The sequence below is a fragment of the Bifidobacterium miconisargentati genome (genome assembly GCF_019331675.1).
Lineage (GTDB): Bacteria > Actinomycetota > Actinomycetes > Actinomycetales > Bifidobacteriaceae > Bifidobacterium > Bifidobacterium miconisargentati.
The window spans coordinates 57,672-115,342 of record NZ_JAHBBJ010000002.1; the positions used below are offsets into that span (position 1 = coordinate 57,672).

Genomic DNA, 57,671 nt, shown 5'->3' on the forward strand with positions numbered 1-57,671 from the left:
GTGGGGACGATACGGTCTGTGAACAATAGTAAAGCGGCAACCGCCAGAGCAGGCCGTCGCCGCTTGAAAAGCCTTTGATATGTCGTGATTACTGATGGACCGTCGACGAAGCCGACGGCGGGGAAGTCAGTTGTTCTTCGAATTGGATTCCGTCTTGGTGTCGGCGACTTCCGTGGTTTTCGTCGGTGTCGTCGGTGTCGTCGGCAGCGGGCGCTTCGTCGTCCTGCCCGTCGTCCTCGGTGTCCTCGGCATCGCCGTCGCCCGGCTCCTCATCGTCGTGCTTTCCGGGCTGTCGCCACCACAGGATCAGCGCATTGGCCGCGCAGTAGACGGCCGCGATACCGATGCACACCAGGAAGATGATGTTCGACGTGCTGATCATCGTGCCATCGGCCATCGATTCCTGGACGGACTGCCAGATCCAGACCACACAGGCCAAAGCGGTCAGGGCGTACAGCATCATACGTGAGCGATCATTCATAAGCGTTCTCCAAAATAGTGCAAACCATTCGATTATAACGGGGTTGCCATGGCGGGCCGTTGCCTTACGCGACGGCGATGGGCAGGCCGGCGCGGTGCCTGGCGGTCGCCGGCATGACCGCTGCCGTCGCCGCATCTCAACGTTGCGATTTCTTGGCGACAGGAAGGCCGCCGGCCAAGCCGGACATCGTCGCATATCCATGCGTGCGTGCCGGCCCGACTGGCGGCCTGATGCGTGTTTATCGGCCGGTGCCTATCGGCGTGCGCCTGACGCGGCTCAGCCGCGGGCCTTGGCGTATGCGGCGTACACCGCCTCGGTGGGCTCGCCGGTCTCCACGCCCTCGATGCTGAGCTTCCACGCGGGCGGCTCGGCCTCGCCGGACAACACCCAGGCGGCCTGACGGGCGGCGCCGATGGCCACGTACTCGTCGGTGGCCGGACGGGTCACGTCCATGCCCAGGATTGAGGGGGCCAGCGTGCGGATCGCCACGGACTTCGCGCCGCCGCCGATGAGCAGGATGCGGCTGATCTGGGCGCCCAGGGAGCGGATGAGCTCCAGGCAGTCGCGCTGGGAGCACAGCAGGCCCTCCACGAACGCGCGGGCCAGGTTCTCCTTGGTGGTGTTGTGCAGCGTCAGGCCGGTCAGGGACGCGGTGGCGTCCGGACGGTTCGGCGTGCGCTCGCCGTCGAAGTACGGCACCAGCGTGATGCCGCCCGCGCCCGGTTCGGACTTGAACGCCAGTTCGGCCAGCTCGTCGTAGTCCACGCCCAGCGCCGCACGGCCGGCGTCCAGGATGCGCGAACCGTTGATGGTGCAGGCCAGCGGCAGATAGTGGCCGGTGCAGTCGGCGAAGCCGGAGACGGAACCGGAAAGGTCGTACACCGGATTCTCGGCGATGGCCGCGGCCACGCCGGAGGTGCCCAGCGAGATGGAGACGTCGCCCACGGCCATGCCCAGGCCCAGCGAGGCCATGGCGTTGTCGCCGCCGCCGGGGCCCAGGATGCAACCGCCTTCGACGTCCTTGCCGGCGATGGCGGGGGAGGCCTTGACCGCGGCGGACTCGGTGGGGCCGAGCACGGTGGGCAGCACGATGGCGTCCGCATGGGCCTTGGCGGCCTCCTCGCCCTCGGCCGGGGCCAGCACCATGGCGATGAGGTCGCGGCGGTACTCGTCGTGCGCGGCATCGTAGTAGATGGTGCCGGAGGCGTCGGAACGATCGGTGAACAGGGCCTCGAGATGGGCGTCCTCGCCCTCGGCCACCGGACCGTAGCCGGCGATGCGCCAGCTCAGCCAGTCGTGCGGCAGACAGATGGCGGCGATCTTCTTGGCGTTCTCGGGCTCGTTCTCGGCCACCCACGCCACCTTGGTCAGCGTGTAGGAGGCCACGGGGGAGGAGCCGACGGCCTTGACCCAGCGCTGCTTGCCACGGGCGGTCACATCCTCGGGCTCGTCGCCCTCGGCCGGGGCCTCGCCGAGCTTGTCGATGAGGGCTGCGGCCTGCGGGGCGGAGCTGATGTCGTTCCACAGCATGGCGTCGCGGATCACGTTGCCCTGCTTGTCCAGAATCACCATGCCGTGCTGCTGGCCGCCCACGGCGAGGGCCGCCACGTCATCCAGGCCGCCGGCCTGCTCGGCCGCCTGCTGGAAGGCCTCCCACCAGAACTCGGGGTTGACGGAGGTGCCGTCCGGATGCTTGGCCTGGCCGAAGCGGACCTGCTCGCCCGTCTCGGCGTCCGTGATGCGGACCTTGGTTGATTGGGTTGACGTATCGACGCCGGCGACCAGTACTTTCGCCATGTATTCCTCCTCGGTGAGGTTCGTGCGCCTGATATCCACTGATATATCCGGATATTCGACGCGCCATGCTGAATAAGTTAGACGATTAAACTATACTGTATTCCAAGCCGCGATTGCAAACGGAAACACGCGAAGAAGCGTGCGATGGCAATCGTCGGGCGTGCGTAAGACGGTATTGTTTGTGAGGGGCTCTCGGTGACGCTGGGGGAGCGGAATCACGGAAAGGCAGGGCGGCATGGCGGGACTACGCAGAATCAATCAGGAAGATTTGCGCAACCATAACCTCTCGGTCACGCTCGACACCCTGCTGCGTGCACAGCGGCCGATGAGCCGCGCGGACCTCGCCAAGGAGACCGGTCTGACCAAGGCTACCATGTCACTGCTGGCCTCGATGCTGCTGGACGGCGGGGTGATCCAGGAGGACGATCCGGTGGTGCTCACCACCTACGGCCGTCCCAGCACGCCGTTGAAGATCCGTGGCGGTACCATCGCCGGCATCGGACTGCAGATCAACACCGATGGCTATGGCTGTCTGGCGCTCGACCTCAACGGCGACACGCTCGGTCAGGAGTGGGTCAGCGCGGACATGACCGACACGAACCCCTATGAGATCTTCGCCAAACTGGACGCCATGACCTTCCCGTTGGAAAGCCGGCTCAAGCGCCGCGGCTGCAAGGTGGTGGGTTCCGGCCTCGCCCTGCCGGGCATCGTGACGGATGACATGTGGCTGCTCGTGGCCCGCAACCTCGGCTGGGAGAACGTGAACCTGACCCGGTTCAACGTGGTGCGCAGGCTGGATGTGGTGGCCGGCAACGAGGCCAAGATGGCCGCCATCGCCCAGATCCCCGGGTACGCCACCGAGCGCGCGGGCTTCCTGAACGTGGTGGACCGCACGGATTCGTTCATCTACCTGTCTACCGACATCGGCATCGGCGGCGCCGTGGTGCGTGACGGCGAGGTGGTGACCGGCTCGCACGGATTCGCCGGCGAGATCGGCCATATGTCCGTCTCGATGGATGGGCCGCTGTGCCTGTGCGGTCGGCACGGTTGCCTGGAGGCGTTCGCCGGCCGACGCGCGTTGGTGGAGGCGGCCGGCATCGCCGAAAACGAGGAGGCCACCAGTTCCGAGGCCATCGAGAAGTTCCTGCAGCGTTGGCGCTCCGGCGATCCGAAGGTGGCCGCGGTGGTGGACGAGGCGGCCGATGCGCTGGTCTCCGCCATGGCCTCCGCCGTGAACATGGTGGACGTGGACACGGTGCTGCTCGGCGGCCTGTGGACGCACTTCGGCGACGAGCTGGCCACCGTGCTCGAAGGCCGACTGCGTTCCGAGATCCTGGGCTATCCGAACGTGAAGATCCGCGTGTTCGTGCCGCCGGTGTCCGAGCATCCCTCGCTGTACGGCGCCGCCGAAATGGGCCTGCGCCGGTTCATCGAGAATCCGCTCGCCTACATCGGGCAGTAGCGGACGTATGACTGGTACGTATGGCGACCGTTGAACCCTGGACCGTACGATCCGGGGTGCGGGGATTGCCGATGGGCCGAGGATATGCGGGGCGTGTGGTTCCGTGCGGCCCGTGCTACACTAAACAGGTTGGCTTCCGCGGTGGTTCGCGGGCGAAAGGCCAGCGTGGGGCCATAGCTCAGTCGGTTAGAGCATGCGACTCATAATCGCCCGGTCCTCGGTTCAAGCCCGAGTGGCCCCACTTATGCTGTTTTCGGCGCGCCCGTCCGCCCATGCGAGTACAATCCCAAAGGTTCCGGTTCACGCATACCATAGGGGCATGCGACCCGGGTCCCCCGAATCATTAGGAGACGCAAATGAAGCAGGGTATCCATCCTGATTACCACCCCGTTGAGGTGACGTGCTCGTGCGGCAACACCTTCGTGACCCGCACCGCTGGCAAGGAAGATCACATGTTCGTTGACGTGTGCTCTCAGTGCCACCCGTTCTACACCGGCAAGCAGAAGATTCTCGATACCGGTGGCCGCGTTGCTCGCTTCGAGAAGCGCTACGGCAAGAGGAGCAAGTAGCATTCTTCACGCCAGTCCATCTCGGTCCGGCATGCTTCGGCATGTCCGCCGTGGGACTGGCGTTTTTGTATTCTTTTCACCCTTCACCATTCATCACGTATTCCAGTTCAGGTTCCATCCACGGAAAGAAGCGAAAGAAGCGTCATGGCAGACGAACAGTTCCCGGCGGCGGCGACCGCGCTTGAGGAGTATGAATCCATCGAACAGCAGATGGCAAGCCCCGAAATCGTGTCCAACCCGGACAAACTGCGCAAGCTGGGGCGTCGCCATGCCGAACTCGGCGCCATCGTGGGCGCCTACAAGTCCTGGCTGCAGGTGAAGGACGACCTCGAGGCCGCGCGCGAGATGGCCGACGAGGACCCCGACTTCGCCGATGAGGCCAAGCGACTGGAGGAGGAGCTGCCGGCCGCCGAGGAGAAGCTGCGCACCGCGCTTATCCCGCGCGACCCGGACGACGCGCGCGACACCATCATGGAGATCAAGGCCGGCACCGGCGGCGAGGAGGCCGCGCTGTTCGCCGGCGACCTGCTGCGCATGTACACCCGGTACGCCGAGAAGCGCGGCTGGACCGTGAACGTGCAGTCCGAGAACACCACCGAGCTTGGCGGCGTCAAGGACGTGCAGATCGCCATCCGCGCCAAGGGTACGCCCGCCCCGGAGGACGGCGTGTGGGCCTCCATGAAGTACGAGGGCGGCGTGCACCGCGTGCAGCGTGTGCCCGTCACCGAATCGCAGGGCCGCATCCAGACCTCCGCCGCCGGCGTGATCGTGTTCCCCGAGGCCGACGAGGATGACGACGAGATCGAGATCGATCCGAAGGACCTCAAGATCGACATCTTCATGAGCTCCGGCCCCGGCGGCCAGTCCGTGAACACCACGTACTCCGCCGTGCGTATGACCCACATCCCCACCGGCATCGTGGTGAGCATGCAGGACGAGAAGTCGCAGATTCAGAACCGTGCGGCCGCCCTGCGCGTGCTCAAGTCCCGCCTGCTGGCCATGAAGCACGAGCAGGAGGCCGCCGAGGCCGCTGACATGCGCCACTCGCAGGTCCGTTCGCTGGACCGCTCCGAGCGCATCCGCACGTACAACTTCCCGGAGAACCGCATCGTCGACCATCGCACGAACTACAAGGCCTACAATCTGGACGCCGTGCTCGATGGCGACCTGCAGGCCGTGATCGATTCCGATATCCAGGCCGACGAAGCCGAACGCCTCGCCAACCAGAAGTAAAAACGGTACCGTAACTGCTTGGCCGGGGTTGGCTGGGACATATGATGCCCGACACACTCAAGGCACCGCTACGCGGACTTCGCAGCAAGCTGCTCACTTCGCCTACGAACAATCCACTGGATTGTTCGTTTAACGGCTCAGCAGCCAAGCCTTCGGTCGAGCATCACATGGCCCAGCTGCCCCTTTTTGCGTTGATATGTTACGTTGCGGCCGGATGAGGGATAATAATGACCGTAATTGATGTGATTCGCTCGGCCTCGGCGCGACTGCGTGAGGCCGGCATCGAAACGCCCGAGCATGATGCGAAACTGCTGCTGGCCGAAGCGGCCGGTGTGGAACTGCGTGACGTCGACAAGGCGCTGCTCATGGGAAGCGCGCTTGAATACGACGAGGCCCGGTTCTCGGCCATGCTGGAGCGCCGTGCCAAGCGCGAGCCGCTGCAGTACATCGTGGGTCATGCGCCTTTCCGCTACCTTGATTTGAAGGTCGGTCCGGGCGTCTTCATTCCACGCCCCGAGACGGAAACCGTGGTACAGGCCGGACTTGACTGGATGACCCGTCACGGGCTCATGCACCCGCGCGTGGTGGATCTGTGCGCCGGGTCGGGTGCCATCGGTCTCGCCGTGGTCACCGAAGTGCCTGGCAGCCAGGTGTGGGCCGTGGAACTGTCGGCGCGCACGGCCGAATGGACGCGCCGGAATCTTGCGGAAACGGCGAAACGATACCCGTCCATCGCCTCCAACTACCAGCTGGAATTGGGCGACGCCACGTCGCTGGCCACGCTGGCCCAACTGGACGGCACGGTGGACATGGTCATCACCAATCCGCCGTATGTACCCGAAACGGACGTGCCCGAACAGCCTGAAGTACGCGACTGGGATCCCGAACTGGCTCTATACGGCGGTTCCGCGGACGGCACGCTGATTCCCGAACGCATCATCGAGCGCGCGTTCCGTCTGCTGAAGCCCAGTGGCGCGCTGGTGATGGAACACGACGTGACCCAGGGCGGCCGTCTGGTCGCCTACGCCAAAGCCACCGGTTTCACGACCGCCATGACCGGCCAGGACTGGACCGGTCGCGACCGCTACCTCTTCGCGGAGAAATAGGCCTATCTTGGCTCCCCTCGCTGAGGGGAGCTGGCCGCGTAGCGGACTGAGGGGAGCCGGAGAAGAAACTACATCGCGTAATACTGCAGCGCGGAGGCGTCCTTGTCGGTGATCTCGCGAATTGGGCGGGCCGGATTGCCCACGGCCACGGTGTGCGGTGGAATGTCGCGCGTGACCACCGAACCGGCGCCGATCACGCAGCCCTCGCCGATCGTCACGCCGCCGATCACCGTCACGTTGCCGCCGAACCAGCAGTTCGAACCGATCACGATCGGCTTGCCGTACTCATAGTCGTACATCGAACCGTCCGCGGCCTCGCGCACGTTGCGGTCCTGCCAACGCAGCGGGTGCATCGGAGGCAGCAGCGAGACGTTCGGTCCGAACAGCACGTCATCGCCGATGGTGACCGGGCAGCAGTCGAGCACGGTGAAATTGAAGTTGGCGAACACGCGGTCGCCGATGGTGGTGTGGCAGCCGTAGTCGAAGAACACCGGGCCCAGAATGTCAAGGTGCTTGCCGTGACCCGGCAGCAGTTCGTCGAGGATGGCGTTGCGGGTGGCGTGGTCGGCGCGCGAGGTGGCGTTGAAGCGCGTGCACAGGTCGGCGGACTTGTCGCGCAGGGCGGTGAGCTCCGGATCGGCCGGATTGTACAGGCGGCCGGCGAGCATCTCCTCGTGTTCGCTGGCGCGCGGCAAGCGCAGTTCCACGGGCGGCAGCTCGGCGGCGGGATTGATGGAATCGGAACCGTTGGGTTCGGCTGGATTGGTGGTTGCGGCGGCGATGTCGCTCATGGGAGGTCCTCCATATTATTGCGTAAGGAAACAAAAACCGGGCTCCATTGTAACGACCCGCACCGCATACGGGCCTGCGTCGCTCGCATTTGGTTCGACGATTTGACTTCCATCTCCGGCGGCCGTACCCGTCCGGGCGCAATGGTGCAATGATAGATTGTGAATCAACAGGCGAACGGAGGCAAGGGCGTGAGTAGGGGAGCAGCGCTGAAGGTCACGGAGGAATCATTGGCCGAGGCCGCGCGCGTCATACGCGAGGGCGGCCTGGTCGTCATCCCCACGGACACGGTGTACGGCGTGGCGTGCGACCCACGCAACACGGATGCCATCGATCGCATCTACCGGCTCAAGCGCCGTCCGCGCTACAAGGCGCTGCAGGTGCTGCTCGCCTCCGTCGACCAGTTGGATGAGCTCGGACTTGACCTGCCGTCGCCGCTGAATCGTCTTTCCGCGGCGTTCCTGCCCGGCGCGTTCTCGCCGATCGCCGTGGCACGTCCGGACTGCACGCTGAAAACGTTGGCCGACACCGCCGACGGACGTCCCGGCACGCAGGGCATCCGCATCCCGAATTCCGCGCTGGCGTTGCGCATCCTCAAGGCGACCGGTCCGGTTGCGGCCTCCAGCGCCAACCGTTCCGGCGAGGAGAGCGCCCAGAGCGTCGAGGAAGCCATCGCCGCGTTCGGAGACGAAGTCGACCTGTATCTGGACGGCGGCCCCACGCCGGGCCATGTCTCCAGCACCGTGGTGCGCGCCGATCCGTACGGTCGTGACGGCATCGAGATCCTGCGTGAGGGCGTCATCGCCCAAAGCGTGATTCGCAAGGCCCTCCACCTCAACGGCGGGGGACTGGGCGCATGAGAATCTATCTTCTGGTGGCCGCCATCGCCGGCGGCGTGACCTGGCTCGTGACCCCGCTGATTCGTCACGTGGCCATCGAAATCGGCGCGGTGGGCGAGGTCCGCGCACGCGACGTGCACACCGTGCCCACCCCGCGCATGGGCGGTCTCGGCATGCTTATCGGCTTCGTGGCGGCGATGGTCTTCGCCAGCCGCCTGCCGTTCCTGTCCGGCCTGTTCGCCGGCAGCTATCAGATGTGGGTGATCCTCGCCGGTGGCGTGATGATCAGCCTGCTCGGCATGGCGGACGACCTGTGGGACCTCGACTGGATGCTCAAACTCGCCGGGCAGCTGCTCATCTCCGTGTTCGTGGCATGGGGCGGCCTGCAGATCATCTCGCTGCCGCTGGGCGGCCAGCTGGTCACCGCAAGCCCCAGCCTGTCCATGGCCATCACGGCGTTCCTCATCGTGGCCTCCATCAACGCGGTCAATTTCGTGGATGGCCTGGACGGCCTGGCCGCGGGCATCGTGGCGATCGGCGGCATCGCGTTCGCCGCGTACTCCTATATCATCGCCCGTTCCTCGCCCAGCTACGCCTCGCTCGCCACGCTCATCGACGTGGGTCTCGTGGGCATCTGCGTGGGCTTCATCCTGCATAACTGGCATCCGGCCAAACTGTTCATGGGCGATTCCGGCTCCATGCTGCTCGGCTACCTCATCACCTGCGCGTCCATCGTGATGACCGGTCGTCTCGACCCGGCCTCGATTCACGCCAGCATCTACCTGCCCGTCTTCATGCCGATCCTGCTGCCGATCCTGGTGCTGTTCCTGCCCGTGCTGGACATGTGCCTGGCCATCGTGCGACGTTTGGCCAAGGGACAGTCGCCGATGCATCCGGACCGCATGCACCTGCACCACCGCATGCTCAAGATCGGCCATTCGGTGCGTGCCGCCGTGCTCATCCTGTGGGGTTGGGCGGCGCTCATCGCGTTCGGCTCGCTGATGATCCTGTTCTTCAAGGCGCAGCACGTGGCCATCGGCATGGCGATCGCGGTGGTGCTGCTCACCATCGCCACCATGTACCCGTACCTCAAGCACCGCATCCCGGAGATGCGGGCGGAGAACCTGGCTATGGAGGCGGCGCGCAAGAAGGCGCACCATGCCACCGCCCAGTCGGGCCAGCCCACCGGGCTGGTGCCGGGGGAGCCCGAGACGGCTCCGGAGACGGCGGACATGCCGAGCGCCATCGCCGCATCGGAGTCCGGCGAACCGGCGGAATCGGAGAAGAAGCCGGCATAATACCGGATTACGCGGGGCAGTATAGACCATGCGTGTCGTGAAGGTCAGCGTGTATTCATATAGTGTTTACATGGCTACAAACCTTGATGAATTGAACGCCCAGTCGGCGTACGCCCCCCTTCCCCCGATTTTCGCCAAGCTCGGCCTTGCATATGACGATGTGCTCCTGCTGCCGAACGAGACGGACGTCATCCCCTCCGAAGTGGACACCACCACGCAGCTGACCCGTAAGATCACCATGAAGGCCCCGGTTCTCTCCGCCGCCATGGATACCGTGACGGAGTCCGAGATGGCCATCGCCATGGCCCGCAATGGTGGTATCGGCGTGCTGCACCGCAACCTCTCCATCGATGATCAGGCCGCCCAGGTCGATGTGGTCAAGCGTTCCGAGTCCGGCATGATCACGGACCCGCTGACCGTCAACCCCGAGGTCACACTGGCCGATCTCGACAAGCTGTGCGGCAAGTTCCACATCTCCGGCCTGCCGGTGGTGGACAAGGAGAACAAGCTCGTCGGCATCATCACCAACCGAGACATGCGCTTCATCGCCTCTGAGGATTACGACACCCTCAAGGTCAAGGACGTCATGACCAAGGACAACCTGGTCACCGGCCCGTCCAACATCTCCAAGGACGACGCCCACCGTCTGCTGGCCCAGCACAAGGTCGAGAAGCTGCCGCTGGTCGATTCCGAAGGCCGCCTGACCGGCCTGATCACCGTGAAGGACTTTGTCAAGACCGAGCAGTACCCGGACGCCACCAAGGACGAGCAGGGCCGCCTGCGCGTGGCCGCCGGCGTCGGCTTCCTCGGCGACGCCTGGCAGCGTGCCTCCGCCCTGATGGAGGCCGGCGTGGACGTGCTCGTGGTCGACACCGCCAACGGTGAGGCCCGTCTCGCCCTCGATATGATCTCCCGCCTGAAGCACGACTCCGCCTTCGACGGCGTGCAGATCATCGGTGGCAACGTCGGCACCCGTTCCGGCGCCCAGGCCATGATCGACGCCGGCGCGGACGCCGTTAAGGTCGGTATCGGCCCCGGCTCCATCTGCACCACCCGCGTGGTCGCCGGCGTCGGCGTCCCGCAGCTCACCGCCGTGTACGAAGCCGCCCAGGCCTGCAAGGCCGCCGGCGTGCCGTGCATCGCCGACGGTGGCATCCACTACTCCGGCGACATCGCCAAGGCCCTCGTGGCCGGCGCCTCCTCCGTGATGCTCGGCGGCACGCTCGCCGGCTGCGAGGAAGCCCCGGGCGAGAAGGTGCTCCTGCACGGCAAGCAGTACAAGCTGTACCGTGGCATGGGTTCCCTCGGCGCCATGGCCCCGCGCGGCAAGAAGTCCTACTCCAAGGACCGTTACTTCCAGGCCGACGTCACCTCCAACGACAAGGTCGTGCCGGAAGGTGTGGAAGGCGAGGTTCCGTACCGCGGACCGCTCAACGCCGTGCTCTACCAGATGCTCGGTGGCCTGCACCAGTCCATGTTCTACATCGGCGCCCACAACATCTCCGAGATGAGCGAGAAGGGCCGCTTCATCCGCATCACCGATGCCGGCCTGCGCGAATCCCACCCGCACGACATCGTGATGACCGCCGAGGCCCCGAACTACTCCGGCTTCCACAACAACTGATGCCGGTCACGGCCGGTGATTCGCCGACATAGCAGGTGACTCACCGCGTCCCATACTTGAGGCTCCCTTTCCTCCACGGAAAGGGAGCCTCTTTGTATTCCCCGCGGTATAGTCTGAACTGTTCTGATTACGAGCGACAGTTACGGAAGGCGGCCCACGATGGTGGATGCACATGACGCGGAAACGTACAGCGCGAAGGACTCGCGCCTGATCTGGATCGATTGCGAGATGACCGGACTCGACATCTTCGGCGGCGACGAGCTGGTCGAGGTGTCCGTGGTGCCCACCGACTTCGGCCTCAACGTGCTGGACGAGGGCGTGGACTTCGTCATCAAGCCTTCCGAGGCCGCCGTGGCCCACATGAACGACTTCGTGCGCAACATGCACACCCGCTCCGGCCTCATCAACGAATGGGAGCACGGCCTGAGCCTTGCCGAGGCCGAGCAGAAGGTCACCGAATACGTGCTGCGCTTCACCCCGGACGGCGTCAAGCCGCTGCTCGCCGGCAACACCATCGGCTCGGACAAGAAGTTCCTCGACCACTACATGCCGGGCCTCATGAGCCACCTGCACTACCGCAGCGTGGATGTGAGCACCTTCAAGGAACTCGCACGCCGTTGGTACCCGGCGGTCTACGAGAACCGTCCTCCGAAGAACGGCGGCCACCGCGCGCTGGCGGACATCATCGAGTCCCTGGACGAGCTGCGCTACTACCGCAAGGCCTTCATGGCCCCGGTGCCCGGCCCGGACGAGGCGGAGGCCAAGGCCATCGCCGCCGACATCGAAGCCACCAGCATCCTCAACAAGTAGTCTGTTTGTGGCTCTGTTCAACCAAGATTGACATGGCCCTTATTTTTGGCTCCCCTTGTTAGGACATTGCCGTGAGGCAAACAGCGGAGCTGTTTGTAGGCGATGTGCGAGACGACAGTCGAGCCAGTGGACTGCGAACGAAGTTTGTTCTTAATTGCAGGACGAGCTTGCGGCGAAGCTGACTGAGAGGTAGTCCAATGGAATTCATGTCAATCTTGGTTTTATAACAGAGCCTTGTTTTTTCGTGGCTCCCCTCTCCGCTCCCTCCGAGAGGGGAGTACTCACCACTCAATCAGGCATCGGATATCACGGGAATCGAAAGGAACACCAATGCGCCAAAGCGAGGCCTTGGCCATCCTGAACGCCGGCGCGAACGTGTTCCTGACCGGTGCCCCAGGCGCCGGCAAGACGTACACGCTCAACGAATTCATCCGTCAGGCGCGGGCGGACGGCGCCGAAGTGGCCGTCACCGCGTCCACTGGCATCGCCGCCACGCACATCAACGGCCAGACCATCCACTCATGGAGCGGCGTGGGCGTGGCCACGAGCCTGACGGCCAACCTGTTGAAGCTCATTCGTTCCCGTCGTCGCCGCAAGATACAGGCCGCGGACATCCTCGTCATCGACGAGGTCTCCATGCTGCACGCCTGGCTGTTCGACATGGTCGACCAGGTCTGCCGGCTGGTTCGTCACGACCCGCGTCCGTTCGGCGGCATCCAAGTGGTATTGTCCGGCGACTTCTTCCAGTTGCCGCCCGTCTCCGTATCCGGTCGCAACAACGACCTGATTGCCCCGACCCCGGAATTCGTGGCCGCGCGCGAACGCTATGCCAAGGCCGGACGCAATCCGGAAGGCTTCGTCACCGAATCACTGGTGTGGGACGAACTCAATCCCGCTGTCTGCTACCTGACCGAACAACACCGTCAGGACACCGGTGACCTGCTCACCGTACTCACCGACATCCGCGCCGGCGGCGTGACCCAGCACGACCGCGAAGTCCTGCTGACCCGGTTGGGACGTATGCCCGAGCCCGGTCAGGTGGCTGTCCACCTGTTCCCCGTCAACCGGCAGGCCGACGGGCTCAACGATATGAGACTGGCCCAAATCGCGCTTGACGAGCATGAGTTCCACGCCGAGACCGCGGGCCCGGCCAATCTGGTGGACCGACTCAGGAAGAACATGCTCGCCCCGGAACGGTTGGTGCTCAAAACCGGTGCGGCGGTGATGGCGCTGCGCAACGACTCCGATCATCAGTTCGTCAACGGCTCGCTCGGCACCGTGCGCGGGTTCGCGCCCGAAGCCAAGGGCGGCTGGCCCATCGTGGAGTTCGAGAACGGCAATATCGTCACGATGAAACCGGCGGACTGGGAGATGATGGACGGCGACACCGTGCTCGCCTCCGTGCGGCAGGTGCCGTTGCGGTGCGCGTGGGCCATCACCATCCACAAGTCGCAGGGCATGACGCTCGACCGTGCGGTGATGGACCTGCGACGTACCTTCGCGCCCGGTATGGGCTATGTGGCGCTCTCTCGTGTGGAATCGCTGGACGGACTGTATCTGGCCGGTGGCAACGAACGCATGTTCCTGGTCTCGCCGGATGCCGTGATGCTCGACGGAGACCTGCGTGAGGCCTCGGCCGCCGCTTCCGACCAACTGGCCGCGGAAGGAGCCGCCGCCTTCAAGCCCACCGGTCTTGCCGCCGGCGATGACGAATTCGATCAGGACGCCCTCTTCTGAATTGGGTGTTGCGCTGGTGCCCCAATTTGATGTGGGCTAACTTTCGGCTCCCCTGTCCGCTGAGCTATCGGGCGAAGCCGACTGAAGGGTAGTTCGGGTTATGCCAATTGTGATGTAATGAAGCATCGGACGCCATCGGGCTACCATGGAGATGAGGTGGTCGTTATGGTGCATTCCGATATCTTCCACGGGAACAACGAGGTTCATGAACCGCTCGAAACCGACGCTGCAGGTCCGGTTGCGGTGCGTCCGGCGGCGGTGGCCGGCTCGTTCTACCCAGCCGACCGGGTGACGTTGAAGCAGCTCATCAACCGGCAACTTGATTATGGGCATGAGTTGGTGCGGCGGTTGGCTCCGAATCTTCCGGCCGGTGTGCCGAAAGCGGTGATCGTGCCGCACGCGGGATACGTATATTCCGGTACCACGGCGGCGCTTGCCTACGCGCTGCTGGAGCGTGGTCGCGGCACGGTGAAGCGCGCGGTGATCGTGGGTCCGACCCATCGCGTTGCGATCCGCGGCGTGGCCTGCTCCACGTGGGATGCGTTCGAGACGCCGCTGGGTGCGGCTCGCGTGGATACCGCGGCTGAACGCCGGGCGTTGGGAATGGGCGCGGTCGATACCACCGATGCCACGGGGTCGACTGATGTTTCACAACACGTTTCACGCAATGTTTCACGAGGTGTTTCACGGAATGGTCTGCGCTCCGGCATGCATGCCCGGCCGGGTGCTCCCGCTCCCGCACTGATTGTCAACGACCCCACGCATGCCCAGGAACATGCGGTGGAGGTGCAGATCCCGTTCCTGCAGACCATCTTCGGCCCGGACCTTGAAATCGTTCCGCTCAATGCGGGCGACGCCACCCCCGAGGAGGTCGGCGATGTGCTGCGTGCCCTATGGGGTGATTCCGAAACCGTCATCGTCATCAGTTCCGACCTCTCGCACTACCATCCTCAGGCCTACGCCCGCGCATTGGACGACCAGACCATCGAGGACATCCTCGCGCTGCGCAAGCCCATCCATCCACGCCGTGCCTGCGGAGCCTATCCGATTAATGGGCTCTTGGATGTGCTGACCAAACGCCATGACATGCATCTGTTCGAACTCGGCCGCTCCACTTCGGGCGATGACGGTGTGGTGGCGCTCGCCGGGCAGCCGCGTCCGGCCATGCACGACCCCGATGAGCCGGTGGTTGGGTATGCTTCGTTCGCCGCGTGGGAGGACGTCCGGAGCGATGGTGCATCGGATGATGCTGCGCCGGATGAAGCTGGTCATGATTGCACTGATCGTCATGATGGCGCCGATATCCACGGCGGGGTCGGTGCCAATGACAGCACTGATGCCATTGATGATGCTGATCGCGGCTCTCAAGATTCTGGTACTGACGCGAGTCCAGCGGATAGTGAACGTGGCGACGTGCTGTTGGCGCTTGCGCGGGCCGCCATCCGGGAGCGGCTGGGTATCGATACGGATACGCGGCGGTCCGCTGTCTCCGATACCAATGTTGGTACCAGTGCTGACGACGATCCCGTTACCGATGTTTCCAAATCAGACGCTGGCCTGGCTGGGGCAATCGAATCGTCGGTGAGTGACATCATCGCGGCTCATCCTTGGCTGCGGCAGTCGGGTGCGAGCTTTGTGACCCTTACCGAATACGGCCGACTGCGTGGATGCATCGGCTCGTTGGTGGCCTACCGTTCGTTGGGACGCGACGTTGCGGAACATGCCGTGGACGCGGCGGTTCACGACCCTCGCTTTAACCCGGTCACGGTGGCCGAATACCCGCTGCTCAGCGTGGAAGTCTCGGTATTGGGCGAGCCGGAACCTGTTGTCGTGACGGTGGATGCCGAAATATCAGCGGACGGGAAGGACGAAAGGGAAGCGAAGCAGGGTTATCGGCATGCTTTGACTGATGGGAGCCGCCCCGCAACCACGAATGTGGGCCGGGAGCCGAGGCATTCGGACAGGCCAGTGCGGTCCCGTGCCGAACTTGAAGCGGCATTACGTCCTGGTCGGGATGGACTTATCCTCTCCGACCATCGTGGTCGGAGCGCCACCTTCCTGTCGCAGGTCTGGGAACAGCTTCCTGATCCGCACGATTTCGTCTCCCACCTGCTGGCCAAGGCCGGTATCAGACCCGGATACGACTGGTCCGATGGCGAGATCGACTGCCAACGCTACGAGGTGACCGCCTATGCCGAGGAATGATGTGGGCATCCGCGTCTCTGACACCGTAAACCGTTTCACCGGGACTCAGATCACGCTCCGTAACCCGGTTGATGCGGATGCGGCGGGGAAAATCGACGGTCTTCCCCGTGCCGCGATTCCCTCGGGTTCGGGAGACGATAAGTCAAATCCCGCAATCGGCCGGTGGCAGACGCGCTTTGACGACGGCTCCGGCCGCGCTCGCTGTGAACTGTGCCCGCGCCGGTGCGTGCTCAAGCCCGGACAGCGTGGCTTCTGCTTCGTGCGGTCGAACCATGACGGTGTCATCATGTCCGATACCTATGGCCGCAGTTCCGGCTTCGCCGTAGACCCGGTGGAAAAGAAGCCGCTCAATCATTTCCATCCCGGCTCCAGCGTGCTGAGCTTCGGCACGGCCGGATGCAATTCCGGCTGCCGGTTCTGCCAGAACTGGGACATCGCCAAGGCGCGCAGCTTCGATCGGCTTGGCGTGGAGGCGAGTCCGGAGAAAATCGCGCAGGTGGCGGCGGACCGCGGCATCGACTCGGTGGCGTTCACCTACAACGATCCGATCGTGTTCGCCGAATACGCCATCGATACGGCCATCGCTTGCCGCGAGCGGGGCATTCATCCGATCGCCGTGACCGCCGGATATATGAGCGCGATCGCACGTCCCGACTTCTATGCGGCCATGGATGCGGCAAACATCGACCTCAAGGGCTTCACCGAGGACTTCTACTGGAAGGTGACCGGCACGCATCTCCGGGATGTGCTGGACACCATCGAATACGCAGTCAACGAGGCACGCACCCCGAGCGGCGAGCATGTGTGGGTGGAGCTCACCACCCTGCTTATCCCCGGCCTCAATGACGGCGATGACCAACTCCATGCCGAATGCGCGTGGATTCGCGAGCATCTGGGGACGGACGTGCCGTTGCACTTCAGCGCCTTCCATCCCAGCTACCGGATGATGGATGTGCCGCCCACCCCACATGAGACCTTGACCCGTGCTCGTGCAATCGCGCTCGGTGAGGGGTTGCATTATGTCTATACCGGCAACGTCCACGACCGGGAAGGGGACACCACCTACTGCGCGAACCCGTCATGCCATGCGAAGCTCATCGAACGTGACTGGTATCGCATCATCGCAGACCGTCTGTCCCCGGCCGGCGGTGGGAACGGCCATTGCCCCGACTGCGGCACCCCCATCGCCGGCCGCTGGTGATGTTTCGTATGCGGGACTATTCCTTGTTGGGATAGTTCCGCATACGTTATGGTTCTGTTAAACCAAGATTGACATGCCCCTTATTCTCGGCTCCCCTTGTCAGGGGAGCTGTCGGCGAAGCCGGCTGAGGGGTAGTCCGATGGAATTCATGTCAATCTTGGTTTAACAGAGCCTACGCTATTGGGCGGGATGTGCATTCGCATAAAAGGTGTTTTTTGATGCGACTGCTTCCGGTTCGGCCTCCGCAAGGCTGCGCTTTCCGCACAGTTGAATCGAATGGCTGGTTTGTGGGTGCTAACGCAGGTCGCTGATGCGGGCGGCGATGGTGCGCATGGATTTGAGACTGGCCTCATATCGGGCGGCGGTCACGATGAGGATGATGCCGCCGATGAGCAGCCATACCCACCAGTAATGGCGTGAAAATTCCGCAAGCCATGGCCAGATCACCGTGAGAATGTGGATGGTCAGCACCACCGCGCCGTATATCAGCGGCGCCTGCAATCCCAGCAGTGCGCCCAGCAGCAGTGTGACGAGCGAGATGGTGAGCAGCGCGAGCATGCGCGGGAAATTGACCGGTTCCAGCTGGCTTGCCAGCAATGAGGGGACCATGAGCAGCGTCAGAGGAGCCCAGAGTACAGGCCAACTGCGTGCCTGCGCGTTGACATGCAGCCGGTATGCCCCCACAATCAGCGCCGCCGAACCCGTGATGATGGCGATGACGTCGACCGAAATATACGGATGATGGTCCGCAAGCGTCCAAAGCATCAATACCACGGCGGTGAAAATCGCAAAACAGTATGCGAACAGAGCTGAAGCGTAGATATATCTGTGTTGATACGTGGATGGTGCGTTCTGCGGATGCGGGACTTGTACGTGGGAGGTCGGTTGCGGCCTTAGCTCAATGGTTGAAATCGGTATGGGCGCATTGACCTTGGAAATTGCTTCTTCGGGTTCGCCCGATTGCGGCTTGGCGCTGAGCACGCCGGTTGCTGTGCAGACCGCCAGCATGAGAATAAACGCGGTCATTGCGGTGATGAACGCGGGAACATCCCTGCGATCGAATTCGCTGAACGTCAGGACCATCAGCAGGAACGCGCCGATGATGCTTGCCGTGGTGCGGGCCGGTTCCCCGATCCGCCTGAATCCGCCGGAACGCGGCAACAGACAACCTGCGGCCATGGCGATGGCTGCCACCAATACCGTGGCTAGATAGGCGCACATGCGGGCGAGGTCCTGATTCGCCATCACCATCTCAAGGCCGCGGCTCAGCGGCACGGATACCGAAGCGCATGTCCATACGAGTCCCGCGGTCGGTATGGCACAGAGCAGCGGATGCACGGTTTTGCCGGTATGGGCCAAAACCCGCACATGCAGAGTCACCAGTATCGCCGCCCATGCGGCTGGAATAAGAACACAGAGTGAAGCCGCCAGCGGGAACGGTTCCGCCGAGGACATCACGGGATACATGATGAAGGATATGGGTGCCAGGAGTGCCATTGAGACAATGGCCGAGGCAACCCATTCGAAATCGGCGTAACGGGAATACTTACTTGGTTTCAGGAACGCCGCATTCAGCGCAGTGACCAACGCGCCCACGGCCACAGCCACGGTATTGCGCAACTCAGAATCCACCACAGGCAAATCGGTCATGAGCAGGATCAGCGCAAACGGCAATGAGAAGGTCGCATACAACGTATAGGCGCGCAATGGCAAGACCGGCTGCGCAGCGGAACCCGGCACAGCAGAGCCCTGCACGGGATTACTCTGCGTAGAGAGGGCCGGCGCGCTGGATTCCGATGTAGGGGAATGCTGCGTGGAGACATTCCGAACCGAAGGATTCTGTGCCGGGGAACCAGCGGGAACGGAAACCAACTGGATCGTTTGGGAGCCGGAATCGGCATTGCTGATGGGCATATGGGAAGGTATGTGGATGAACCGCAACCCCAAAGCGAACGCGGTGACCAGCACGATGATCAGGCCGCTCGCGGTACCCTGTGGCACATGCAACGCCACCACGGGAATGTGGCCGATAAGCACGGCATCAATGGTCAGTGCCGCGAGTCCTGCCCACGCGAGTCCTTCGGCGGTGGCCCGCAACCGCGGGGTCAATGCCACGCCGATGCCCAGCGACAACAAGCCGATACATCCAATGGCCGCGGCTCGTCCGATATCTCCCAAAGTGCTGTATGCCACCAGAGCGAACGCGAGCACCGCGATGGTCACCAGCGCCACGCCCAGAATCAGCAGCAGAATCTGCACACTGGAATGGCGAGGCTGTTCCGGTTCCGGTTGCGCGGAAGGCAAGATTATGGGCACGCCCAGGCCATTGGTGAATGGCGGATACTGCTCCTCCTGGCCTATGGTATGCGTCATCATCGGCGCGCCGGGCGTGGCCGAATATGGAGAAATCGGACGTACTTCGGCGAAATTCGGCGGTTGCGGGGTATCGGAATACGACGGATACGGTTGCCCCGGCATTGCGGGCGGTGCGGTCTGTGAAATCTGCTGCTCGCGCGGTTCAGGGCGGAACGGCGATTCAGCAGTCGTCGTTGACTGCGATTGGATGAATGCATTGCTTGTCGTCGGTGTTTGGGTCCCGGCGGCGGGAGGTGATGCCGGCGGAACCTGTCGTTCGGAATCGTCTGGTGTGCGATGCTCCTGCGGATTGGTCGGCTGCGTCATCGGTGCCCCCTCACGGTAAATCTATCCCCCTCATCATTGTCGCATGCAAGCAGACGAAAACCAAGCTAATGTCAAGTGCGCACTGGTATCCGGAGACAACCAGCCATAGACAAAATCGGCATGGGTGGGATGATTCGGGACCACTTCTTCATTGTCGGTTCACACGAATATCTTGGAACACATGACTTCCAATACCCTTCGTATGTCAACCCTGTTCCTGCGCACCCTGCGCGAAGACCCGGCGGACGCGGACGTCGATTCCGCCAAGCTCCTGCAGCGCGCCGGTTACATCCGCAAGGCCGCTCCCGGCATCTGGACGTGGCTGCCGCTCGGCCTGCGCGTGCTCAACAAAATCGAGGCCATCATCCGCGAGGAGATGAACGGCATCGGCGCCCAGGAAGTGCACTTCCCGGCCCTGCTGCCGCGTGAGCCCTACGAGGCCACCCATCGCTGGGAGGAGTACGGCGACAACATCTTCCGCCTCAAGGACCGCCACCAGGCCGACTACCTGCTGGCCCCCACCCACGAGGAGATGTTCACCCTCCTGGTCAAGGACATGTACTCGTCCTACAAGGACCTCCCGGTCGTCCTCTACCAGATCCAGACCAAGTACCGCGACGAATTCCGTCCGCGCGCCGGCCTGATCCGCGGCCGCGAGTTCGTGATGAAGGACGCTTACTCGTTCAACGTGGACGAGGAGGGCATGCGCAAGGCGTACATGGATGAGCGCGGCGCGTACGAGCGCGTGTTCCAGCGCATCGGCCTCAAGTACGTGCCGGTGTTCGCCATGTCCGGTCCGATGGGCGGCTCCGCGTCCGAGGAGTTCCTCGCGCCGATGCCGATCGGCGAGGACACCTTCGCGCTCGCCCCCTCCGGCAAGGCTTGGAACGTCGAGGCCCTGCACACGCCGGAACTGCCGGAGATCGATGCTTCCAACACCCCGGCTGCCACCAAGGAGAGCACGCCGGACGCCAAGACCATCGACAAGATGATCGAGCGCGCCAACGCCGATCACCCGCGTGACGACGGCCGCGAATGGTCCGCTTCCGACATCCTCAAGAACGTGGTCATCGCCGTCAAGCATCCGGAGGACGCGGAGCACGACGAACCGTGGCGCGAGCTGATCGTCGTTGGCGTGCCGGGTGACCGCACGGTCGATATGAAGCGTCTCGAGGCGCAGTTCGCGCCGTCCGAGCTCGAAGAGGCCACCGAAGAGGATCTCAAGAAGCATCCCGAACTGGTGCCGGGCTACATCGGCCCGATGGTGCTTGGCCCGCAGGCCGAGGCCGCCGGCGTCAAGGAGCCGCTGCGCTACTTCGTGGACGCACACGTCGTCAAGGGTTCCGCATGGTTCACCGGTGCCGACGAGCACGAAATTGACTATTACAACCTCGTCTACGGCCGTGATTTCAAGGCTGACGGCGTGGTGGAGGCCGTCGAGGTTCGTCACGGCGACATGAGCCCGGACGGCTCCGGCCCGCTGAGCTTCGAGCGCGGCGTGGAGATCGGCCAGGTCTTCCAGCTGGGTCTCAAGTACTCCAAGGCCTTGGATCTCAAGGTCCTCGACCAGAACGGCAAGGCCGTGCCGGTGTGGATGGGCTGCTACGGCATCGGCGTCTCCCGCGTGCTCGCGTGCGTCGCCGAAACGCATCACGACGAGGCCGGTCTGGCATGGCCGTCCGTGATCGCGCCGGCCCAGGTGCATGTGGTGGCCACCGGTAAGGACGAGAAGGCCTTCGAAGGCGCCGAGAAGCTGGTCGAGGCGCTGGAGGCCAAGGGTGTCGAGGTGCTGTACGACGACCGCAAGAAGGTCTCCCCGGGCGTGAAGTTCAAGGACGCCGAGCTCATCGGTGTGCCGGCCATCGCCGTGGTGGGCCGCGACTTCGTCAACGACGGCACGATCGAGATTCGTGACCGCAACGGCGATAACAAGGTCGCCGTGCCCGCCGACCAGGCCGTGGAGACGCTGCTTGAGCGTCTGTGACTGAGGCCTGAGTAGCTGCATAAGCGCCATCCTGCATCTGTGGGATGGCGCTTTTTGCTGTTCTTGGCTCCCCTCCCTGAGGGGAGCTGTCGTCGTTAGACGACTGAGGGGAGTACTACGAGTAATGCTCCCCTCAGTCAGCTTCGCTGCCAGCTCCCCTCAGGGAGGGGAGCCAAAACAAATGCAAAGACTGTTTACCTAACGGTGGATAACCGAAATCCGTCCACAGAGGTCAAGAACCCAACTGCGTCACGGTATCCACATTCGTCGGTTGGGCTTGTCCCGGCCGATCCCGGTCCAGCACAGTGGAGAATACCGCCGGCTGATCTGCCCGCAAGGACGCGCAGGCAACCCCGGCGGTCCATCCATGGCAATGCGAATGAAAGGACCGATCATGGCAAATCAGCAGGCGGCGGTGACCATCACGGGCTTCGTGGCGGGCGACCCGATGATGGGCGGCACGGATAGCTTCCCCGTACTGAATTTCCGCATGGGCAGTACGCGAAGTCGTTTCAACCAGAACACCCGTCAATGGGAGGAATACGGCACCGCATGGATCGCGGTCAAGGCTTTCCGGGTGCTGGCCCAGAACACCCAGCGATCGGTGCGACGAGGCGACCGGGTCATCGTGGTGGGAGTGCTCAACACCGAGCAATGGTCCACGCCGACCGGTGAGCTGCGCAGCCGTACCGTCATTGAGGCCACAAACATCGGCCATGATCTGACGTTCGGCACCACCGCACTGACCAAGGTGCCGCGCAATGGCGGAAGCAACGCCGCCAATGGCAATGGTGCGAACGGGGCCAACGGCACCGCCGGTGCGGGCAATGGGGCCGAAGCCGGTACTCAGCCTGCACAGGGGGATCAAGCGCAGTTCCAACGGACGGGAACCCAGCAATATGACTCCACGTATGGTCCCGGTGTCGACCCATACCAGGCTGCGGGAGGTGCGACGACGCCTCAGTCGGCGCGGCCGGTCGATTTGGGGATCACCGATCAGGTGGCCGAGGGCCAGGCTTCAGGCCAGTCGGCGCAACAGACCGGTCAGCAGGCGCCGCAAACGGATTCGCCGGCGGAAGGACAGGCCTACGCCGGCGAATTTGATGAGGAAGTCGAAGACGACGTTCCGTTTTAGATGAAGTACTAGCTTGGCTCCCCTCTCTGAGGGGAGCCAAAAAACGCTAGAAGGTCACCAGATGCGCACGCGGGCGTCGGGGGCGAGCCACATGGCGTCGCCTTCGGTCACGCCGAACGCATCGTAGAAGAGATCCACGTTGCGGGCGATGCCGTTGGTGCGGAACTCGGCGGGGGAGTGCGGGTCGATCTGCAGGTACTGCTCGGCCAGCTCGTCGCGGTTCTTGGTACGCCAGATGGAGGCGTAGCTCAGGAAGAAGCGCTGCAGGCCGGTGAAGCCGTCCATCTCGGGGGCGGTGCCGAGCAGAGCCTTGATGGCGGCCGGGGAGCCGTCCTCGTCGCCGTTGCCGGTGATCGTGCCTGCTGCCTTGCCCAGCGCGAACGCATACGCCTTCAGGGCGATGTTCACGCCGCCCAGGTCGCCGATGTTCTCGCCGATGGTCAGCGCGCCGTTGACGTGCGGGGCTTTGTCCGGTTCGTCCGCGTACTTCTCGGCCAGCTGCTGCGGCACGAAGCCGTTGTATTGCTCGATGAGCGCCTTGGTGCGCTCCTCGAAGTTCTTGCGGTCCTCGTCCGTCCACCAGTTGTTGAGCTTGCCGTCGCCGTCGTACTGGGAGCCCTGGTCGTCGAAGCCGTGACCGATCTCATGGCCGATCACCGCGCCGATGCCGCCGTAGTTGGCCGCGTCCTCGGCCTCGGGATCGAAGAACGGGGGCTGCAGGATGGCAGCCGGGAACACGATGACGTTCATGCTCGGCTCGTAGTAGGCGTTCACGGTCTGCGGGTTCATCAGCCATTCGTCCTTGTCGGCCGGCTTGCCCACCTTGGCCAGCTGGTAGCCGGTCTCGTACAGGTTCGCGGCTTTGGCGTTCTCGGCGAGCAGGGCGTCCGCGGAGACGCTCAGTGCCGAGTAGTCGCGCCAGTGGTTGGTGTAGCCGATCTTCGGCGTGAACTTGGAGAGCTTCTCCAACGCCTTGGCGCGCGTGTCCGCACCGAGCCAGTCGGAGTTAGTGATGGAGACGCGGTAGGCGTCGATGAGGTTGGCCACCAGCTGCTCCATACATTGCTTCGCGCTTTCCGGGAAGTGACGGCGCACGTACTCGCGGCCCACGTCTTCGCCGCATACGCCGTTGACCAGGCTCACCGCGCGCTTCCAACGGTCACGCTGCTTCTTGGCACCGGAGAGCACCTTGCCGAAGAAGTCGAAGTTGGTGGTGTCGAACGCACGCGACAGCATGCTCGCGGAGCCCACGATCATGTGCACGCGGGCCCACAGCTTGAGGTCCGCCAAGTCGGCCTGGTCCCAGAATGTATCGAGTCTGCTCAGGAAGCTCGGCTCGTGCACGATGGTGCGGGCGAAGACGGCCTTGAAATCGATGGGTTGCGCCTTGGCGGCCTCGGTGGCGTCATAGGCGGACTGCCATGCCTCGATCCAGGAGTTCAGGTCGAAATGCTGCAGCGTGGATGTCAGATCGGCGAAATCGGTGGGATTGTAGGTCTTCACCGAGTCGCGCGTGGCCACGTTGTCCCAATGATTCGCGGCGATGCGGGTCTCCACATCCAGGAAGTGACGGGCCATGGCCAGCGCCGCCTCGCTCGGCACCACGGCCGGGGCATCGGCGGTTTCGGTATCGGCGTCATCGGCGTCGTCGCCATCGGTTTCGGCGGCCGGCGCGTACCCGGCGTTCACCAGCTGGGTGGCCACCATCGCCACGTACGCCTCGCGCACGGGGGCGTAGTGATCCTCGCGGTAGTAGGCCTCGTCCGGCAGCATCAGGCCGGACTGTTCGATATGGGTGATGTTGAGGTCCGGGTTGCCCGGGTCGCCGTAGATGGCCAGGCCGAACAGGTCCGGGCCGCCGGCGGGGTTGATGGTGCCGAGCACCCGGGTCAGGGCGGGCTTGTCGATGGCGGAGTCGATGAGGTCGAGTTCGTCTCGGATCGGGTCCAGTCCGGCGGCCTCGATGGCGTCGGTGTTGAGGAAGGAGCGGTAGAGGGCCTGCGACTTGGCGGCGGGGCAGTCCTCGTCCTCGAGGATTTCGCGCACCTGATTCTCGGCGTCCTCGGCGAGCTTGTCGAAGGAGCCGTAGCGCGAACGGTCATCCGGCAGGCGGTAGGTGTCGATCCAGGGGCCGTTGACATAGCGGAACAAGTCGTTGTTCGGCTTGATGGTGGAAGAGAACGAGGACGGGTCGATGCCCGACTTCAGCGTTTCGGTTTCGTTGGTCATGCCCCCAGCCTAATCGGCGTGGGGGAGAAGCGCCGGCTGTCGTCTTGGCTGTGGGCTGATTGCCTGTGACGGGCATGGCTATTACTAGACAGTCTGCCTAGTTCTGCTCATAGTATGAATTAGGCAGACTGTCTAAAATGTGGGATGAACCGTGTATGTAAGGAGTCATAATGAGCGACCCGAACAACAGCCAGAACCCGTTCGATCCGCAAGGCCAGAGCCAGCAAGACCAGAACGGTGCGCAGTACCAGCCGAACCAGCAGCCGCAGTACGGTGCGTACGACAGCAACCACGGCGGTCAGTATCCGCCGCAGCAGGGTGGCGGGCAGTCTGGCCAGGGCGGCCTGCAGGATGGTCCGCAGTCGCAGCAGGGTTATGGCCAGCCCTATTACGGGCCGTACGCCACCAATCCGAACGGCCAGCAGTACGGACAGTACGGTCAGCCGTATGGATACGGACGACCGTACGGCGCGTACGGCCAGAACCAACCGAACCAGAACGGCCAGGACAATCAGGGCCGGAATCCGTTCGGTGTGCAACCCGGCTGGTATGCCGGCAATTTCAACCCGTTCCGCCTCATCGAGGAATGGCTGCCGCAGAAGGCCAAGACCACCATCCGTGTGGTGTACGGCGTGGTGGGCGTGGCCGCGGTCGCGCTGGGCTTGGCGCTGTTGCTCGTGCCGTCCAAGACGCTGGCCCTGGCCGCGCTGCTGCTTGGCGTCTACTTCGTGATCTCCGGTGTGGTGCGCATCGTCAGCGCCCTGGTCGAGCCCGGACTGCCCGGCGGCTGGCGCGTGCTGGACGTGCTGGTGGGCATTCTGCTCACCTTCGGCGGCGTGGTGGTCGTGCGCAACTACGGCCTGACCGGACAGACCTTGGCCCTACTCATCACCCTCATGGTGGGCTTCGGCTGGATTATGGAGGGCGTGATGGCACTGGTGGAATCCTGGCGCATCCCGCACTCCGGATGGGCCGTGGCCTACGCGATCATCTCCATCATCGCCGGATTCGTGGTGCTGATGAGCCCGTTGAGCTCCACCGTGTTCATGGTGATCTTCGGCGGCTGCGCCATGGTGGTCATGGGCATCACCGCCGTGATCCGCGCGTTCACTTTCGGCAAGCCGCGCAAGTAGCAAGTAGGGCGGCCTGAGTAGGCTGGCAGGCATGATCGAACTGAAGACCCCTCGTGAAATCGAGGAAATGAAGCCTGCCGGCCGCTTCGTCGCCGGAATCCTCAAGGAACTGCAGGAGACCACCAAGGTGGGCACCAACCTGCTGGAGATCGACGAATTCGTCCACAAGAAGATCGTGGACCGCAAGGGCGCCGAATCCTGCTACGTGGACTACGCCCCGGACTTCGGCACCGGCCCGTTCGCCCACTACATCTGCACTTCCGTGAACGACGCGGTGCTCCACGGCATCCCGTACGACTACAGCCTCAAGGACGGTGATTTGGTCTCCCTGGACCTCGCCATCTCCGTGGACGGCTGGGTCGCCGATTCCGCTGTGAGCTTCGTGGTGGGCAAGGATCCCGACCCCGAGGACCTGCGCCTCATCAAGTGCACCGAGGAGGCGCTCGCCGCCGCCATCGACGTGGCCAAGCCCGGCAACCGCCTCGGCGACATCTCCAACACCATCGGCGACATCGCGCGCGAATACGGATACCCGATCAACCTCGAGTTCGGCGGCCACGGCGTGGGCCACATCATGCACGGCGACCCGCACGTGCCGAACGACGGCCGCGTCCACCACGGCTACAAGCTGCGCGAGGGCCTGGTCATCGCCATCGAACCGTGGTTCCTCAAGACCACGGACGAGATCTACCAGGACCAGAAGGACGGCTGGACCCTGCGCTCCTCCGACGGATCGCGCGGCGCCCACTCCGAGCACACCATCGCCATCACGGAGAACGGCCCGATCATCTTCACCGACCGCACCAACCTGTGATCGTCGCTGGCTTGAAATCCGGCAAAGCGAACTGAGGGGAGCTTCTGCACCAGGCAGGGGCTCCCTTTTGTTATGCCCGCGGTGCCGTGCGCCGTCGCCCGGCCGTTTTTGAGACGCCGGCTTGCACCGAAACACGCATGCCATATAGTGAGCCATACTTTTGAGCTTTGAGCCGAACGGCCCGTTCCGTCGGCATCGGCCCGTTGATGAGGGAGCACAAGTATGGCAACAGCCCAGCTGAATGTGGATGACAGCAAATACACCCTGCCGGTGGTCAAGGCCACCGCGGGGGCGGACGGCATCGTCGTCTCCAAGCTGCGTAACGACGGCTGGGTCACGCTCGATCCCGGCTTCCTGACCACCGCGCAGTGCGAGTCGAAGATCACGTTCATCGACGGCAAGCATTCCATCCTGCGCTACCGTGGCTACCCCATCGAGCAGCTGTGCGACCAGTCCGACTTCCTCGAGGTGGCGTGGCTGCTGCGCCACGGCGAGCTGCCGAGCAAGGAGCAGTACGAGAAGTTCGTCTCCGCCATCAACCACCGCACCATGGTGGGTGAGGACTTCCGTACGTTCATGGGCTCCTTCCCGCGCACCGCGCACCCGATGAGCGTGCTTGCCTCCGCCATCAACGCGCTGGCCACGTTCTATCCGGACACCACGGACATCACCGATTCCGACCAGCTGGACGAGGCCGCGGTGATCATCATGGCCAAGGTGCGCACCATCGTCTCCTACATCTTCCGCCGGCGCCGCGATGAGCCGATGCTCTACCCCGATTACGCGCGCGGCTACGTGGACGACTTCCTGCGCATGTGTTTCGCTGTGCCGTACGAGCCGTTCGAATCCGACCCGCTGTACGTGCACGCCCTCGGCCGACTGCTCATCATCCATGCCGACCATGAGCAGAACTGCTCGACCTCCGTGGTGCGCATCGCCGGTTCGGCCCACGCCAACCTGTATTCCGCGGTGGCCGCCGGCGTGAACGCCCTGTCCGGCCCGCTGCATGGCGGTGCGAACGAGGCCGTGTTGCGGCAGTTGAAGGCGATTCGCGATTCCGGCAAGTCCGTGAGCGAGTTCGTGGCCGATGCCAAGGCGAACGGGCAGAAGATCTCCGGTCTGGGACACCGCGTGTACAAGTCCTACGACCCGCGTGCGGCCATCGCCAAGCAGTATCTGGAGAAGATCATGGAGCGCGAGGACACGTCCAAGCTGCCCGCCGACGAGCGCGCACTGTTCGATGTGGCCACCGAGCTGGAAGACATTGCCCTGCACGACGAGTACTTCGTCTCGCGTAATCTTTACCCGAACGTGGACTTCTACACGGGCCTGATCTACCGCGCCATCGGATTCGACCCGGCCATGTTCACCACGCTGTTCGCGCTGGGCCGCATCCCCGGCTGGATCGCCCAGTACCGCGAGATGCTGGCCGACCCGAACACCAAGATCGGCCGCCCGCGCCAGGTGTACACCGGTCCGGTGAAGCGCGACTACGTGCCGCTGGAGGAGCGGTAGGCTTCCGTTTTCGGTATGTCTTTCGAGGCCGATGCGTGATTCTGCGCGTCGGCCTTTTTCGTTGTTTGTTTGGCGCCGTGGTAGGGGCGTTGCTCTGGAGATTGTTGGTTTTCGTGGCTTCTTTAGGGTTTTGTGCGGTGTTCTTTCATTTGACTCGGGGTTTCGTGATGAGTAGCGGTGAGGTTGTACAGGATTTGTTGATATGACATGGCTTTTCGGCGGATTTCACGGGCTGAATCCGCACGGCGTCCGCATGCAAGTTCATTGGTGGTCGCATGCCGGATGGGCTTGTGTCTCCGGTTCCGGAAGGCCCTCGGCAAAAGTGGTTTGCGTTCTTTCAGCATGGAAACAGATGCTTTTCGGATTTTGATGGGCTGCCGGAAGGTGTTTCGCGGCCGTTTGCATCCGGGAAAAACATGTGGTTTTGGACTGAAAGGACTGCTGAAGCGGATGTTTGCGATTGCTTGGTGATAGAAGGCGGGTCTTTCTGACGTCAAACGGCCGTTGAACGGACGATTTACGATCGTTTGGTGATAGAAGAAAGATGCTTCTAGCATCAAACGATCGTTGGGCGGGCAATTTGCGATTGCTTGGTGATAGAAAGCATGCTCTTCTGGCCTCAAACAATCGCTGAAACAGGCATTCATTGAGAATGAATGCCTGCGGGGCGGGGCTGGCTGTTTCTGCCATAGTCGCGCGCAAAGAGTATCGGAAACGAGTTGAATCTGATGGATGTGGCTAGGAGCTTCTGAATCAATATGAGAGCTGCGATATGAACGGAGTTGCGATTCCCGTGTGTTAGAGCGGTTTCAGAGACCGGCCTCGATTTCCGCGCCGAAACGCAAAACGGAGAGTCCCATGGGACTCTCCGCAGATGTAAGCCGCACGGCTCATTATGAGTCGATGGAATCAGTTCTTGTGCAGCTTCTCGTTGAGCTCGATGCCGATCTTGCGGTAGCGGGCCTCGATGCGGCCGTTGACCGAGTTGCGGATGAACAGGATGTTGTTCTTGCCGGACAGTTCGGCGCCCTTGACCACTTCGAGCGGTTCGCCGGCAGCGGCCTTGGCCTTGTCCCAGATGGTGATCTTGGTACCGGCGGTGATGTACAGGCCGGCCTCGACGGTGCAGTTGTCGCCCAGGGAGATGCCGATGCCGGCGTTGGCGCCGAGCAGGGAGTGCTCGCCGATGGAGTTGCGCAGCTTGCCGCCGCCGGACAGGGTGCCCATGATGGAGGCGCCGCCGCCGATGTCGGAGCCGTTGCCGACCACCACGCCCTGCGAGACGCGGCCCTCGACCATGGAGACGCCCAGCGTGCCGGCGTTGAAGTTCACGAAGCCGGCGTGCATCACAGTGGTGCCCTCGGACAGGTAGGCGCCCAGACGTACGCGGTCGGCGTCGCCGATGCGCACGCCGGTGGGCACCACGTAGTCGATCATGCGCGGGAACTTGTCCACGCCGAACACGTTCACGGTGGCGGCGGGGGCCGCGGCCGGCAGACCCACCTGGGTGGCGAAGGCCTGGGCGGCGTCCGTGGCGGCGCGCTCCACATCGGCCTTGCGCAGCGTGAAGTCCTCCACGGCGAACGGACCGTAATTGGTCCAGACCACATTGTTGAGCTGGGCGAAGATGCCGTCCAGGTTCAGGGTGTTCGGCTTGGCCAGACGCATGCTCAGCAGGTGGAGCTTCAGATAGGCCTCGGCGGCGCTGGCGATCGGCTCGTCCAGCTGGCTGACGGTGAACACCGGGACGCGACGGACACCGCGGGCGTCCGCCTCCTCGGTGACCAGGGTGCCGAAGTCGTGGTTCGGGCGGTCGGCCTCGGCGGGTGCCGGGCCCAGAGTCAGTTCGGGGTACCAGACGTCCAGGGTGTTGCCGGCCGCGTCGATGCTGGCCAGGCCCCAGCCCCATGCGGTACGTGCTTCGCTCATACTTGCTCCTTTTATTCATTGGCGATGATCGAGGTTTCCGATGGTTTCCACCATAGCCGTAAGACGGTCTGACTGAGCGTCGATTGCTCAGAAATGCTTGAGAATGGCTTGTTTTCGTGAGGTTCGGTAAAAATTTACCGCCTTCGAAAACCTGTGCGATGATGACGGGACGATGTTGCTGGCAGTTCCGGCAAAGGATTGCCGTTATTGGTTGGGAGGCGATGATGATGCCGATGATAGTTGCGCGTGACTACCCCTCAGTCGGCTTCGCCGCCAGCTCCTCTGATAAGAGGAGCCGAAGAAGAGGGAGGAGCGTAGGCGGCGGCCATGCGGGTGCCGGCGTCGTACAGTTTGCGCTTGAGCGAATCTGGTTCGAGGATGGTCACGCGGCCATCCCACGAATATTGCAGGGCCCACCAGAACACCGCACGCTCTGGGGAGTCCACGGCGACCTCGAACCGGCCTCCGCTGCCGAGCGGGGTGATTTGCGGATCATCGAACCACTCGAACACATTGTTGAGCATGGATTCGCCGCGGACGAGCATGCGGATGCGCACCGGGTCGTCCGCTACGGGGTAGGGGCGGTGTCGCATGAAGTTCACCGCGTCGAAGCCTTCGGGTGCCGGCCTCTCCAACGGTACGCTGCCGTGCAGCCCTTTGGTGCTCACGTTGGTGATGCGGTTGACCACGAAGATGCGCAGGTGGCCCTCGCCGTGCAGATGGCAGATGAGGTAGTAGCGGCCGTTCTTGTACACCATCTGGTAGGGATCCGCCGTGTAGGTGCTGCCCGTGCCGGTCCGGCTTTTGTGCGGCACCAATGTGCCGTCCGGCCCGTAGTCGCGGTATTGGAAGGTCACGCCGTGGCCGTCCTCGATGGCCTGGTTGAGCTGGTCGATGGTGGAGAGGAATTCGCCGTTGATATGCGTGTACGTGGCCACATGGTCGAGATAATCGATGGTGTCCCCGGCGGCTCCGGCGAGTTCGCGGATCTTGCCAACCAGCTCGTCCAACGTGTCCAGGCTGATGCGCGAAAGGGTGAGGCTGTCCGCCAGCAGCCGCATCTCTGCTGTGGACAGGAAGGCGTCCATATACCAGCCGGGCTGCGGGTCGGCGCACTCCACGCCGATCAGGTCGCTCTCGGTCAGATGGCCGATGCCGCGGCCAAGGAAACGGGTGGTGGCGAGCCTTCTGAGCTGGTTGCGCACGGTCTTTTCCGTGGGCAGCTCGTCCGGGGTGGCGTACGGATGCATCTTGCCGAGTTCGTCAAGAATCTGGCGCACGGACAGGCCATGGCCGAAGTAGGTGTGCCGCCATAGCACCTCGAAGATCTCGAGTGTGGCGTTGCCAGCATAGGTCTTGCGCTTGGCCTGAGTGTCCGCTTCCATATATCAAGGCTACCGCGCGTGTCGTCTAGGATGGAAATATTGGGTTGATTGCATGCTGATTGAGCGGCCCATGCATGACTGTTTTTCGGAAAGGAGGATGCCCATGGGCGGGGGATATGGCGTGTTCGGGCATGTCTCCGATGATTCAGATGACCTGCGCGATGAGCGGTCTTATTCGTCCGGTCTGCGACGGCGCAAGGGATGGCGCAGTGCGGATTCGGACAGCGACGACTTTGTCGATGGCGTCGATGACGACGACGGCATCGACGGTTACGACGACGATGCCGCTGCCTCATGGGGGCATCGCCTGCGCAGGCAGGGTTCGTGGCGCATGGGAGGGCATGCCGTTGCCAATGCTGGCATGGACGCCGAGGACCCTGATGCCGGAAATACCGATACTTCGGACACTGATCGAGACGGTGTCTCCGATGTGACGTTCGGTGCGGGCGGAAGCCTCACCGCGGCCGACGCGGTCATGCCGTACCGCCCGTATCGGCAAGGCAAAAGCGTCTGGTTCGGCGACGATGAGGACGAAACCGCCGGAAAAGCCGGGGGCGAGGGAGCGGTCTCACTGGGCAGGTCGCGGGGAACGCAGCCGGTCCCGCTGACCGAGCTGCGACGCGACGTGACCACATCCGTCTCCAACGCGGTGCTGGACCGGGCCCGCGGCATCGTGCGTCTGGCCGACACCATGCTCATCGACCCGCATTATCAGGACGATCAGCGTGCCCGGTACGCCGAGCTCGACGCCATACTGCGCGGCACCACCAGTCCCGGCAGCCGGTACCGGACCAATGTCCAGTTCGATTTGGATACGGGCGAGGTGAACGGCGGCAGCTGCACATGCCCCGCATACGGGCGCGGATACGGCATGTGCAAGCACATGGCGGCGCTCGCCTTGGCGTTCTGCGACGAACCTCAGCGATTCGCCGGGTACAAGGCCGGAGCGGTGCGACCATCGCGTGCGGTGCTCAGCTACATGGAACGTATGGATCAGCGTAAAGCCCAAGCCAAATCACGGCGTCGGCTTGCCGTAATGCAACGATTCGGCAAGGACGGTGGTGCTCCTGCGTCAGGTCGATTCGGCCGTGCGAATGGCGGACGCGCGCGTTCCGGCACGAACACGGACGGATACCGTTTCGCTGACACCGTGGCGCCCGGCGAGGTGAGGCTCACGCCCATCCTGCGATTCATCGATGGCGTATGGGGTGTGGAATTCAAAATCGGTGCTCCGGCCAACGGCTCCGATTATGTGCTGAAGTCGATTCCGCAGTTCGTGGCTGCGATTGCTGCCGGTACATATGAAAGCTACGGTCAGAAACTCGCGTTCACCCATACGGTGGACATGTTCGATGATATGTCGCGCCCGTTGCTCGGTTTCCTGAAATCGGCGCTTGCTGTCCGTCAGGCCGCCGAACAGCAGGATCGGTATTACGGGCACATCGCCATCGACCGGCATATGACGCTTTCCGAATCCGAAGTGGCGAAATTGCTGGATTCCCGTGCGGGTGGCAGCGTGAAACTGGTGTTGGACACCTGGTTCGCCGGCCAGCCTTCCACGGTGCCGGTGGAAGACGGCGAACCGGAATTGGCCATGCGCATCACGCGCCGTGACTTCCAAGTGTATGGGCCGGATGCCGGTTACCTGCTATCCGGAATGCCGCCGATTGAAACGGTGGTCGAGGACGGAACGGGCGCGTGGCTGCTACTTGCCCCCACGGGCGCGGTGCCGGGTGCCGTTTCCGCCATGATGGCCGGCTCGCAGCGTATCAGCGCCGCCGGATGCCGGTTCGTGCGCTGCCCGCGGCAGGTGCTCCCGTTATTGGGATTGCTGGATGAGTTGTTCGCTCCTGATTCGCCGGGCCAGGTCATCGCCGGAGACGACATCGCGTTGTTTGCGCGCACGCTGCTGCCGCAACTGGTGGGTGCGGGATTGCTGGATGCAGGCGAGCTGCCTCGCGAGCTGGTCTCGTTGCAGCCGGTGGACTGCGAGCCTGAATTCTACCTGGATCGTGACGAGCACGGTGTGCAGTGCGAAGTCAAGGCGCGGTATGGCGATGCCGTGGTGCCGTTGTTACCTGCGGGGCCGGTGGAACGGGCCGGCTCGACCGGCGGGATGGTCGATGATTCGGCGGATACCAGGACCGGCTCTGCGGATTATGGCGTTGGGGCCGTGCTCGGACGCGACTTCGATGCCGAGCATCTGGCGTTGGATGTGGTGCGTGAATTCTTCACCATGCCGGATACGCGCATGGGGGTATCGTCGGCATCGTTGCCGTCGGCGACGGCAACTGTGGCTTCTCGGCGCGGGCGGGGATCGGCGGCCGGGAAGCGGGCTGGGGCGTTTGGTTCCAAGGCCTCGAGGTCGGCCGGAAACGCTGTCCGCTCGGCGTCCGGGGCGGCGGTCATCAACCGGGACGACACCACGCAGCTGGTCCGTTTGTTCGATGAAGGTCTGACGGCGTTGCATGAGGTCGGCAAGGTGTTCACCACTCCGGCGTTCGACCGTCTGGTGGCCCCTGCGGCACCGAGCGTCAAGGTGGGATTGTCCATCAAGGGCAATCTGGTGGAGATTTCACCCATTGCGGACGAAGTGCCGCCGGATGAGGTGGGCTCGCTGTTGGCCTCCTATCGACGCCGCCAGCAATACCATCAGCTCAAGGACGGCACGCTCGTCAAACTCGGCGGTGCCAAACTCGACACCTTGGATCGGCTCGCACGGGACCTCGACTTGAGCGAGCAGGACCTCAATGCCGGGCTCATCGAACTGCCAGGCAGCCAGGCGTTCCTGATGGACGGCGAGCTGCCGGATGACGGTTCGGATGTGGTCAAAGACTCCTCATTCACCGAATACATCGACGATCTGGCCATCATCGACCCGCAGCGCTACGAGGTGCCGGACAGTCTCAAGCACGTGCTGCGCCCATATCAGGCGGAAGGCTTCCGCTGGCTCAACACCTTGTGCGACAAGGGATTCGGCGGCATCCTGGCCGACGAGATGGGACTGGGCAAGTCCGTGCAGCTCATCGCGCTGCTGGTCTCCCGGTATCAGCAATACCGGAACGATCAGCCGCAGACCTTTGACGCTGCCAGCACTGACCGCATCGATGGAAGCGTGAGAAGCGGTAATGAACTGGCAACGAGCGGTGATTCGGCACGGACGATGGGTGCGGCGAACCAGCCGGATTCGTCGCCATCGCTGATCGTATGCCCGGCATCGCTGGTGTACAACTGGGCCGCCGAATTCGCTAAGTTCGCGCCGGAACTCAATGCCGTGGTGGTCGCCGGCTCCAAAGCCGAGCGCCGCGCGGCCATCGCCAGGGCCTTCCAACCGGGTGAACCCACCGTGCTTGTCACCTCGTATGATCTGCTGCGCCGGGACGTCGACGACTATACGGCGACTGGAATTGCGGGCGGGAGCGCGTCTGGGAACGGGGCCGAACCGCGCCGGTTCATGGTCATGGCGTTGGATGAGGCCCAGTACATCAAGAACCACACCACCAAGATCGCCAAGGCGGTCAAATCGGTGGCAGCCGAGCACAGGTTCGCGCTCACCGGCACGCCCATCGAGAACCGGTTGTCCGAGCTGTGGAGCATCTTCGACTTCCTCATGCCCGGATTGCTGGGATCGTACAAGCGGTTCCGCGAACGGTACGAGCTTCCCATCGCCAACGGCCGTGCGGCTGACCAGACCACCGAAAGGGGGCGTGCCGCGGCGCAGGTCAATCCGGAGGCGGCGCGCGTGGCCCACAAACTGCAATCGTTGGTGGGTGTGTTCATCAAGCGCCGTCTCAAGTCCCAGGTGCTCACCGACTTGCCGGACAAGATGGAGACCGTGCTCACCGTGCGGCTGGAAGGCGAACAACGCAAACTGTACGCCGCCCATGAGCAACGTCTGCGCATGCAACTGGAGCACAGCGACCAGAGCGACTTCAACACGTCGAAGATACGGATTCTGGCCGAACTGACCCGGTTGCGCCAGATCTGCTGCGATCCACGACTGCTGTATGCGGACGCCAAGGACCAGTCGGCCAAGCTGGCGGCCATCGCGGAACTGGTGGAGACCTGCGTGAACGAAGGCAAGAAAGCGCTGATCTTCTCCCAGTTCACCAGTTTCCTGGACCTGATCGCCGAACGATTCGATACGTTGGGGCTCCGGTATTACACCATCACCGGATCCACGCCCAAGAAACGGCGTCTCGAACTGGTCGACCAGTTCAATGCAGACGACACCCCGGCGTTCCTGATCTCTTTGAAGGCCGGCAACACCGGTCTCAACCTGACCGGCGCGAGCGTGGTGATCCATGCCGACCCGTGGTGGAACGCCGCCGCGCAGGATCAGGCCACGGACCGCGCCCACCGCATCGGTCAGACGGAGAACGTCAACGTGTATCAGGTGGTGGCCAAGGACACCATCGAGGAGCGGATTCTGGAGTTGCAGCACACCAAAAGCGAGCTGGCACGCCAGTTCACCGATGCCTCGCTGGCTGCGGACGACGCGAATGAGCTGGGCGTCGCGGGCGCGACCGGCACCGCATCCATCGCCACGTTGACCAAGGACGATTTGATGGGACTGCTGGGATAGCGGACTACAGAATCTGTTCCATACCGATGCGGTAGGGGGTCAGGCCCATGCGTTCGTAGAAGGCCTGGGCGCTGGGGTTGCAGGACCAGACGTTAAGCGTCGCGTTGTAGCAACCGGATTCGCGGGCGAAATCGAGTACATACCGGTAGAGCGTGGAACCAACGTGCATGCCGCGCGCCGTCTCATCCACGCACAGGTCGTCAATGTACAGCGTCTTGATGTCCGTGAGTACATGGTTGCCCGGATGCTGCTGGAAGATGCAGAACGCATAACCAAGCACCCGGCCATCGGCATCGGCCGCAACGAACACCGGCGTGGCATCGTCGGCCAGAATGCCGGCCAGCTCATCGTCCGTGTACTTCCTGGCACCGCCCTTGAACAGGTCGGGCCGGCCCTGATGATGGACTTCGGCCACCTGCAGCAGCAGGTCGTCGATGGTGGGCATGTCGGCCGCCGTGGCCCTGCGAATCGTCAAATCACTCATAAGCAAATCAGTGTAATCGCGGGGGAGTGGCGGTGTTTGCATGATGTTCGTTTGGCGGTGGGATGTACGTCATGCTTCTAGTGGTAGTCAGCCGGGTTGAAGAAACGCGCGAGTCGGAAGAGACGAAGAGATGTGTAAGTTGGCCGAACCGAGGCGGCATGCTCGATTCTGATGGTCTGGTGATCTCGAAATAAATGTGTCGTTGCCGTGGGGAGCGGCACGGTAGGCTGGGATGCCGTGAGTCGCAAGCAGCAGCCGGAGAAATACGAGAAGGGCACCCGCTCGTACACCATGTCGCACATCCGCGGCAAGGACACCAAAATCGAGGTGCTGGTGCGCAGCTACCTGTTCCGTCGCGGGCTGCGATTCCGCAAGAACGACAAACGTTACCCCGGCCACCCGGATGTGGTGCTACCGAAGTATCGCACCATCGTGTTCGTCAACGGCTGCTTCTGGCACATGCATGAGGGATGCACGAAGCATGCCATGCCGAAATCGAACGTGGAATTCTGGCAGGCCAAGCTGCTGCGCAACCATGAGCGTGACTTGGCCCAGCACGCCGAGCTGGAGGCCGCCGGCTGGCGGGTGATCGTCGTGTGGGAATGCGAATTGACGAAAGCCGCGCGGGCTGATCGGCTCGCGCGGCTGTATGAGGAGATCGTCAGGGAAGATAGCGTCAGGAAGTGATTTGGATTGAGACACCAGCGATGATGTCTTGATGAGCTCCCCCCCAGAGAGGGGAGCCGGAAAGAACTACTCCTCGAACGGGAACCTGAGGTTCCAGCGCTCACGGATGGCGTCCATGAGCTCCATGATGCGGATGGTGTCCGCGTGCGGCATGGCTTCACACTCCGTCTTGCCGTCCAACAGCGCGGCGGCCGCATCCGCAACCTCATACTCGTAGCCGGTCAGCTGGGCCGGCATCTCGACGTTGCGCACCAGCTTGTGGTCGTTGTCGTAGATGGCGATTGCCTCGGGGTTGTTGATGTTCGTGACCACCATATACCCCTTGGAGCCCCACACGTAGCCGCCGCGATCCGACGTGACCAGCATCGAGCTGGTGGAGACGCCCATCGTGCCGTCGCCGTAGTACAGCGTCGTGTTGTTCTGCGCATCCACGCCGGTCTCGGGCCAGGCCACCATCGACGTTTCGAAATGATCCACCGTACGGCCATGGTCGGCGCCGATGGCCATATCCAGGAAGTTCAGCGGGTAGACGCCCACGTCCAGCAGCGCGCCGCCCGCGCAGGCCGGATCGGTCATGCGCGCCTTGCCGACCACCGGATAGCACAGGTTGGCGCTCGCGGACTTGACCTCGCCGATCTCGCCGGAATCGATGATCTCATTGATAAGACCACGGCTGGGCATGTATCGCGTCCAGATCGCCTCCGTGCACAGCAGCCCGGTCTCCTTGGCCACGGCCAGCATCTCGCGCGCCTGCGCGGTATTGGCCGTGAACGACTTCTCCACCAGCACGTTCTTGCCCGCCTTCATGCACAGGATCGCATGCTCGGCGTGCATGCTGTGCGGGGTGGCGATGTACACCAGATCCACGTCCGGGTCCGCCGCCAGATCCTCATACGAGCCATATGCCTTGTCAAGACCCCACTGGTCGGCGAACGCCTGCGCGCGGTCCAGGTCGCGGGCCGCCACCGCGTACGGGTGGATCCAGCTGGCGTAGCGCGAGTCGGCCGCCATCTTGGTCAGTGTATCGGCCATCGTATGCGCGATGCCGCCGGCGCCCAGGATCGCCACGTTGACCTTGGCCTCGCCGGCCTCGACCGCCGCGCGATTGTTGTTGAGCCTGCTCATGATTCCTCCTTGAACATGGATTAGTTCGGTCGTTGAACCTATTGGCGATTATAGAGGGAACCGATCCTGCGAGAGCGGATTGCGCGGGAAGGTGGTGTGCCGTGCCCGTCGGTACACCTATGCCGGATACCGGCTGGATGTCGGATGCATGGGAGCGTTGCGAAACCCTTGTCCCAGCACGCGGATAGAACCGAGATATGGAAAACGAAGCAGAGCTGCAACTCCCCGTCATGTCCCGCCGCGCGCGAGAGATCAATCCCTTCCGAGCCATGGTCTTCGGCGAAAAGGCGGACACCATGATCGCCCAGGGCATCAGCGTCATCAAACTGAGCCTCGGCGAGCCGGACTTCGGCGCCCCGCCGGCCGTACGCGACGCCATGCGCGAACAGTACGACGGCCGTGCCGTGCCGTACACCGCCGCCATGGGCCTGCCCGAACTGCGCCAGGCCATCTCCGACTTCTACCGCGACCGGCACGACCTTGACATCGATCCCAAGCGCATCTGCGTGACCGCCGGAGGTTCCGCGGCCCTGCTGCTCGCCACCGCGCTCACCGTGGACACCGGCGACGACGTGATCGTGGCCGACCCCTCCTACCCGTGCAACCGCGAGCTGATCCGCTCCTTCGAGGGCAACGTCATCGACGTCCCCACCTCCGCGGCCACCCGCTTCCACCTCAACGCCGACCTGTGCCGGAAATACTGGACGGACAAGACCAAGGCCGTGATGGTCACGTCCCCCTCAAACCCCACCGGCACCACCATCGACTTCAACGTGCTTTCCGAGGTGTGCGCGCTCGCCGCCGAACGCCAGGCGTGGCGCATCGTGGACGAAACCTACCTCGACCTGGCGGACCGCGAACCGGACGGCACCGAAGTCAAGTCCGTGCTGGCCTGCGACCCGGGTGCCATCGTATGCAACAGCTTCTCCAAGTTCTTCGGCATGACCGGCTGGCGCCTCGGCTGGGCCGTACTGCCGGACGACCCCACCGTGCTGGAGGCCGTGGACGACCTGGCCACCAACTACTACCTGTGCGCCCACACGCCCACCCAGCATGCGGCACTCGCCTGCTTCACGCCGGAAAGCCTGGCCGAATGCGAGGCGCGTCGCCAGGAACTGCTGGCCCGCCGCCGCATCGTCATCGACGGACTCAAGCGCATCGGACTGCCGGTGGAGGTGGAGCCGAACGGCGCGTTCTACGCCTACTTCAACATCTCCCGCACCGGTCTGGATGCCTGGACCTTCTGCGAACGTGCGCTGGACGAGGCGCACGTGGCCCTGACCCCGGGCCGTGACTTCGGCGCCGCCACCGCGGACACCCACGTGCGCCTGAGCTACGCCGCCTCTCGCGAGGCACTGAGCGAGGGATTGGAACGACTCGGTCGGTTCGTGGCAGCGCTGGCGTGAGCGGCCTGTCATTAGGTGATAAGGTCAAGAACTATGGTCAATCTGCGTTCGCACACCACCCGACTCGGCGTGCTCGATATCGGTTCCAACACCATCCACATGCTCATCGTTGACGCGGCCCCCGGCGCGCGCCCCGATCCCGAGGCCAGCACCAAGTCCACCGTGCGCCTCATGAAATACCTGAAGGAGGACGGCTCCATCAAGAAAGCCGGCGTCGAGGCGATCCTCGAAGCCGTGGACCAGTGCATGAAGCTCGCCGAGGAGTACGAGATCACCCAGCTGCTCGCCATGGCAACCTCCGCCCTGCGCGAGGCGCCCAACGGCAACAAGGTGATTCACAAGATCGAGGAACGCATCGGCCAGGGCGTGACCGTGCTGTCCGGCAACGACGAGGCCCGACTCACCTTCCTGGCCGCCCGTCGTTGGTACGGCTGGGACGCCGGCCGACTGCTCGTGCTGGACATCGGCGGCGGCTCGTTGGAAGTGGCGATGGGCTCCGATGAGGAGCCGACCGTTGCGCTGTCTGTGCCGGCCGGTGCGGGCCGCGTGACCACTGAGTTCCTGCCCTCCGGCACCGCCACGCCCGAGGAGCTTGAGGAAGTGCGCAAGAACGTGCGCAAGATCCTGGAACCGATGGTCAAGGTGTTCCCGCAGTCCAAGCATCCGAACCACGCGGTGGGCACATCCAAGACCTTCCGCTCGCTGGCCCGACTGTGCGGTGCCGTGGTGCGTCAGCCCGGCCGCGAGGACACGTGGATCATGACCCGAGAGCAGCTTGAGGACTGGATCCCGCGACTGGCCGCGATCGAACCCGAGCAGCGCGTGGCCCTGCCCGGCATCACCCCGGAGCGCACAATGCAGATCGTGGGCGGTGGCGTGGTGGCCGACGAGATCATGAAGGCGCTCAACATCCAGGAGGTCGAGATCTGCCCGTGGGCGCTGCGTGAGGGCGCCATCCTGCGTTGGCTCGACCAGTTCGGTCGTACGCGGCTGGGGTTCTGAGCCGTCGGTTGGTGCGCGGACGGGTTCGCGGGTCTCATCCCCGACGCCGTCTTCGGGACTTTTCCCTTGGTGGGAAGAGTCTAGGAACAGGATGATGCTACTGCATCACGTCCACGGTCATGAGCAGGGCGGCATGGTCGGAACCCTCCACCTGCACCACCTTGCCTTGACCGGCCCGCATGCCCTGATCGAGCACCACATGGTCGATGCCGGCGAACATCGGCACCCATGGGCGGTTCGTGGGCCAGGAGAACGTGAACCCATGGCCTGAGGCATAGGCGGCGTCCTGGAACCGGGTGCCCAGGAAATCACGGAACGGCGTGTGGTCGTAGGTGGCGTTGAAATCGCCCATGAAGATGTACCGGGTGTCCGTGTGTTCGCGCATCAGACCCAGCTCATCCAGGGAGCGCTTCCACTGACGCCAATAGCCGGGCACCGGTGCCGTGGTGTGCACCGAAACGAATCGAATCCGATACCCGCCCAGATCCACGGTGCCGCCCGGCATGAACGAGGCGCTGGAATGCACCTCGTCATCCACTGGGTCGGCCAGGGGAGTGGCGGACCACAGGCCGTTGCCGTACACGCCATCGGACGAGGAGACCTGCGAATACGGCAGGTAATGCTCGATGCCGGCCTGTTTGAGCCGCTTGACGAAGTCGTCGGTGGTCTCCTGCAAGGCCAGCACCTCCACACGCTGGTCGCTCACCAGATCCACGATGGCCTGCGGGTCCGCCTGGCCCTTGTATACGTTGAATGTCATCACGCGCGCGAAGGCATCCTCGGTATTGGCTTCGGAGGCGGCCACGGCGTTCAGCGCGGCCTGTGGTAACGGATTGGGGGAGTAGAAGAACGGATACTGCCAGTAGCCATTGAGTCCGATGGCGGCCACAGCGAGCAGCGCGGCGAGGATGCGGTGCGAGACGATCGCCAACAGCAGGGCGATCAGGGCCAACAGCGCGAACCAGGGCGTGGCCGAGACCACGATCGGCACATACGGCAGTTCCTGCAAATCACCGGGCAACGCACGTGCGGCGGTGCCGATGAGGGCTGCAAGCGCGAACAGCGCGGACAACAGACCGAGCAGCCGGTTCCGATAACGGTGGTCGGGGGCTGCGTTCTTCCTGGACTTGGATTTGCCGGATTTGTTGGACTTACCGGATTTTCCGGTTGCGGGGCGAGCCTTGCCGGTTGCCTTGGTCGGGCGTGCGCTGGTCCTGTAGGACGATCCGTCTCTGCCGGATCCGTAGGTTCCGTCGATTCTGCCGGCCTTGGCTCCGGCGTCGCCGGTGGCCTGCGATCGTGTCTGGGTACGGCCGGAAGCCGTCCCGCCGCGACTTGCGCCGGTGCCGTTGCCATATGCCGTGCTTCGTGACCTCGCCATGCCGATCCCCTCCCTACCATCCGATTTTCTGCGATTTGCCACTGTAGCGGGTTCGTCTTGGCGGGCGTCCGTTTTTTCGCCGCAAGGCCCATGTTCCGCACCAAACCGGCACGATTTGTTCGTATGTGTGCCGGTTCATCGGGCCTGCCGTGACATGCTTGGTCACCGATATGCCTTGATGGGTGTTCGTTTGGGGTGCTGACCGTGTACAATGGAACGTCGTTGCCCGGGTAGCTCAGTGGATAGAGCACCGCTCTCCTAAAGCGGGTGTCGTCGGTTCGAATCCGATCTCGGGCACTTGTGCTGGCGGAAGGTCCAAGGATGTGACGTATCCGCCATGTTGATTTCCTCTTCTCGTCACTGGCTATCATGATTGAGACGTGACTGAAGAGGTGCGAAATTCGCGCCATTATGCGGCATGAATGCGGTATGTGCAGCAAAATGTTCGCATGCTGATATCTTGTCCACACCTTGAGCTATATACATGATGTTCCGCAAGGCTGCGGTATGACTGGAAGCCATGAGCGACAAGGAATATGACTATTACGTGGCCGGTCCGTTCTTCGATCCCGAGCAGACGCGCAGCATGGAGCGTCTGGAGAAGGTGCTGGAAGATCATGGCCGTAAGCTGTTCAAGCCGCGGTTCGTCAGCCAGATCGAGGAGGTCGGTCCGGAAGGTTGCTTCGCGGACGATATTCGCGGCATCAACTCCTCCAAGGCGGTGATCGCGAACCTCATGGATGAGGATCCGGGCACCATGTTCGAAATCGGATACGCCCATGCCTTGGGCATGCCGGTGTATGTGTATTACGAAGGCATCACGCCGATGGACCGCGTGAACCTCATGGTGGCACAGGCGGTCGAACTGGTCTTCTCCGGTCCCGAAGACGTGGCCAAATACCTGGAAACCGGCGAGCATACAGAAGTCGATTACATCCAGTTCTGATGGGCGACCCCGACGGGACGAGGCGATTCGGACAGAGAGGACCGGGCCGCCTCGACTCGTCTTGCGGCACCAGGCTCACGGGCTTGTCCGGTTTGTCCGGTTTGGCCAGAGCTTGGGATTTCATTCGTTGGGCCGTAGACATGTTGGCCATGTTGACGGATGGACGGACCTCGGCAACGAGTTTGTAGCAACGATGGAGTTACATAGGGGCTATGACTGAAAATATCGCTGATGTGGCCCGGAATGAGACCACGATCGTCAAGCAGTTCACCAACCCGGTCAAAGAGCCGATCGACAGCGACATCAATCTGTTCGATCTGCTCGACCGCCGCGCCCAGCGTGACCCCGATGGCTCCATGATCGAATACAAGGGCGATGACGGCGCCTGGCATCCCTACAGCGCGCAGGTCTTCCGCGACATGGTCATCGCTCTGGCCAAGGGTCTGATCGGCCTTGGCGTCAAGAAGGGCGATGCGGTGTCCATCGTGTCCCACACCCGCTGGGAGTGGACCGCGCTGGATCTGGCGATCATGTCCATCGGCGCGCTCACCGTGCCGGTGTACGAGACCAACTCCGCCAGTCAGGTCAGCTGGATTTTCAACGATTCCAAAGTCACCATCGCCATCGCCGAGGACGACGGTCAGCGCGACAAGATCGAGTCCGTGCGCTCACAGGTGCCTACCCTGCGCAACGTGTTCGTGATCGAGGCGGGAGGTCTGGAGGCCATCAAGGAATATGGCGAATCCGTGACCGACGCCGAATTCTGGGAATACAAGGAGGCCGCCCACGGCGACGACCTCGCCACGATCGTCTACACGTCCGGCTCCACCGGCACCCCGAAGGGCGTGGAGCTCACCCACCGCAACTTCGCGTTCCTGGTGCTCTCCGCGTTGCAGTACATGCCGCGCGCCGGCGCATGGCCGGACCGCCGCCTGCTGCTGTTCCTGCCGTTGAGCCACGTGTTCGCCCGGTTCATGGAGTTCTTCAGTTTCGGCGGCACCATCACGCTGGCCCTGAGCTCCAACATGAAGACCATGGTCAAGGACTTCGAGACCTTCGGTCCCACACTGCTGCTCGCCGTGCCGCGCGTGTACGAGAAGGTCTACAATGCCGCTTCCCAGCGCGCCGGTACCGGATTCGCAGGCAAGATGTTCGCGCGTGCCGCGCAGAACGCCCGTGACTGGTCCCGCGCCGAGCAGAAGGGCGGGAAACTGCCGCTGGCCGGCCGCATCGCCCACGCCTTCTACGAGCGGGTGGTGTACAAGAAGATCCGCACGATCTTCGGCCCGAACGCCGACTTCGCCATCACCGGCGGCGCTCCCATGGACTCCGAGCTTTCGCACTTCTTCAACGGCATCGGTATGCCCGTGCTGGAGGGCTACGGCATGACCGAAACCTGCGGCCCGGTGTGCGTGAGCCTGCCGGAGGACAACCGCATCGGCACCATCGGCATGCCCATGTGCGGCATCACCGCCGGCATCGCCGAGGACGGCGAGCTCGTGGTCAAGGGTCCGCTAGTGTGCAAGGGCTACCATAACAACCCCGAGGTCACCGCCCAGCAGATCACCGATGGCTGGCTGCACACCGGCGATCTGGGTGACATCAACGAGGACGGGTTCATCTCCATCACCGGCCGCAAGAAGGATCTCATCATCACCGCAGGCGGCAAAAACGTCTCGCCGGGCCTCCTGGAGGCGTCCGTAATGACCTCGCCCGTGGTCAATCAGTGCCTCGTGATCGGCGACAAGAAGCCGTTCGTGGCCGCCTTGGTCACGCTGGATCTTGCCGACGCCAACGCTTGGCTGGAGGCGCAGGGTGCCAAGCCGGAGCCTGACCTGGCTTCGTTGGCCGGCAACGCAATCGTGCACGCCGAAGTGGAGCGCGCGGTGAACGCCGCCAACGAGGGCGTCTCTCGCGCCGAATCCATCCGCAAGTTCGAGATCCTGCCGGACGAGTTCACCGAGGCCAACGGCATGCTGACCCCGAGCCTGAAGACCCGCCGTGCGCAGATCGTCAAGCACTATCAGGACCTGATCGACAACGTGATCTACGTGCCGCTGAAGAAGTAGATGCACCTACCGGTGAGGGCTACCCCTCAGTCGCCTACGGCGCCAGCTCCCCTGACAAGGGGAGCCAAGGTGTTTGTCTGGATACTCAGTCGAGATTCGACTGGGCTGAGCCGTGAAGCGGGCAGTCCGGTGGACTGTCCGTAGGCTCAGCCTGAGCGAGGCGATAGCCGAGTGAAGGTTGGAATTGAGGCCGGCTGATGGCCGGTCCGCGATTGCGGGGGACGGAGTCGAGCCGTGAAGCGGACGGTCCGGTGGGCCGTCCGTAGGCGAAGTGAGGCCGTAGGCCGAAGGGTACTCAGTCGAGATTCGACTGAGTACCAGCAGTGGCCTGATTGGCGGCCTGGTCGGCCTGGGCCTGGTCGAGTTTGGCGCGGACATCGTTGAGCAGGCCTTGCGCGCGCTTGGCCAGGGCCTCGCCGATCTCCCATTGACGCATCGACTGGTCAAGGTTCAGGCCGCCGGTCTCCAATGCCTGCACGGCCTGAATGAGCTTGTCTCGCGCCTCCTCATACGGCATCTGGGCGATGAGTTCGCGTTCCTTGTCCGTCAATGCGGAAGCGGGGGCGGTGCTCTCTGAGGTATTGGAAGTATCGGTCATGATGACGCTCCTTACTATATATACGGTAGTTATGCGTGTATCGGTATGAATATATGAATAACGATGCGGTTATTCGGTGGTGGATGTGGCGGTGGCGGTGATGACGCCCTGCTTCAACGTCACAGTGATGCCATCTCCGGGAGAGACCTGCGTGGAACTGTCCACGACGTGTCCATCCGCCGACTGCACCACGGCATAGCCGCGATTGAGGGTGGACTGGGGGCTCAAGGCCGTCAATGAGGCGTGCGCCTTCTCGATGGTGAGCTGTGCGTCATCCACGATGCGGCGCAATCCGATGTCCAGTCGCTGCAATGAATCATCGATCAGACGCTGATGCGGCTCCAGCATGGTATGCGGTTGGGTCAGGCTCGGACGGTTGACATATCCCTCGATGAGCCGGATTTCGTTCTCCACGCGGGAACGGACGCGCAGACGCATACGGTCGATGGCGCCTTCGATGAGCTGCGACTGTTCGTTTACGTCCGGCACCACGCGCTTGGCGGCATCCGTGGGGGTGGAGGCGCGCAGATCCGCCACCAGATCCAGCAGCGTCCAGTCGTCCTCATGTCCGATGGCGGAGACCAACGGTTTGGAGCAGGCGTATGCGGCGCGCACCACCCGTTCGTCCGAGAAGCCGATGAGGTCTTCGAAGGAACCGCCGCCACGGGCCACGATGATCACATCCACGCTGGGGTCGGCATCCAATTTGGCGATGGCCTCGACCACCTCGGCGGGGCATTGCTCGCCTTGCACATGCACATGCACCACCTTGAAGTTCACCGTGGGCCAGCGCAGGTTCACATTGGTGATCACATCGCCCTCGGCTCGGGCCTGCGGTGCGCACACCAAACCGATGGTCTTGGGGAATTCGGGGAGGGGGAGTTTGTGGTCGGCGTCGAACAGTCCCTCGCCCTTGAGCCGCTTGCGTAGCTCGTCGATCATGGCCTTGAGACTGCCGCCCTCGCCGACCTTGAGGATCGTGTCTCCTCTCAGGGAGAGCGAGGTGCGCTTCATCCACAGATTCGCCTTGCCGTGGATCACCACACGGTCGCCCTGCACGAACTGGCTGGCGGCGGCGGCGAAACGGCCGAAACCATTGACCTCCATGGCGATGTCCTCGAAATCGTCACGCAGGGTGATGTACGCCGAGCCGGCGCGACGGGTGTTGATCTGGGTAATCTGGCCGGTGACCCAGGCCGCCGGCCAGCGTTCCACCGCGCCATAGAACTTCTGGCTCAGCACGCTGACCGGCCAGGGGTTCTGGGCGGTGGTCTCGCCCGCCCGTGCCGGCAGCTGATCGATGGGACGCGGGCCGGCGGGCAGGTTGATGGTGCCCGGCTCGCCGACTCCGGCCCCCTGGCCGGGGGGGAAGCCGGCCGAAGCCAGGGAGGCGGCGGTCGGTACGCCGCTCGAGGAATAGCCCATTGCAGTAGTCATGCCCTCCACTATAAATGCGGTTTTCGGGGAGGGAAAAATTTTACCGACACGAAAAACCCATGCGATGATGAGCCGTATCGGATGCAGATGGAACCACATAGCATGAGGGGAGGTCGAATATGGGCATCATCAACCGGCGACACGCTCGGGGAAAACCGTTACGTGAATCACACAGATTCGATTTTGGCGGAATATGGCCGATAATCACTACAAATAGGTCAACACGCCATAGCTGGGCACTAGATATAGGGTTGGGGTTGCCGTATCCTTCTAAAGGTTCAAGAAACGACATCCATGTAATTCGTGTGGCCCACGTCAAGTGCGGCCAAAATACGGGACTGGAAACAGGCCCGCACACCAAGGAAAGAGGTTCCCGATGAGCGCACAGGTGCTGGAAGAGAACGTCGCCGGCAGCGAGATCAAGAAGGTCGCCAAGACCTCCACCGTTCTCGTCGAGAAGCGCGACGGTCGCGTGGTCGATTTCGACCCGATCAACATCATCTCCGCGGTCAAGTCCGCCTTCGGCGACCTCAACAAGGAAATCGGCCCCGAAGAGGAGGCCATGATCCGTGGCTTCGCCAACCAGGTGGAAGGCGAGATCAAGGGCCGCTACAACGGCCCGGCCAAGATCGAGGACATCCAGAACCTCGTGGAGCACGCGCTCATCGACGCCCACCTGTATGACGTGGCCCGTGCCTACACCAGCTACCGTCTGGACAAGGACATCGAGCGCGCCAAGGCCACCGACGTGAACGAGGCCGTGGCCCGCTTCATCAACCACGACCCGACGCTCATCCACGAGAACGCCAACAAGGACTCCAACGTCTACGCCACCCAGCGCGACCTGCTGGCCGGCGCCGTGAGCAAGGCCGCCGCATTCAACATGCTGCCCCCGGCCGTCTCCAACGCCCACATGAAGGGCGACATCCACTTCCATGACGCCGACTACTCGCCGTTCACCGCCCAGTCCAACTGCTCCCTGCCGAACTTCTGGGACATGCTGGCCAACGGCTTCACGCTCGGCAACGCCCCGATGGCTTCCCCGAAGTCCATCGCCATCGCCGCCACCCAGATCACCCAGATCATGAAGGACGTGGCCTCCAGCCAGTACGGCGGCCAGACCGCCAACCGCGCCGACGAGCACCTGGCGCAGTACGCCCGCAAGGATTACGAGAAGTTCCTCGAGGAGGCCCGCGAGACCATCCCCGACGGCATGCCGGTGGAATTCGCCCGCCGCCAGGTGGAGAACGCCAAGAAGAACGAGCCCGCCAAGCTCCACTTCGGTTCCCGCGAGCCGCTGCCCATGGACACCCCGTTCCACACGGACGTCGACGAGCTGGAGCAGGAGCGCGAGATCCTGGCCAAGATCCGCACCCGCAAGGCCATCTACGACGCCATGCAGACCATGGAGTACCAGATCAACTCCAACCGCGTTTCCAACGGCCAGACCCCGTTCGTGACCGTGGGCTTCGGCCTCGGCACCGACTGGTTCTCCCGCGAGATTCAGCGCGCCATCCTCCTCAACCGCATCCGCGGCCTGGGCAAGGAGCACCACACCGCCATCTTCCCGAAGCTCGTGTTCACCGTCAAGCACGGCGTGAACGCCGACCCGGGCGACCCGAACTACGACCTCAAGCAGCTCGCCCTCGAGTCCGCCACCAAGCGCATGTACCCGGATGTGGTGTTCTACGAGAACATCGTCAAGATCACCGGCTCCTTCAAGGCCCCGATGGGCTGCCGTTCCTTCCTGCAGGGCTGGATCAACCCGGAGACCGGCAAGGATGAGGAAGACGGCCGCATGAACCTCGGCGTGGTGACCGTGAATGTGCCGCGCATCGCCATCGAGTCCCACGGCGACAAGGCCCGTTTCTGGAAGCTGTTCAACGAGCGCATGGAAGTGGCCCACCAGGCCCTGCAGTTCCGCATCATGCGCTGCAAGGAGGCCACCCCGGTCAACGCTCCGACGCTGTTCCGCTTCGGTGCCTTCGGCCGCCTCGGTGCCAACGACAACGTGGACCAGCTCTTCAAGAACGAGCGCGCCACCGTCTCCTTGGGCTACATCGGCCTAGCCGAGACCACCGCGGTCTTCTACGGCAAGAACTGGATCCGCGACCACGGCTGGGATCCGGAAGGCAAGGAGTTCGCGCTGTCCATCGTCAAGCGCATGAACGAGCTGTGCAAGCAGTGGAGCAAGTCGGAGGGCTACCACTACTCCGTGTATTCCACGCCGGCTGAGTCTCTGACCGACCGCTTCAACCGCATGGACCGCGAGAAGTTCGGCCGCATCGAGGGCGTGACCGACCACGACTTCTACACCAACTCGTTCCACTACCCGGTGTGGCTGCAGCCGACCCCGATGGAGAAGCTCAACTACGAGAAGGACTTCCCGTACTACGCCTCCGGTGGCTTCATCAACTACTGCGAGTACCCGTGCCTGCAGGACAACCCGAAGGCGCTCGAGGCCGTGTGGGATTACGCCTACAACATCGGCATCGGCTACCTGGGCACCAACACCCCGATCGACCACTGCTTCGTGTGCGGCTTCCAGGGCGACTTCGAGCCCACCGAGGAAGGCTTCAAGTGCCCGGAGTGCGGCAACTCCGACCCGGACAAGTGCAACGTGACCAAGCGCACCTGCGGCTACCTCGGCAGCCCGGTCCAGCGTCCGATGGTCCACGGCCGTCACGAGGAGATTGCCCATCGCGTCAAGCACATGAGTGGTGAGACCGGTCGCGTGACCCTGGACGACGGCACCACCCGCGAGTGGTTCGAAGAGGCCAAGTAATCGTATGGCGTGAGGCGGCTCCCCTCTCCGAGGGGAGCTGTCAGCGAAGCTGACTGAGGGGAGTCCTGCAATCGTGCGGGAACTCCCCTCAGTCGCCTAGAGGCGACAGCTCCCCTCAGAGAGGGGAGCCTGCGTGTTGTCGGCAAATACGGAGGTGGACATGTCGGAGTTCCAGCAGATCGCGGCGCGTGAAATCAAGCGCCATGACTTTGCGGCGGGTGAGACAGGGCGAGGTCCCTCCGTACCTTCCCATGGGCTTGCCAACGATCCCAGGGCCGGCCAATGGGACGGCCGACGGATGTCCAAGCGGATGATCGCCGACTACAAGACCTTCATCGTGACCGACGGCGAAGGCGTGCGCAACTCCCTGTATGTCTCCGGCTGCCCGTTCCACTGTGTGGACTGCTTCAACGCCTCCATCTGGGACTTCCAGGCCGGTCATGAATACACCCAGAAGCTCGAGGACAAGATCATCGAGGATCTCAAGGCCCCGTGGGTGCAGGGCATCACGTTTCTCGGCGGCGAACCTCTGCTCAACACCCCGGTGCTGGTGCCGCTCGCGCAGCGTATCCGCCGTGAATTTGGCCATGCCAAGGACATCTGGTGCTGGACCGGATACACATGGGAGGAACTCATGCGTTCCGGCGAGACTCCGGACAAGCTTGAACTCCTCAAGCTCATCGACATCCTCGTAGACGGCCGGTACCTGAAGGACCAGAAGAACTCCCTGCTGCAGTTCCGCGGCTCCGCCAACCAGCGCATCCTCGATGTGCCCAAGTCGTTGGAGGCGGGCAAGCCCGTCATCTGGGCCAAGCTCCACGACCAGGAGCGAGACATCCCCGAAATCTATCTCAAGGATCGCGAGGCCGGCGAAGGCTCGCAGGCGTCCTGAATCATATAAAGCCATATAAGAGGATGGTTCAGAACCGTCCAACCTGACTCCCACCGGTCCCCGGCGGTTCCATTGCGGATGATGGAACAAAAAAAGGAGCGACCTAATCGCGGGCATTCCAATCGATGGTGGTAGCGCGTCGCGTGATGCCTGCCGGCGCGATCAGCTCGCATCGTGCATCACGGTCGCGATTGCCTTCGAGACGGTCGAAGAGCAGGCCGGCGGCTCGTTCGGACAGCCGCTCAGGCGTGGTGGATACGTTGGTGACCTGCCATTCGAATGATGTCGCGGCGTAGTCCGAGCAGTACGACACCACGGAGACATCCTGTCCGGGAATCACATCATGCCGGCGCAACGTGCGCAGCAGCCATTCGGTAGGCTGAGGCTGCCGGACGATGATGCCAAGGCGGTCATCGGCATGCAGCAGCAGTTGGTCGACGGTCTTCTCGATGCCGGGCCAGCCTTCGCCGAGTCGTTGCACGATGGAGAATCCCAACCCGCGCTCGTCCGCACGCTGGTGCGCGGTGTTATAGAACTCGTCGACGAAGTTGTATTCATTCGGGTCGCTGCCCAGTTGCGTACCGACCATCGTCACATGGTGATGCCCGGTGTCGGCGAGCTCGTCCACGGCCAACAGGGCGGCCTTGCGGGCGTCGGCGTCCACGCAGTCCAGCCCGCGCGCATTGGTCGCACGGCCCACAAGCGTGACGGGTTGGCTGAGTTCGGCGGCGATGGGGATGCGGGGATCCTCGCGGCTGACATCCATGAGAATGAAACCGTCACAGATCGATTTGCCGGCCATGCGCTTGAGCGCGGCCACACCGTCGTGCGTGGTGGTGATGATGACGTCATAATCGCGTGCGCGTGCGCTGCGCACGATGGCATCGATGTACGGCGTGGTCTCGTTGGCGTCGATCGTCTCGCTCATCTCCACGAACAGCGCGATGATGTTGGTGCGGTTCGTCTTTAACGTGCGCGCACCGGCGTTCGGTTGGTAGTTGAGCTTGCGCATCGCCTCCTCGACCCGTCGTCGCGTCGCTTCGGACACGGTGTTCTTGCCGTTGATGACGAACGACACCGTGCTCTGGGATACGCCCGCCAAGGCGGCGACGTCCTTGCTGGTCGGCGGTCGGGTTCCGGCTTGTCTGGTGGTCATGAGGTCCTCTTGCGTTGTATTTCGGCGGGATGCGCCGGCGGTCGCGTCGTCGCCACGTTGCTATTCGATATTAGCCCGTGCGGCTAACCCCTTACGTTGCTGGTCTCTTGGTTGGCTTTATCCAATCGACTGAGGGGTGGACTTTGCGCGTCATACGATCAGCCTTCGCGCGTGAAACGCGGCAGTCTGTCGAGCGGGCAAGGCGTGTCGATGATGGCGGGTCCCTCGATGATCTGCCCATCATCCGCACGCCATCGCCCTTCGGGAATCGACACCCGCCGGGAGACAGCATGGCGCTGCGTGCAGGGGGCGACGATGATGTCACTGCCCAGAAGGAACTGGTCGGTAACGGTATCCATGTCAGGGAAGTGGTAGGACATCGGGCGGATGATCGGCTCGCCGGTTTGCGCCGCGTGATCGGCAAGCCGCAGAATCGTCGGCAGGTATTCCTCGCGAATGGCCAATACCTTGCGTACGGCCTCGAGATGATCGGCGTCCAGCACGCGGGAGGGCGCGGTGGAGAACTGCATCATCGGGGAAAGCGCTGCGATCTGCGCGTAGCGGACGAAGAACTCCTGGTCCACGTCCGAATGCTTGGCGCTGTTGACTTCGCCGCCGCCGATCATATCGGGACAGACGAACGGCTGGCCGATCATGCCCTGTGCCAGCATCTCCGGGATCAGCGAGCCGATGCCGTGCTCATCCCAAGCGGCGGGCTTGTCCTGAAGCCTTTGCGCGAGCGGCTGGCCGCCCATCTTCCAGCAGGCGCGGAACTCGTTGAACGGGTAGTGCACGCCGATGGCGGCCCACTGTTCGCACATGTCGTTGGATGTCATCGGAGTGGCCGGCAGATCGTCGTCGTGGAAGTCATACAGGTCGGCGCCGTCGAACTTGAATCCGTCCACGCCGAGCTCGCACAGCGCGTCGAGCCGGCCGCGAATCCATTGACGTGCCTCGGGGTTGCTCAGGTCGAGCACGGCGCTCAGACCGTTCCACCAGCGGCGGATGGCCGTGCGGCCGTGGCGGTCGCGCAACATGAGCCCACGCGCCTCGAGCTCGCGGAACACCGCGGAATCGGGGCTGACGAACGGCACCAGCCAGACGATGACGTCGAATCCCTTGCCGTGCAACTGGCGGAGCATCTCCTGCGGATCCGGGAACGTGGCCGGGTCGAAGGTCCAGGTTCCGTAGTCGGGGCTCCACTTGTCGTCGATCATCAGCACGCCCGGGGACATGTCGGCGGCCAGCATCGCGTCGGCGTAGGCAAGCACTGCCTGCTGGGTCGGGCGGTAGGGCATTTCGATCCACGTGTTGTATTGCGGCTTGGCGAACATGGCCTTGGCGGGAGTCTCGCCGGACGGGGGGAAGTGGTTCCGGCTTGCGGCGAGGAAGGCGTCTCGCAACGTGCCGTCGCCATCGCCGTGCACGGTGACGGGATGATCGGCCTGCACGGTCAGGTGCTTGCCGTCGAAGGAGAACGCGAACGGCTTGTCGCACCATATATACCGGCCACAGGTGGAGACCAGCAATGGCGCGCTCTGGTTCGAGGCTTCGGGCAGCTGGCCGTCCTCGTGCTTCCAGGTGGCCAGGTCGCAGGAGAACGGCTGTGCGCCGAATGGCATGAGTCGTCCGTCCGCCGCTCGGCCTCCCCACCAGAGTTCATCGGGCAGCAGATCGATTGTTGTGCATTGAGCCGTGTTGTTCATAATCGGTCTTTCCTATATGCAGTAAACATCTGACGCAGCTTCGGTGCCGCGTGTATCTAATACGTATTATTACGACGAAGGTACCGATTTACAAATTCCGGCGTGGCGTGATTTCCTGTGAGTGACCTGGAGGGTAATTGCCGTGCTGTCTGCCGTCAATAAATGGCTTTATTGTGAGGTTTCATGGGAATGATGTCATTGCGACACGCCGCTTTGCCGCCGTTGCCCCTTGGTGGCATACTGAAGTCACGTAGTTACTCATACGTATTAACAAATCAAAACGGTGCACAATGGAGGGGCATAGTGGCCCCGAGGTTCGAGCCGAGCTTGATTAATAGTCTTGGCGACACCAAAGCGGGTGCCGCAGGAAGGAAGAAGAATCATGAAGTTCTCCAAGACCATCATCGCAGCCGTAGCAGCAGCGGCGATGATCGTTCCGTTGGCCGCATGCGGTAGTGGAACGGCTGATTCCGGCAAAACCACCATCACCTACTTCTCGTGGAACAACGAGAATCAGGTCAAGCCCATCATCGAGGCCTTCGAGAAAGCCAACCCCGATATTAAGGTCGATCTGAGCACCGCGCAGGGCGAAGCCGCCGATTACGCGCAGACGCTGACCACACGTGCCGCAGGAAACCAGCTGCCCGATGTGTTCCACATGTCCATCGAGACGCGCAATGAAGTGCTGGACGCCGGATTGGCCAAGGATTTGACTAATGAGCCGTTCATGGATTCCATTCCGGACACCAATAAGGACCTCTATACACGTGACGGCAAGGTCTATGGCATGAGCCCCACCGCATGGGTCGGCGTCATTGTATATAACAAAGACCTGCTCAAGCAGGTGGGATACGATTCCGTGCCTGAGACGATCGATGAATTCTGCGAGTTGGGCAAGAAACTGCAGGCTGCGGGAATCACGCCGTACATGGACGATCCGACCGTCGTTTCCGGCTCGTTCCAGCCGATGCTTGGCGGCTACTACGCCAAGCAGGGCATCGATACCAGCGAATGGCCGGAAATGGGCGAAGGCGGAAGCTTCGAAAAGCAGTGGACCCCGATCATCAAGGAATGGCAGAAGCTCATCGACTCCGGCACCATGCCCAAGGAGGTCGTGGGCGTGAACAACGACCAGATCAAGCAGCAATTCATGACCGGCCAGCTGGCCATGTTCCGTTCCGGCCCGTGGGACTTCCCCGACCTGAACTCCTCCGGCGTCGACTACGCCACCGCCCCGTTCCCCGCGGTGGAAGGCGGCGAACCGTACGTGGGCGGTGGTCCGGACTCCCCGTTCGCCATCTCCTCGAAGATCGATGGCGATAAGCTCAAGGCTGCCGAGAAGTTCCTTGCCTTCATGAATTCCGAAGAGGGACTCAAACTCGAGGAAAAGAACATCGGTCAGATTTCCGTCTCCTCCGAATACGCCGCCGACGTGGCTCCGCAGCTGCAGGACATCTACGACGAGTACGTGACCACCGGCAAGTACTACTGGACCAACTGGTCCCAGAACGGCAACGTGATGGCCACGGAAATGACCTCCCAATGGCAGCTGCTCATCCAGGGCAGCACGGACGCCGCTTCGGTGGCCAAGCACATGGACGAGACCTGGAAGGCCAACGCCAAGTAACGCGATTGGTGTGAATGCGCAATCAAAGCGAATGCGCAAATCAGCGGCGGCCGGTTCTCTGGGTGCTGGGTTTCCGCACTTCAGTGCCAGCCGCCGCTCCGGTCGGGGCGAATCTCCTGACGATTCTCCTCTTCTCTGCGCTTCGAAAGTTTCGCCCCGACGCACTCCTTATGGAAAGGCAATAAAGACATGACGGCACAAACATGCAACCCCGCAATGATGCGGCAGTCCGACAGCAGCGGCGACGCCAAGGTCGGTGGACGCGATGGCGTCCGCAAGACGCCGTGGTACAAGACCCGCGGATTCGTTGAATCGGCATCGTCCACCGGATTCCTGATCCCCGTCCTCGCGGTGTTCGTCGTGCTGACGCTGATCCCCTTGATCCAGACAGTGTATTACTCCTTTACCGACTACACCGGATTCAACCCCAATGTGAATTTCGTCGGCTTCGACAACTACCGCAAGGTGTTCACTGATCCCTCCCTGCTGGTGGGCCTGGGATTCACCATCCTGTTCGCGCTCGCCACCACGCTGATCACCACGATTATCGCCATTCCTCTGGCGGTGCTGCTCAACGCGAAGTTCTACGGCCGCTCGTTCGCCCGCTCCCTGTTCTTCTTCCTTGGAGTTCCTTCGCTGATCGTGCTGGGTATGGTGTGGAGCTTCATCCTCTCCCCGCTCAAGACGGGCGCGCTCAATTCCGTGCTGGTGTCGATGGGACTGGATTCCGTACCGTGGCTGGCCAATGAGACCTTGGCTCGTGGCTGTGTGATCTTCGTGGCCATCTGGGCTGCTGTGGGTTGGCATGCCACGCTGTATCTGGCGTATCTGCAGGCGATTCCCGCAGACCTTTACGAGCAGGCCGCCGTCGACGGTGCCAGCGGATTCCAGAAGTTCATTCACATCACCCTGCCGCAGCTCATTCCCGGAATCGTGGTCTCCACGTTCCTGCTCATCACCAACGGCCTGAAGGTGTACGACCTGCCCTTCGGCATGACCAAGGGTGGCCCCGGATATTCCACCAACACCATCACCCAGGCGATCATCGTCCATGGTATTTCACAGTCGCAGTACGGTCTCGGTTCGGCGCTGGCGGTGCTGTTCACGCTGGCATGTCTGATCGTGGTTCTCGGGCAGACGGCTCTCACCAGCGCCATCTCTAGGAGGTTCGCGTAATATGAACAAGCTCAAGCCAAGCACTAGGGCGAAGATCGGCGTGTGGGTGCGCACGATCCTCATCAACGCCGTGGCAATCATCATGGCGCTCCCGCTGTACTACATCATCGTCAACTCATTCAAGACCTCCATCGACATGGCGAAGTCTCCGTTCGGATTGCCTGAGACATGGTCCATCCAGAACTACATCGACACTTTCGCTAACCTACCGATCGCCCGAAGCTTCCTGAACTCGCTGATCGTCACGGTCGTGGCGGTGTTCCTTCAGCTGTTCATCGGTTCCCTGGCCGCATACGGCATGATCCTGCGTAAAAGCTGGTTCACTGCCGGAGTCGGCGCCGTGCTGATGATAGCCTTCTGCATCCCGTTGCAGGCCACGCTGATCCCGCTGTACCGCATGGAGGCCAACGTCCATCTCGTCAACACGCTGTGGGGTCTGATCGCGCTGTACTTGGTCAACTCGATTTTCTGCTACTTCCTGATCGTCGGATACATGCGCAAGCTGCCGATGGAGGTGCTGGAAGCGGCGCGCATCGACGGTGCCGGCCCGTTCAAGATTTACTACAAGATCGTCCTTCCGATGATCACACCGATTCTGGCGACCGTGGTCGTGTTCCAGACGCTGTCCACGTGGAACGACTTCCTGCAGCCG

Annotated in this window: 41 protein-coding genes and 2 tRNA genes (1 of these 43 only partly in view); 29 read left to right on the forward strand and 14 right to left on the reverse strand. The window is 62.9% G+C overall.

What is annotated here, in order from left to right; translation table 11 throughout:
• Positions 1 to 88: 88 nt before the first annotated feature.
• Together KIH81_RS01525 and KIH81_RS01530 are read right to left on the reverse strand one after the other, a co-directional pair.
• Complete coding sequence (locus KIH81_RS01525) at positions 89 to 481, reverse strand: hypothetical protein (RefSeq protein ID WP_420829111.1); 393 nt, start codon at positions 479 to 481, stop codon at positions 89 to 91.
• Positions 482 to 757: 276 nt separating this feature from the next.
• Positions 758 to 2,278, reverse strand: a complete 1,521-nt coding sequence (locus tag KIH81_RS01530; protein WP_214303771.1) for a xylulokinase — start codon at positions 2,276 to 2,278, stop codon at positions 758 to 760.
• Positions 2,279 to 2,513: 235 nt separating this feature from the next.
• Between KIH81_RS01530 and KIH81_RS01535 the strand changes: the two genes are divergently transcribed.
• The 5 genes from KIH81_RS01535 to prmC all read left to right on the forward strand — a co-directional run bounded on the left by KIH81_RS01535 (position 2,514) and on the right by prmC (position 6,648).
• Positions 2,514 to 3,740: an ROK family transcriptional regulator gene (locus KIH81_RS01535; protein ID WP_109057424.1), complete on the forward strand. Its 1,227-nt coding sequence runs from the start codon at positions 2,514 to 2,516 to the stop codon at positions 3,738 to 3,740.
• A 167-nt stretch (positions 3,741 to 3,907) separates the two neighbouring features.
• Positions 3,908 to 3,981, forward strand: a tRNA-Ile gene (locus tag KIH81_RS01540).
• A gap of 115 nt (positions 3,982 to 4,096) precedes the next feature.
• On the forward strand, positions 4,097 to 4,309 hold the full coding sequence (gene rpmE / locus KIH81_RS01545) for a 50S ribosomal protein L31 (protein ID WP_109057423.1): 213 nt from the start codon (positions 4,097 to 4,099) through the stop codon (positions 4,307 to 4,309).
• 144 nt (positions 4,310 to 4,453) lie between these two features.
• Positions 4,454 to 5,542 carry a peptide chain release factor 1 gene (prfA, locus tag KIH81_RS01550; protein ID WP_214303772.1) on the forward strand — a complete coding sequence of 363 codons (1,089 nt, stop codon included), beginning with the start codon at positions 4,454 to 4,456 and terminating at the stop codon, positions 5,540 to 5,542.
• 227 nt (positions 5,543 to 5,769) lie between these two features.
• Positions 5,770 to 6,648: a peptide chain release factor N(5)-glutamine methyltransferase gene (gene prmC / locus KIH81_RS01555; protein WP_214303773.1), complete on the forward strand. Its 879-nt coding sequence runs from the start codon at positions 5,770 to 5,772 to the stop codon at positions 6,646 to 6,648.
• 68 nt (positions 6,649 to 6,716) lie between these two features.
• Here prmC and KIH81_RS01560 read toward each other — a convergent pair whose 3' ends face one another.
• Positions 6,717 to 7,316, reverse strand: a complete 600-nt coding sequence (locus KIH81_RS01560) for a sugar O-acetyltransferase (RefSeq protein ID WP_214303896.1) — start codon at positions 7,314 to 7,316, stop codon at positions 6,717 to 6,719.
• Between the two features lie 282 nt (positions 7,317 to 7,598).
• Between KIH81_RS01560 and KIH81_RS01565 the strand changes: the two genes are divergently transcribed.
• From KIH81_RS01565 to amrS, 7 genes are all read left to right on the forward strand, one after another.
• Entirely contained in the window at positions 7,599 to 8,297 is a 699-nt protein-coding gene (locus tag KIH81_RS01565; protein ID WP_170115029.1) for an L-threonylcarbamoyladenylate synthase, read from the forward strand.
• Positions 8,294 to 9,574 carry an MraY family glycosyltransferase gene (locus KIH81_RS01570; RefSeq protein WP_236029097.1) on the forward strand — a complete coding sequence of 427 codons (1,281 nt, stop codon included), beginning with the start codon at positions 8,294 to 8,296 and terminating at the stop codon, positions 9,572 to 9,574. Before KIH81_RS01565 ends, KIH81_RS01570 begins: the two co-directional genes overlap by 4 nt.
• A 70-nt stretch (positions 9,575 to 9,644) precedes the next feature.
• Complete coding sequence (gene guaB / locus KIH81_RS01575) at positions 9,645 to 11,198, forward strand: IMP dehydrogenase (protein ID WP_214303774.1); 1,554 nt, start codon at positions 9,645 to 9,647, stop codon at positions 11,196 to 11,198.
• Between the two features lie 159 nt (positions 11,199 to 11,357).
• On the forward strand, positions 11,358 to 12,008 hold the full coding sequence (gene orn / locus KIH81_RS01580; RefSeq protein ID WP_214303775.1) for an oligoribonuclease: 651 nt from the start codon (positions 11,358 to 11,360) through the stop codon (positions 12,006 to 12,008).
• A 330-nt stretch (positions 12,009 to 12,338) separates the two neighbouring features.
• Positions 12,339 to 13,745 (forward strand): DEAD/DEAH box helicase, encoded by a 1,407-nt coding sequence (locus tag KIH81_RS01585; RefSeq protein ID WP_214303776.1) that lies wholly within the window; start codon positions 12,339 to 12,341, stop codon positions 13,743 to 13,745.
• Between the two features lie 165 nt (positions 13,746 to 13,910).
• Complete coding sequence (gene amrB, locus KIH81_RS11980) at positions 13,911 to 15,950, forward strand: AmmeMemoRadiSam system protein B (RefSeq protein ID WP_236029105.1); 2,040 nt, start codon at positions 13,911 to 13,913, stop codon at positions 15,948 to 15,950.
• On the forward strand, positions 15,937 to 17,151 hold the full coding sequence (gene amrS, locus KIH81_RS01595; RefSeq protein ID WP_236029107.1) for an AmmeMemoRadiSam system radical SAM enzyme: 1,215 nt from the start codon (positions 15,937 to 15,939) through the stop codon (positions 17,149 to 17,151). Before amrB ends, amrS begins: the two co-directional genes overlap by 14 nt.
• Positions 17,152 to 17,445: 294 nt before the next feature.
• Here the strand turns inward: amrS and KIH81_RS01600 are convergent, their stop codons facing one another.
• A complete protein-coding gene (locus KIH81_RS01600) occupies positions 17,446 to 19,833 on the reverse strand; it encodes an SCO7613 C-terminal domain-containing membrane protein (RefSeq protein WP_214303912.1) in 2,388 nt (795 codons plus the stop codon).
• Positions 19,834 to 20,014: 181 nt separating this feature from the next.
• Between KIH81_RS01600 and KIH81_RS01605 the strand changes: the two genes are divergently transcribed.
• Both KIH81_RS01605 and KIH81_RS01610 read left to right on the forward strand, forming a co-directional pair.
• Positions 20,015 to 21,817 carry a proline--tRNA ligase gene (locus tag KIH81_RS01605; protein WP_214303777.1) on the forward strand — a complete coding sequence of 601 codons (1,803 nt, stop codon included), beginning with the start codon at positions 20,015 to 20,017 and terminating at the stop codon, positions 21,815 to 21,817.
• 394 nt (positions 21,818 to 22,211) lie between these two features.
• Complete coding sequence (locus tag KIH81_RS01610) at positions 22,212 to 22,952, forward strand: single-stranded DNA-binding protein (RefSeq protein WP_214303778.1); 741 nt, start codon at positions 22,212 to 22,214, stop codon at positions 22,950 to 22,952.
• A gap of 54 nt (positions 22,953 to 23,006) precedes the next feature.
• On the opposite strand, the gene KIH81_RS01615 is transcribed toward KIH81_RS01610, so the two are convergent.
• A complete protein-coding gene (locus KIH81_RS01615; protein ID WP_214303779.1) occupies positions 23,007 to 25,181 on the reverse strand; it encodes a M13 family metallopeptidase in 2,175 nt (724 codons plus the stop codon).
• Between the two features lie 170 nt (positions 25,182 to 25,351).
• Here KIH81_RS01615 and KIH81_RS01620 point away from each other — a divergent pair, with 170 nt between their 5' ends.
• From KIH81_RS01620 to KIH81_RS01630, 3 genes are all read left to right on the forward strand, one after another.
• Positions 25,352 to 26,314: an HdeD family acid-resistance protein gene (locus tag KIH81_RS01620; protein ID WP_214303780.1), complete on the forward strand. Its 963-nt coding sequence runs from the start codon at positions 25,352 to 25,354 to the stop codon at positions 26,312 to 26,314.
• Between the two features lie 31 nt (positions 26,315 to 26,345).
• Positions 26,346 to 27,128, forward strand: a complete 783-nt coding sequence (map, locus tag KIH81_RS01625; protein ID WP_214303781.1) for a type I methionyl aminopeptidase — start codon at positions 26,346 to 26,348, stop codon at positions 27,126 to 27,128.
• A 222-nt stretch (positions 27,129 to 27,350) separates the two neighbouring features.
• On the forward strand, positions 27,351 to 28,643 hold the full coding sequence (locus KIH81_RS01630; protein ID WP_109057410.1) for a citrate synthase: 1,293 nt from the start codon (positions 27,351 to 27,353) through the stop codon (positions 28,641 to 28,643).
• Positions 28,644 to 29,552: 909 nt separating this feature from the next.
• On the opposite strand, the gene dapD is transcribed toward KIH81_RS01630, so the two are convergent.
• Both dapD and KIH81_RS01640 read right to left on the reverse strand, forming a co-directional pair.
• Entirely contained in the window at positions 29,553 to 30,572 is a 1,020-nt protein-coding gene (dapD, locus tag KIH81_RS01635) for a 2,3,4,5-tetrahydropyridine-2,6-dicarboxylate N-succinyltransferase (RefSeq protein WP_214303782.1), read from the reverse strand.
• A 257-nt stretch (positions 30,573 to 30,829) separates the two neighbouring features.
• Positions 30,830 to 31,957 (reverse strand): helix-turn-helix transcriptional regulator, encoded by a 1,128-nt coding sequence (locus KIH81_RS01640; protein ID WP_214303783.1) that lies wholly within the window; start codon positions 31,955 to 31,957, stop codon positions 30,830 to 30,832.
• Between the two features lie 103 nt (positions 31,958 to 32,060).
• On the opposite strand from KIH81_RS01640, the gene KIH81_RS01645 reads away from it, so the two are divergent.
• Complete coding sequence (locus KIH81_RS01645) at positions 32,061 to 36,542, forward strand: DEAD/DEAH box helicase (protein ID WP_214303784.1); 4,482 nt, start codon at positions 32,061 to 32,063, stop codon at positions 36,540 to 36,542.
• Between the two features lie 4 nt (positions 36,543 to 36,546).
• On the opposite strand, the gene KIH81_RS01650 is transcribed toward KIH81_RS01645, so the two are convergent.
• Positions 36,547 to 37,026 carry a GNAT family N-acetyltransferase gene (locus tag KIH81_RS01650; protein ID WP_214303785.1) on the reverse strand — a complete coding sequence of 160 codons (480 nt, stop codon included), beginning with the start codon at positions 37,024 to 37,026 and terminating at the stop codon, positions 36,547 to 36,549.
• A 237-nt stretch (positions 37,027 to 37,263) separates the two neighbouring features.
• Here KIH81_RS01650 and KIH81_RS01655 point away from each other — a divergent pair, with 237 nt between their 5' ends.
• Positions 37,264 to 37,713: a very short patch repair endonuclease gene (locus KIH81_RS01655; RefSeq protein ID WP_214303786.1), complete on the forward strand. Its 450-nt coding sequence runs from the start codon at positions 37,264 to 37,266 to the stop codon at positions 37,711 to 37,713.
• Positions 37,714 to 37,779: 66 nt separating this feature from the next.
• On the opposite strand, the gene KIH81_RS01660 is transcribed toward KIH81_RS01655, so the two are convergent.
• Positions 37,780 to 38,838, reverse strand: coding sequence for a Gfo/Idh/MocA family protein (locus KIH81_RS01660; RefSeq protein ID WP_214303787.1), 1,059 nt, complete (start codon positions 38,836 to 38,838; stop codon positions 37,780 to 37,782).
• Between the two features lie 197 nt (positions 38,839 to 39,035).
• Between KIH81_RS01660 and KIH81_RS01665 the strand changes: the two genes are divergently transcribed.
• Positions 39,036 to 40,244, forward strand: a complete 1,209-nt coding sequence (locus KIH81_RS01665) for a pyridoxal phosphate-dependent aminotransferase (RefSeq protein ID WP_214303788.1) — start codon at positions 39,036 to 39,038, stop codon at positions 40,242 to 40,244.
• A 33-nt stretch (positions 40,245 to 40,277) separates the two neighbouring features.
• Positions 40,278 to 41,246, forward strand: a complete 969-nt coding sequence (locus KIH81_RS01670; protein WP_109057403.1) for a Ppx/GppA phosphatase family protein — start codon at positions 40,278 to 40,280, stop codon at positions 41,244 to 41,246.
• 97 nt (positions 41,247 to 41,343) lie between these two features.
• Here KIH81_RS01670 and KIH81_RS01675 read toward each other — a convergent pair whose 3' ends face one another.
• Positions 41,344 to 42,330 (reverse strand): endonuclease/exonuclease/phosphatase family protein, encoded by a 987-nt coding sequence (locus KIH81_RS01675; RefSeq protein WP_420829114.1) that lies wholly within the window; start codon positions 42,328 to 42,330, stop codon positions 41,344 to 41,346.
• Positions 42,331 to 42,851: 521 nt separating this feature from the next.
• Between KIH81_RS01675 and KIH81_RS01680 the strand changes: the two genes are divergently transcribed.
• The 3 genes from KIH81_RS01680 to KIH81_RS01690 all read left to right on the forward strand — a co-directional run bounded on the left by KIH81_RS01680 (position 42,852) and on the right by KIH81_RS01690 (position 45,642).
• A tRNA-Arg gene (locus tag KIH81_RS01680) sits at positions 42,852 to 42,924 on the forward strand.
• A gap of 223 nt (positions 42,925 to 43,147) precedes the next feature.
• Complete coding sequence (locus KIH81_RS01685) at positions 43,148 to 43,573, forward strand: nucleoside 2-deoxyribosyltransferase (RefSeq protein WP_214303789.1); 426 nt, start codon at positions 43,148 to 43,150, stop codon at positions 43,571 to 43,573.
• A gap of 212 nt (positions 43,574 to 43,785) precedes the next feature.
• The gene (locus tag KIH81_RS01690) at positions 43,786 to 45,642 is read left to right on the forward strand and encodes an AMP-dependent synthetase/ligase (RefSeq protein ID WP_214303790.1); all 1,857 of its coding nucleotides are present in this window, start codon (positions 43,786 to 43,788) and stop codon (positions 45,640 to 45,642) included.
• A 295-nt stretch (positions 45,643 to 45,937) separates the two neighbouring features.
• On the opposite strand, the gene KIH81_RS01695 is transcribed toward KIH81_RS01690, so the two are convergent.
• Together KIH81_RS01695 and xseA are read right to left on the reverse strand one after the other, a co-directional pair.
• Positions 45,938 to 46,240: an exodeoxyribonuclease VII small subunit gene (locus tag KIH81_RS01695; protein ID WP_214303791.1), complete on the reverse strand. Its 303-nt coding sequence runs from the start codon at positions 46,238 to 46,240 to the stop codon at positions 45,938 to 45,940.
• A gap of 69 nt (positions 46,241 to 46,309) precedes the next feature.
• Positions 46,310 to 47,677, reverse strand: a complete 1,368-nt coding sequence (gene xseA, locus KIH81_RS01700) for an exodeoxyribonuclease VII large subunit (RefSeq protein ID WP_236029112.1) — start codon at positions 47,675 to 47,677, stop codon at positions 46,310 to 46,312.
• Positions 47,678 to 48,053: 376 nt separating this feature from the next.
• Between xseA and nrdD the strand changes: the two genes are divergently transcribed.
• Together nrdD and nrdG are read left to right on the forward strand one after the other, a co-directional pair.
• Positions 48,054 to 50,462 (forward strand): anaerobic ribonucleoside-triphosphate reductase, encoded by a 2,409-nt coding sequence (gene nrdD / locus KIH81_RS01705; RefSeq protein ID WP_214303792.1) that lies wholly within the window; start codon positions 48,054 to 48,056, stop codon positions 50,460 to 50,462.
• Between the two features lie 160 nt (positions 50,463 to 50,622).
• Positions 50,623 to 51,354 carry an anaerobic ribonucleoside-triphosphate reductase activating protein gene (gene nrdG / locus KIH81_RS01710; RefSeq protein WP_214303793.1) on the forward strand — a complete coding sequence of 244 codons (732 nt, stop codon included), beginning with the start codon at positions 50,623 to 50,625 and terminating at the stop codon, positions 51,352 to 51,354.
• Positions 51,355 to 51,457: 103 nt separating this feature from the next.
• Here nrdG and KIH81_RS01715 read toward each other — a convergent pair whose 3' ends face one another.
• Both KIH81_RS01715 and KIH81_RS01720 read right to left on the reverse strand, forming a co-directional pair.
• Positions 51,458 to 52,510 (reverse strand): LacI family DNA-binding transcriptional regulator, encoded by a 1,053-nt coding sequence (locus KIH81_RS01715; protein WP_214303794.1) that lies wholly within the window; start codon positions 52,508 to 52,510, stop codon positions 51,458 to 51,460.
• Between the two features lie 158 nt (positions 52,511 to 52,668).
• Positions 52,669 to 54,216, reverse strand: a complete 1,548-nt coding sequence (locus tag KIH81_RS01720; RefSeq protein ID WP_214303795.1) for a glycoside hydrolase family 31 protein — start codon at positions 54,214 to 54,216, stop codon at positions 52,669 to 52,671.
• Between the two features lie 382 nt (positions 54,217 to 54,598).
• Between KIH81_RS01720 and KIH81_RS01725 the strand changes: the two genes are divergently transcribed.
• The 3 genes from KIH81_RS01725 to KIH81_RS01735 form a co-directional block, all read left to right on the forward strand.
• The gene (locus tag KIH81_RS01725; RefSeq protein ID WP_109056554.1) at positions 54,599 to 55,843 is read left to right on the forward strand and encodes an ABC transporter substrate-binding protein; all 1,245 of its coding nucleotides are present in this window, start codon (positions 54,599 to 54,601) and stop codon (positions 55,841 to 55,843) included.
• A gap of 189 nt (positions 55,844 to 56,032) precedes the next feature.
• On the forward strand, positions 56,033 to 57,019 hold the full coding sequence (locus KIH81_RS01730) for a carbohydrate ABC transporter permease (RefSeq protein WP_236029113.1): 987 nt from the start codon (positions 56,033 to 56,035) through the stop codon (positions 57,017 to 57,019).
• Between the two features lies 1 nt (position 57,020).
• A protein-coding gene (locus KIH81_RS01735; protein WP_214303796.1) for a carbohydrate ABC transporter permease crosses the window boundary here: on the forward strand, positions 57,021 to 57,671 show its 5' portion. Its footprint extends 192 nt past the window's final position; only the first 651 of its 843 coding nucleotides appear in the window; it begins with the start codon at positions 57,021 to 57,023; its stop codon lies off the right edge, out of view.

What these genes read in the sequence shown, in the direction of transcription:
- KIH81_RS01715 (WP_214303794.1), bottom strand. Translation starts at nt 52,510, where the DNA reads ATGACCACCAGACAAGCCGGAACCCGACCGCCGACCAGCAAGGACGTC.
- nrdD (WP_214303792.1), top strand. Translation starts at nt 48,054, where the DNA reads ATGAGCGCACAGGTGCTGGAAGAGAACGTCGCCGGCAGCGAGATCAAG.
- KIH81_RS01615 (WP_214303779.1), bottom strand. Translation starts at nt 25,181, where the DNA reads ATGACCAACGAAACCGAAACGCTGAAGTCGGGCATCGACCCGTCCTCG.
- KIH81_RS01640 (WP_214303783.1), bottom strand. Translation starts at nt 31,957, where the DNA reads ATGGAAGCGGACACTCAGGCCAAGCGCAAGACCTATGCTGGCAACGCC.
- KIH81_RS01605 (WP_214303777.1), top strand. Translation starts at nt 20,015, where the DNA reads ATGACTTCCAATACCCTTCGTATGTCAACCCTGTTCCTGCGCACCCTG.
- amrB (WP_236029105.1), top strand. Translation starts at nt 13,911, where the DNA reads ATGGTGCATTCCGATATCTTCCACGGGAACAACGAGGTTCATGAACCG.
- KIH81_RS01645 (WP_214303784.1), top strand. Translation starts at nt 32,061, where the DNA reads ATGGGCGGGGGATATGGCGTGTTCGGGCATGTCTCCGATGATTCAGAT.
- KIH81_RS01725 (WP_109056554.1), top strand. Translation starts at nt 54,599, where the DNA reads ATGAAGTTCTCCAAGACCATCATCGCAGCCGTAGCAGCAGCGGCGATG.
- map (WP_214303781.1), top strand. Translation starts at nt 26,346, where the DNA reads ATGATCGAACTGAAGACCCCTCGTGAAATCGAGGAAATGAAGCCTGCC.
- xseA (WP_236029112.1), bottom strand. Translation starts at nt 47,677, where the DNA reads ATGACTACTGCAATGGGCTATTCCTCGAGCGGCGTACCGACCGCCGCC.
- prfA (WP_214303772.1), top strand. Translation starts at nt 4,454, where the DNA reads ATGGCAGACGAACAGTTCCCGGCGGCGGCGACCGCGCTTGAGGAGTAT.
- KIH81_RS01630 (WP_109057410.1), top strand. Translation starts at nt 27,351, where the DNA reads ATGGCAACAGCCCAGCTGAATGTGGATGACAGCAAATACACCCTGCCG.
- KIH81_RS01660 (WP_214303787.1), bottom strand. Translation starts at nt 38,838, where the DNA reads ATGAGCAGGCTCAACAACAATCGCGCGGCGGTCGAGGCCGGCGAGGCC.
- KIH81_RS01730 (WP_236029113.1), top strand. Translation starts at nt 56,033, where the DNA reads ATGACGGCACAAACATGCAACCCCGCAATGATGCGGCAGTCCGACAGC.
- rpmE (WP_109057423.1), top strand. Translation starts at nt 4,097, where the DNA reads ATGAAGCAGGGTATCCATCCTGATTACCACCCCGTTGAGGTGACGTGC.
- amrS (WP_236029107.1), top strand. Translation starts at nt 15,937, where the DNA reads ATGCCGAGGAATGATGTGGGCATCCGCGTCTCTGACACCGTAAACCGT.
- KIH81_RS01650 (WP_214303785.1), bottom strand. Translation starts at nt 37,026, where the DNA reads ATGAGTGATTTGACGATTCGCAGGGCCACGGCGGCCGACATGCCCACC.
- KIH81_RS01720 (WP_214303795.1), bottom strand. Translation starts at nt 54,216, where the DNA reads ATGAACAACACGGCTCAATGCACAACAATCGATCTGCTGCCCGATGAA.
- guaB (WP_214303774.1), top strand. Translation starts at nt 9,645, where the DNA reads ATGGCTACAAACCTTGATGAATTGAACGCCCAGTCGGCGTACGCCCCC.
- KIH81_RS01525 (WP_420829111.1), bottom strand. Translation starts at nt 481, where the DNA reads ATGAATGATCGCTCACGTATGATGCTGTACGCCCTGACCGCTTTGGCC.
- KIH81_RS01620 (WP_214303780.1), top strand. Translation starts at nt 25,352, where the DNA reads ATGAGCGACCCGAACAACAGCCAGAACCCGTTCGATCCGCAAGGCCAG.
- KIH81_RS01695 (WP_214303791.1), bottom strand. Translation starts at nt 46,240, where the DNA reads ATGACCGATACTTCCAATACCTCAGAGAGCACCGCCCCCGCTTCCGCA.
- nrdG (WP_214303793.1), top strand. Translation starts at nt 50,623, where the DNA reads ATGTCGGAGTTCCAGCAGATCGCGGCGCGTGAAATCAAGCGCCATGAC.
- KIH81_RS01535 (WP_109057424.1), top strand. Translation starts at nt 2,514, where the DNA reads ATGGCGGGACTACGCAGAATCAATCAGGAAGATTTGCGCAACCATAAC.
- dapD (WP_214303782.1), bottom strand. Translation starts at nt 30,572, where the DNA reads ATGAGCGAAGCACGTACCGCATGGGGCTGGGGCCTGGCCAGCATCGAC.
- KIH81_RS01685 (WP_214303789.1), top strand. Translation starts at nt 43,148, where the DNA reads ATGAGCGACAAGGAATATGACTATTACGTGGCCGGTCCGTTCTTCGAT.
- KIH81_RS01665 (WP_214303788.1), top strand. Translation starts at nt 39,036, where the DNA reads ATGGAAAACGAAGCAGAGCTGCAACTCCCCGTCATGTCCCGCCGCGCG.
- KIH81_RS01585 (WP_214303776.1), top strand. Translation starts at nt 12,339, where the DNA reads ATGCGCCAAAGCGAGGCCTTGGCCATCCTGAACGCCGGCGCGAACGTG.
- KIH81_RS01570 (WP_236029097.1), top strand. Translation starts at nt 8,294, where the DNA reads ATGAGAATCTATCTTCTGGTGGCCGCCATCGCCGGCGGCGTGACCTGG.
- KIH81_RS01690 (WP_214303790.1), top strand. Translation starts at nt 43,786, where the DNA reads ATGACTGAAAATATCGCTGATGTGGCCCGGAATGAGACCACGATCGTC.
- KIH81_RS01610 (WP_214303778.1), top strand. Translation starts at nt 22,212, where the DNA reads ATGGCAAATCAGCAGGCGGCGGTGACCATCACGGGCTTCGTGGCGGGC.
- KIH81_RS01600 (WP_214303912.1), bottom strand. Translation starts at nt 19,833, where the DNA reads ATGACGCAGCCGACCAATCCGCAGGAGCATCGCACACCAGACGATTCC.
- KIH81_RS01670 (WP_109057403.1), top strand. Translation starts at nt 40,278, where the DNA reads ATGGTCAATCTGCGTTCGCACACCACCCGACTCGGCGTGCTCGATATC.
- KIH81_RS01560 (WP_214303896.1), bottom strand. Translation starts at nt 7,316, where the DNA reads ATGCTCGCCGGCCGCCTGTACAATCCGGCCGATCCGGAGCTCACCGCC.
- KIH81_RS01530 (WP_214303771.1), bottom strand. Translation starts at nt 2,278, where the DNA reads ATGGCGAAAGTACTGGTCGCCGGCGTCGATACGTCAACCCAATCAACC.
- orn (WP_214303775.1), top strand. Translation starts at nt 11,358, where the DNA reads ATGGTGGATGCACATGACGCGGAAACGTACAGCGCGAAGGACTCGCGC.
- prmC (WP_214303773.1), top strand. Translation starts at nt 5,770, where the DNA reads ATGACCGTAATTGATGTGATTCGCTCGGCCTCGGCGCGACTGCGTGAG.